The organism is Legionella oakridgensis ATCC 33761 = DSM 21215 (genome assembly GCF_000512355.1).
GTDB lineage: Bacteria > Pseudomonadota > Gammaproteobacteria > Legionellales > Legionellaceae > Legionella_A > Legionella_A oakridgensis.
The window spans coordinates 288358-337500 of sequence record NZ_CP004006.1 but is presented as its reverse complement, the minus strand read 5'-3'; the positions used below and the strand labels follow the sequence as shown (position 1 = coordinate 337500).

Below are 49143 nucleotides of genomic sequence, written 5' to 3'. Positions count from 1 at the left end.
AACGCCAGCTATCGGCTTTACAGGGCAAGGGACATGCAATACAGCCAACTGATTGCTGTCTGTTACTGTTTTCTCGCGCACCGAGTAATCTTTAAGAACAATATTTAATCCTAGTTGTTCAGCACGCTGGGCTAATAATGATTTATCTCCCAAAATGACAACAGGTAAATGAGAAGCAGCCAGAGTTAAACAAATATCTGGTCCAATCCCGGCCGGTTCACCACTGCTGACTAGCAGTGGCTTCATGCCAATTCCTTTTCCATAACGTTGACGTAAGCATCGGTACGTAAATGTTGAAGCCAATTTTGCACCGCTTCTGTAAATTTACGTTGATGTAAAAATTGTCTTACTTGTTGGCGTTGAAATGCATCAGAATCATCCATGGTCTTGCGCTCCAATACTTCTATTAAATGCCATCCAAATGGAGACTTTACCGGCTTGCTAATGGTATGTAATGGCAGGTTATCCATTGCCGTTGCAAATTGAGGAACTAATTCATCCGCTGTCACCCAGCCTAAATCACCACCATTGATTGCACTAGCAGCATCCAGAGAATATTGTTTGGCCATCAGCGCAAAATCCTTGCCTGATTTTAATTGTTGGTAAATATTATTGATTTGTTTTTCAGCCTCGGCACTGGTGATATTGGCGCTTTGCTTTAACAAGATATGACGTACGTGCGTTTTTGTTACCTGGTGTTTTTCATCTTTCCCGCCGATGGCAATTAACTTAATCAATTGAAATCCATTACCGGTACGAATAGGGCCTGCAACTTCACCGGCCTTCATATTAATGACTTTCTTAGCAAACACTTCCGGTAACTCAGCCAAATGTCGCTCACCCAAGTCACCCCCTTCCAAAGCATACTCACCACTTGATTCTTCAATCGCCAAACGACTAAAGTCTTCACCTTGTTTGATTTTTCCTAACAATAACTGCGCTTTTTCTTGTGCTTTTTTTAATTGCTCAGTAGTAGGCTCTTCCGGCAAAGGGATAACAATGTTTTGCAAATGGTATGTCCATTGATTTTTATTATTATTACGCGCAACCTTGAGATAATCTTCTACTTGCTGTGATGAAACCACCACTTCTTGTCCTATCGCTTTTTGCTGCAGCCGACTGATTAACATTTCCTTACGAATGTTATCGCGATAAGTCTCCCAGGTTAATCCTTGTTTGCTAATTTCCTCGCGCAACTGGGTTAAAGACAATTGATTAGAAGTAGCAATTTTTGCTATGGCGTCGTTTAATTCAGCATTATCAATAGATATATTATTATTTTTTGCCAATTGCAATTGCAAATTAACATCAATTAAATGTTGAAGAACTTGTTTACGTAATACAGCATCTGGAGGAAGCTGCATTTGTTTATCAGCAAGCTGTTGTTTTAGCGCTTCAACTTGCACATCCAACTCACTGGCTGTAATGACATCCTCATTGACAACCGCTACCACACGATCTAAAGGCTGTGCAGGAGCAGCCAAGACAAGTACTGGCAATAACATTAAAAAAATTAAGATTTGCTTTTGCATGCCATAATCCTCATACCTTTGGTCTAAACCTTCCACTGCGTCCAAAGCACATTGGATGCAGCAATTTAGGTTATTCTTAATCAAAATACAAGCAAATTTACTTAATTTAAGCCAAAAAATTATACTTGAAATGTCAATTATATAATTAATGTCGGAAAATATCAGAATATCCTGGCAAATAACTACCAATTACACTGGTTGGATCGCCACTCGCCGCACTGCCTAAGCCTTTAAGTAATATTTGCAAATACACACTATTACTGTACTGCGGAGATAATGTTGTAGGCGCCAAATTTTTAAAAGTACGTCCGCCCAATAGGCGCACTGCCCAACAACAATTATCATATTGCACGCCTAAGAACGTCATCATGCCATACCGCTTGCTGATATTATAACTATATCCACCAAGACTGCTCCATCTATCCGATAACGGCCAGGCATAGGAAAAAGTAGCCTGGTGTAAAGCATTATCTTGTATATTGCGGTTAGCCACTTGCGTTATATCACCATCCACCAGATAGGTATAACCAAAATTAATGATTTGGTTTCCCTGGGGTTGATAATGAAAATTTAAATAACCATTATTTGTTGCATGAGTATAAACATCCCAAACGTAATCTCCAGTCACCATCCACGCAGAATTGAAATGATATTTTAAACGCGATGCAATAGGAGATGACTTGGCCACAGGAGATAAGTAGCCCAGCATAAGAGGGGTATCACGACAGTTTCCATTCCTGTTGTAACATAATTGAACACGTCTATCAGCAAAATAGCGAATTTGGCCAATGGAAAAACTCGCTTTCTCCTGTCCATTATCTTCAGACAACCATCGTGTGGTCACCGCATAGGCTAATTGATTGGCATCACCAATACGATCGAAGCCAGAAAAACGATTTGTGCGGAATAGCTGATCATTATTAAAAATCATATATGCAGAGTCAAACACTGGAATGATGGTTTGATCATGATAAGGAACGTACAAATAATACAATCTTGGTTCAAGCGTTTGAGTATAACCGGAACTCATCCAATGGGTAGCTCGTTCAAAAAATAATCCACTATCAAGGCTATAGCGAGGAATAGTCCGATTAAATGCCTGGGAGTTTATACCGCCGGTGTATTGGATGTTGTAATAATTTTCTACCAATTGCAACGAAGGAATAACATAGCCCCAAGGTTTATATTCTGAAAATGACAACACTGGATTTAAATGATAACGAGGCCCTTGCGGCTGGAACAGAGTATTGGCTGGCCAGCGAAAATTATCCAACTGACCTAATACATTAAAATTAGCATGGAACGGCAAATCATTATATGCACCACGCGCCAGCAATTGTGGCAAGCGCTGATAAACATCAGAAATCTCAGATTGATTAATTGGATGCAGTGTTTGATAACTTTGTACCATTCCTCGAAATAACCAATGCTCCGTCGTATAAGATAAATTTCCTTCGCGTAATAACTGGTTCTGGGTCAAAATGGCTAAGTTGGTGCTGAAATCCTGCAAATAATAGTCATCCGACACTTGCTGATAATCAATTCCCAGTCGCAAGTTAGGATAGAATTGGGTATGCTCCTGCAATAATAACGACCAACGGTTATTTGATATGCCGCGTAAACTAGGATACTGGCTACTGTTATCCTCTATAAATTTGGCAAAAGCGTGATCATTAGGTAAAAAATGGCCACTGATTACCCCAGCCGATTTCTCAGTTAGAAAACGAAAATCACCTCCCATCATCAACCCACGCCGACTATAAACATGAGGAATCAAGGTTGCATCGTAATTAGGTGCAATATTCCAATAGTAAGGCAGTGCAAAATCAAAGCCACCGACGTTTGTATAACCATACAAGGGCATTAAAAAACCAGATTTTCGCGCTTTGGAAGTCGGAAAACTTAAATATGGAGTATATAATACCGGCCAATCACGGACACGCAATACCGCATTTTTTGCCACCCCCCTGGCGTTTGAGTAATCCAATGACAGCTCACTGGCTTCAATCTGCCAGGCTTTATCCTGTGGTGCACAGGTACTATACGTGGCTTTTCGTAATAAATAATCCTGATTAGCAAACCGTTCAATCAAACTTGCCCGCCCCCAAGCCGGCAAAATTGCACGCGCACGTTGGGTATTAAAGCGATACAAAACATCTTCAACTCGTCCTGATTTATCCTGTGGATTAATAACGGCCTTGCGAGCAATCATCAGGCGATCGGGTTCAAGATAACGAACCTCTCCCAACAATTCAATTTTAGTTACTTGGCTGGTTTGTTCATCTCGATAGATGTATGCTGTTTGCGCATTAACAATGCGTTGGGTTTCATAGACTTCCACATTTCCAGATAATTTGGAACGGCCTTTCGCATACAATGATGCTTCATCAGCCTGAATATGAATTTCCCCCTCCGGAAGAGGCGTCACTGAAAGCGATTGATACGCACCTCGGCATCGAGGCAAGGCATGGTCTGCCTGCCATCCAAGGCATTGCGCAAATTTTGCGCGAATCATGGCATTTAAGGGCATCTCGCGATTAATAACACACGCTTGTACAGGTTCCATCATCAATGGAGCTGCGTATACAGGCGCGCGATGCATACCGCATGCAAACACTAATACAAAGCCCCCGATAATTAGCGTATAATACCGTATTTGCTGGGCAAACAATTTGCAAGCATGCGCACTAAAATCAAACTTTTTAAATGCGGCAATGCCACATTTACCCCGGCATTTAATAAACGAAGTTAAAAAACTCAAGACCTTACGGCCAAGATAGTATGATTGTCCACGGGCCTTAATATTCGCCACCATTAATACCGCCAAATAGGGCAGGAAGTATAACATGCACACTCGGCAAAGCGCACTTAACCAATGGCTTAATGAATTATTTAAAGGCATGCAATTTACTCTAATTCCATTGGCAGGTGATGCCAGTTTTCGCCGATATTTTAGACTTCAATGCCAACAGCAAACTTATATCGTTATGGATGCGCCTCCTGACAAGGAAACCATCCAACCATTTATAACGATTGGCAAAGCGCTTGCCAATATTGGCCTGCATACTCCTGCTATATCTGCTGTTCATCATACTCAAGGATTTGTGCTTCTTGAAGATTTTGGCGATCAATTGTTTCTTAATGCTCTTTCTAATCACAAAGAAGATACTTTATATGAAGCAGCAATGACAACATTGATACAAATGCAGAGCTGCTCTATCAATAATCTTCATTTATTGGATTTTAATCAAACCCATATGCTTGAAGAAATGAGCTTATTTCGACAATGGTTTCTGGAAGCTTATCTTGGATTAACGCTTGACGCCAATGACGTGCGGCTTATTCAAAATACATTTAACCGGCTTGCCGAAATGATTGTAGAGCAGCCACAAGTATTTATTCATCGCGATTATCATTCACGGAATTTAATGATAATGGAGGGGAAGCCCTCCATCGAACTAGGCATTATTGATTATCAGGATGCCATGAGAGGTCCTTTTACTTATGATTTAGTTTCCTTATTGAAAGATTGTTATATTCAATGGCCGCACGAAATCATTGATACTTGGATTAGCTATTTTTATCATCACCTGCCAACAACTCATGGCTGGTCACTATCCGAATTTTCCCAGGCTTTCGCTATGTGTGGGTTGCAACGGCATTTAAAAGTATTGGGGATTTTTTCTCGTCTGCATTTACGTGATCAAAAGTCGGGTTATTTACGGGATTTGCCCCGTGTTTTTAATTATGTTATTTCTTGCGTAGCGAATTACCAAGAATTGCTTCCCTTTTATCATTTTATGCAACAAAAAGTACAAGCACCTTTTTTAGAGATGCACTCCCTATGCACATTGCAATGATATTGGCCGCCGGACGCGGCGAGCGTTTAAAACCAATAACTGATACACAACCTAAGGCGTTATGCCTGGTTCATGATGTCCCCTTAATTGAACATCATGTTATGAATTTAGCTAAGGCAGGATTTCAGCAAATCATCATTAATCATGCTTACTTAGGAGGAAAAATCCGGCAGCATTTGGGAAATGGAGCTCGGTGGAATGTCAATATTACCTATTCACCTGAACCCTCAGGCGGACTTGAAACCGGTGGCGGCATTATGAATGCCTTACCTTTATTAGGACATGAACCTTTTTTGGTGGTGAACGCCGATATTTTTACAGATTACCCTTTTGGCTCCCTGGCTTTACCTTCTCAACGGTTGGCACATTTAGTTTTAATCAATAAACCTTTATATTATCAACAAGGAGATTTCGGTTTATCTTCAAGGCAGCAGCTTGAAAATAAAAACAGGCAATACACGTTTGCAGGCATTGCTTGCTACCACCCCGAAGCATTCAAACATTGCCAGCCTGGACGCTATTCACTGACTCCTTTGCTAAGAGAATTGACCGAACACAACAAAGCAAGCGGTGAGATTTATACAGGGAAATGGATTGATATTGGCTCACCTGAACGGCTGCAACTTGCAAACGCTTACCCTCCAGCCATCCCAGAGTGAGACGCAGGCCCTGCTTCTGCGGCGACTTGCTCTTCTACTTTCTGTTCCGGATAAGCGTGTTGCCTTGATGATATAGCTACCTCAGCATTTTTATTATGCACATAGGCTTCAAATCCATGAGCTGAATTACTAATCAATTCTCTAAGCTTGTCAGCATCCGCTTTTACGGGGTTACCTGCACTATCCTTTTTAATGCTGCCTTTTTCATCCATTTCATAAATAACACCGCCTTTACTCATCATATTATTTTCTACCAACCAGGCGTTAAACAATTTATCCAGTGCGTCAACCGTTGCTGCATCAAGCTCTTGGCCATTACTGCTGTATCCACGTAACAATTCTGAAGCATTGCTTACTGCAAAATCAAAAGTAATCGATTTTGCACTTAGCTGGTTCGCAGCTTCCGTAGCAAGATTAAATTGGAATTGCTGAATAGTAGTCGGCAGTTTTTCACCTGACCATGGATTTGCCGCGGCTTTAGTTTGCTGTTCTCGGTAATAAACAAATCGCGCCATCTCTTCCAGGATTTTACTGGAACTATTATATACACCAGCCTCCTGCAAACGCTCCTTAAACTGATCGAAACCATATTTGGCTGCCTCGGCGGTGGTTGCAACCTCCATAAATTTTTGCAGACTTAGTGCACTCGGCAATGGGTTAAGGCCAACCCCATTGCGGGGTTTTGCTAACGGTAAACCCGGCATATTTTTTCCTCACTTATATTTAGGCAGCATTTTATTGTTAAAATTATAGCAAATTGTGACTTACTGCCAATCAAATGGTTAGTCTGTTCCGGTTAAAAAAACGTAAAGTTAATCCAATGGTGTTTTAAATTGACCTGCCAATGAAGCAAAGGTTCTCTTCTTCATAGAATCAAATGAAAACTCATCTACTTGAATGGCATCCCATCGTAATTTTTCAACAGCAATTAATTCCTCCATTTCCTGCGGCGTTATTTCATTATTCTTAACTTTTTCCGCAAGTTTGCTCTTGAGGTCACCGAATTTATAACGCCTTAAATCGCTGACTTTTTCATATAGGGACGCGTGCTGAATAATAGCCTGAAGAGCCGCTTCCATACGATCAACCGGTTGACGATTATCCCCACTTAAATAAACCTGTTTGATGATTTGCTCTCGATAATGGTTGTTTTTAGTCATTGTTTGAGCCAATTGATGATCCAATTTATCACCAGGATAACGCATGCTTTGCCCTAACGGAAAGGCAAGCACACGCATCAAGTTTCCTATCACCCGGGAGGGAAAATTATGACAAAAGGAAATCATTGCTTTCTGCGCATGATAAAAGCAATAGGACACAGCCCATCTGGCATGCATTTGCTGCTCTGTCTGCGCCTCATACTGACGCGCATACTGTAGTGCAGCCATAGCCATATATAAGTAAGACATTCCATCCGCAAGCCTTGCAGACAATCGCTCTTTACGTTTTAACGCGCCTCCTAAATAAATTAAGGCCAAATCAGCCAACCAGGCATAAGCATGGCTTAACCGTGCCAATCGCTTATATTCCTTTTTAAGCTTACTATTTGGTACAGAAATAAAGAAGCCACCACTCCATGCAGAACAAATTGTTTTGGCAAAATTACGCATGAAATAACTAATATGCTGCCAGATGATGTTTTTAAAAGCACTTTTATCTCCACTGGCCAAAGCATAAAACTCTTGCCGAATAAAAGGATGACATGCCATCGAACCTTGGCCGAAAATCAACAAGTTACGTGACATGATGTTGGCGCCTTCAACCGTCACAGAGATAGGAATCCCGTGGTAAAAACTGGTCATATAATTGCGGGGACCAACCACCACAGCGCGGCCCGCATGGACGTCCATGGCATCATTAATCACGATACGTGCAAGTTCGGTATTGAAATATTTGGTAATTGCAGAAGCAACCGACGGTTTCTTATGCTCATTGACTGCTGCAGCAGTCAGCAAGCGAGTGGCATTTACCAAATAACTTAGGCCAGCAATCTCCGCAAGCTTTTCTTCCACCCCTTCAAATTGAGCTATTTCAACATTAAATTGTTGACGAATACGAGCAAATGCTCCAGTTGTAAGATATGAAATGGCTGAAGAAGCGGTGCCTAAAGCAGGCAACGAAATGGAGCGCCCAATGGACAAACATTCAACCAACATTTGCCAACCATGCCCGGCTTGCTTCTGACCTCCAATGATGGATGATATAGGAACGAAGATATTTTCACCGCGAATAGTACCATTCATAAACGGCTGATTCGCCGGTAAATGCCGATTTCCAATTTCAAGATTTTCGGCATCACGAGAAATAAGCAAACAAGTAATCCCTTCCTTGCCTTCTCCCTGCAATAAACCATGTGGATCTTTTAAATTAACGGCAAGCCCTATTAAAGTGGCGACCGGGGCTAAGGTAATCCAGCGTTTATTCAACGTCAGATTAAGCCCCAGTATCTTTTTCCCCTGGATAACTTTTTCAACCACCACGGCTTCAGACTTGATAGACGTAGCATCACTACCAGCTCCTGGCTCAGTTAATGCAAAACATGGAATATCAACACCCTTTGCAAGCCTTGGCAAATAATAATTTTTTTGTTCTTCTGTACCATAATGCTGTAGCAATTCCCCAGGACCAAGAGAATTAGGAACCATGACGGTCACTGCAGCCGTCCCTGAGCGACTGGCAATTTTTATGACCACATCCGAATGAGCACGGGCAGAAAAGCCTTTCCCTTCATATTCCTTTCCAATGACTAAGCCAAAAAAACCTTTTTCCTTAAGATACTCCCAAACATTAGCCGGTAAGTCCTGATGCTGACTGATTTCCCAATCGTCCAACATAGCGCACAGCGTTTGCGTTTCATTATCAAGAAATGCTTGTTCTTCAGGAGAAAGCGCCGTTGTAATATGCTGCAATTTATTCCAATCTGGCGTTCCCATAAAAATATCTTTTTCTAGCCACGTATCTCCGGCGTTTAATGCTTCTTCTTCTGTTTTTGATAGTTTAGGAAGCGATTTTTCTGCATGTCGATATAAAAAGTCACTAATGGTGTTGCGAATCGATTCCACTCTGATAATAAGAAAGATTCCAATGATGACCACCCACAAAAACACCCCCACAACCCAGGGAAGACCTATAAAAAACGTGGCGACTAATAAATAAGCAGCACTTCCAATTTCCCAGACGAGCGGGTTTAGTGCATGATAAAGAACAATCAAAGTAAACAGTAAATACAGCAAAAAGAACAGTGTGGCCATAACAATCCCTTCCTTTATCTATGCAACGTCTTAATCATTTTGAGCCTGGCAAAAAGCTCGTAGATTAATTATATTAATTCAATATGTTATGTCAGTATACATTTCTCTTAAATCGTAATTAACAAAAAATAAGAGATACCTTGTCAGCAGGCACAAAATGCCCTAGGCTCTGTTAGTGTTCACGCCCCCCTATTACTGTTGACTGATGATGAGTAAACGTTTCGTCTGGAATTTTGAAATTAAAAATGAATCTTTGCTGGAATTACCAAGCAATAATGACATGCCCGTCGATGAATTGCGCTGGGAATCGCGATATTTTTGGCCTGAAAGTGCAATTATTTCTTTAAACGGCCTTGATGATCAATTTTTAGAATTATCCAGATACGAGGCCAAGCATCGACAAGACACTTATTATCTTTTACCTGATGTCAATTTCAATTTAAAAATGCGGCGTGATCAATTACTTTATAAGCCAATGCTTAAGCAAATGACCTGGGCAACCGCCTATGGCAAGAAAATTAAACTTACAGCAACTGAACAATCTCTTTCTATCCCCGATCACAACCCTATCGATATTCAATCGCTTTTGGTAAACGCTAAAGACACAATAAAAACAGTGACCGTCAGTAAAGAAGCACTGATTTACCAATTTCCCACGACCCCTAAGCTTAAGATGGAATTAGCAAGATTGTGCATTGGTGATGCGGTTTATTTTAGTTTAAGTCTCGAATCCAAGGTATTAACTTGGGTTGAATATCTGAGCAAAAACCTTCTGCAAGGTAAAACGCCCTGTGATTATGTAACCTTCCTTAAGACACTTATTTAGCGACTCTCATTGAAGAGCGCTGCAAGATGATGGCAGAATAAGGTGCAGCCATCTAATTTTAAATTATGCCCTAACATGATGATTAAAACGTTATTTGCCATCATTATCAGCTTCGGTAAAATCGGATTGATTTCATTGGGCGGTGGCAATTCCATGCTAAAGCTAGTGGAATATGAAGCCGTCACCTATCGTCATTGGGTTGCGCCTGAAGAATTTATTCAAATGGTCGGCAGTACCTTTTTATTTCCTGGCTTAACAGCAGTCAAATTATCAGCACTCATTGGCTATAAAGCAGCAGGACTTTCAGGGCTCCTATTAGCTGTTGCTTGTTTAAATCTACCGGGATTACTGCTTGCAATTGTTGGCTATCAATGGTTAACCAGTCATGATGGCCCCATGATTAAGAAAATTATGGTTTCCGTACAATATGGTGCTTTAGCATTATTAGCAGCCGCCTCTTTTTCTATCGCTCAAGGAGTAATAGAAATGTATTATTCTTTTCCTATCGTCATTGCTTGTGTTTTATTTTTTTAGCATTAGCTTTTTTGCAACTGTCGCCTTTTTGGGGGCTCATTGCCTTTATAGGAATTTGTTTTTTCTGGTACGCTAATTTATATTGCTATTGGAGGCCAGCTTGACTCGCTCTCTGGACAACCCTGATTATTACATTAATCGTGAATTTACTGCTCTTGCCTTTAATGAGCGTGTCTTACAACTAGCTCGTGATGAACGGGTGCCCCTGCTGGAAAGAATGCGTTATCTTTGCATTTGCAGTGGCAATTTGGACGAATTTTTTGAAATTCGCGTCGCGGGATTAAAAGAAAAAATTGCCATCGCTTCAATCAAGTTAAGCATTGATGGCCTGCGAGCAGATGAATTGTTAAGTCAATTAAGCAAAAAACTCATCGGCTGATTGATGAATTATACACCATTTTTAACAAGCAACTGCTGCCCGCTTTAAAAAAGAAAACATTCATTTTTATAATACTGAAGAGTGGACCGATGATATCCATCTGTGGGCGCAACATTACTTTAAAAATGAAATTTTACCTATAGTCAGTCCAATTGCGCTTGATCTTGCGCATCCTTTTCCGCGTTTGTTTAATAAAAGCCTGAATTTTATCATTTCATTAAGTGGAAAAGATGCGTTTGATCGTAATATTAATTATGCCGTTGTTCATGCTCCTCGATCCTTGCCAAGATTGATTCGATTGCCTTCGGAACTCTGTGGGGAAGGCAGTCACTTTGTTTATTTATCTTCAATCATTAAAACTCACATCAACCATTTTTTCCCCGGGATGGAAATCGGCGGATGTTACGCTTTTCGTCTGACTCGCAACAGCGACATTTCTCTAAGAGATGAGGAAGCCGAAGATTTAGCCGCTGCCGTGCAAAGAGAACTGTTCTCCCGTCATTATGGTCATGTGGTAAGACTTGAAATTGACAAGCAATGTCCACAACCCATCACGGATTTTCTCTTGCAAAAATACCACTTGCGTCATGAAGATACTTACTATTGCGATGGTCCCGTTAATATACAACGATACTTACAAGCAATTAACAGTATCTCAAGACCGGATTTGAATTACCCTCCCTTTACTGCCCAATTCCCAACTTTTCTTAAACATAAAAATAACGTGTTTGGTATGCTTGATGAGCAAGATATTCTTTTGCATCATCCTTTTCAAAGCTTTGATATGGTGATTGATTTTGTTCGGCAAGCCGCAGCCGATCCTAATGTATTTGCTATCAAACAGACGCTCTATCGTACGCGTTTTGACTCCATCATGGTGCAAGCATTAGTAGAGGCTGCACGTTCTGGAAAAGAAGTCACTGCAGTCATTGAACTGCGCGCCCGATTTGATGAAGAGTCAAATCTACGGCTTGCCAATCGCCTGCATGAAGCGGGGGCGTTGGTATTATATGGTGTTGTAGGCTTCAAAACGCATGCCAAGATGACTTTGGTTGTACGCCGTGTCCACGGGAAATTAAAACGATATGTCCATTTGGGCACCGGTAATTATCACGAAGAGACAGCAAAACGCTATACGGACATTGGCTTATTAACGGCAAATCCCGCCATCACGGCTGATACTCAAATTATTTTCCAACAGCTAACTGGACTTGGCAAAACCATTAAATTGAAAGAATTATGTCATTCTCCTTTTACCCTCCAAAAAAATCTTCTTCAACTCATCGAGCAATGCATTGCAACAGCAAAGAAAAGAAAACATGCCGAAATCATCATTAAAGTGAATGGATTAACAGACTTAACCATGATCCAGGCTCTTTATACAGCCTCTCAGGCCGGCGTTAAAATAACTCTAATCGTACGTAGTGTCTGTTGCCTGCTTCCTGGTATAAAAGGCGTATCTGAGAATATACGCGTCTTATCCATTGTTGGGCGCTTTTTGGAGCATCATCGCGTCTATTATTTTTGCATGGGAAAAGAAGAGTATTACTATTGTTCCAGTGCTGATTTAATGGAAAGAAATTTATATAACCGCATTGAAGTGATGTTTCCTATTTTGGAAGAAGGATGCCGGCAGCGCATTAAACACGAGATTTTAAAAAACTACTTAAAAGACACAAAAGATGCCTGGGAAATGCAAAGCGATGGAACTTATAAACCTCTACGTAATGGTACTTACAGCGCTCAGGAAAAATTATTAGAATTATACAATGAAACAATCAGCTAAACGAATGTTCCAGGAAGTCTTCTGCCATAATAAGCGTTTTACTTTTTTTCCCTGGTTGCTCACAGGCAAAACGCGGTACTAGATATCCTGGTAAATGTTCTTGCAACGACCGAAAGATATTTTTTGCCTCGGCCAAAGTCACCGAAAAATGAGCCGCGCCTTGTACTTTATCCAAAAAATGCAAGTAATAAGGCAAGACACCGCAAGAAAATAAGCGCTGACTTAATGCCGCCAAAACCAAAGAATCATTATTAACACCCGCAAGCAATACTGACTGATTTAATAAATGACAATCCGCATGACGGAGTGCCATACAAGCCTGAGCCACACGCTCATCCAGTTCATGAGGATGATTACTATGCAATACGATCACTTTTTGTAAGGGTAATGAAGCCAATAGTTCAAGCAAGGAAGCATTGACTCGTTCTGGCAACACCACAGGAATACGAGTGTGGATACGAAGAAAGCGCACATGTGGAATGCTGGAGAGATAGGAGAATACTTCACTCAACACTCCGTCTTGCGCCAGCAAAGGATCTCCACCACTTAGAATGACTTCTTGAATGGACGAATCATTGGCAATGTACTCCAGAGTCTGCTGCCATCCTTTACGTCCAGGATTATTATCCTGATAAGGAAAATGTCTGCGAAAACAATAGCGACAATTAATCACACAACCACCAGTAAGAACCAGTAAAACACGACCATGATATTTATGAATCAAGCCTTTGACTGGATTTGCCGATGTTTCCTTTAATGGGTCATGAACAAAGCCTGCTTGCATTTGCAATTCATCGTCAACCGCCAATACTTGCATTAACAAGGGATCATAACGATTCCCCTTTTCCATCAGCTCTGCAAAAGCACGTGGAACGCGTGTTTTAAATTGCTTTTCAGCCAGATGACTTGCCATAGAAGAAGGAAGCTGCAAAAATTCAAGTAATTCGGATGCAGAAGAAAAGCCTTGGGCTAGAATTTTTTGCCAATTGGAAGTGGAATCTCGCATTCAGAATTCAGAATTGATAAACTTCGCGAACTTTAGCGAAATTGCAATAAAATCTCAACAGTGGGGAACCAATGGCAATCTACAGTACCAATGAATTTAAAAATGGCTTAAAAGTAATGATTGATAATGCTCCCTGCAGCATTGTTGATTGTGAATTTGTTAAACCCGGGAAAGGACAGGCATTTACACGGATTAAAATTCGTAATCTAAAAACTGGCCGTGTGGTTGAAAGAACTTATAAGTCCGGTGAAACATTACCTTCTGCGGATGTCGCCGATGTAGAAATGCAATATTTATATAGTGATGGCGAGCTTTGGCATTTCATGGTCCCCGATACGTTCGAACAATACGCCGCAGGTCCTGAATCCGTTGAAGAAGCAGTAAAATGGCTGAAAGAACAAGACATGTGTATTGTTACACTGTGGAATAATGAACCTTTGCAAGTGGTTCCCCCGACGTTTGTCGTCCTTGCAATCACTGAAACAGATCCAGGTCTTAAAGGAGACACATCCGGTGGTGGTGGCAAGCCTGCCGTTTTAGAAACGGGAGCTGTCGTGCGTGTGCCGTTATTTGTACAAACAGGCGAGTTGATTAAAGTAGACACTCGTACAGGAGAGTATGTGTCTCGCGCCAAGGAATAATCTTCTATCATGGACAATCCTCCCTCCTGCCAGATAGAGGGAAACGAAACGGGCAAGGGGGAAATGTCCATGTTCCTGTATTCTTACCATCGATACCATGAGTAGCGATAAGCACGCCCTCCATAATAAGTACGATTGTAATAATAAGCACGGTTGTAATAGCGGTAACCCGGATAATAGTAGTAACTCGTGGGATAATAATAACGACTGCCCCAATAAGACGTCGGATAACCGACACCTACTGTATAAGTACTATAAGTTGGCGTATATGTTGTAGTAGCTACGGTACAGCTACTCAGCAGTAGCGCTGCCGCCACCGCCAAAAAGACAGAGCCTAGCGTTTTCATGACTGCTTCCTTGCAAAATACCTTCTATTAATTATACTACATGTTCATAATTAGTGCAAATTGACTCTGACCATCAGACATCCACAGCAACCCGTAATTTCTAAGCATTTTTCAGCATGTTAATTTGTGCAGCCAGCTGATCGTATCCAGCCTCTACATTAATGTAATCTCGGGCTGCCAAGTAAATAGATAAAGATCCATCATCTTTTGCATTCACAGATTGCCACACACTATTAAAATTTAAATTTTTTAAACGCACAAAATCGTTCTTTTGGGTCACTAGATAAAAATTTCTATAATGAAACTTATCAGAATAGCTCAATGACCGTGCATCTAAACAAAGAGAATGGCCAGGTAAATACTCTCGTAGGGAATAAGAGCTATTATTATGCACGGCGATTATTTTTCCTTCAGGTAAAAGCATTTTAATCTTATCTGCTAGTTTTTTTACTTCTTTATGGGCCTCCACTGTATAAGGACCAAACTGGTTTAATGTTTTCTTAATTCCGACATCACTAAAAATACGATTCGGATCAAATTCATAACGAGTACCATGCAAATGAAAAACAATATTTCTTTCGCCAGAGTGAATCAAGGTAAGCAGGCGTCCACCCTGTGTATTAATCACAGTATTTGCTGCTTTTAAAGCGGTCGTTTCATTTTGATGTAAGTGAACAAATGTTTTGCCATTTCCTCGTTCTTTACGGTGAATAATTACGGTTTCATCACCAATTTTTATGGAATCATTATGAGCACATGCCGAAAGACCGATAAAGAATAAAAATAAAAGCCAACCAAATTTCATTTAATTTAACCATTAAGTTAAAATTTGGAACATATTACCGCAGTCTAATCCTAATCGCAATGTTCACTTAAGCTTAATGGATATACCGAAGATTTAATGGCAACTCGATTTAATGCATGGCTAGGTAATGATCCCTGTTCATCTGAGCCGCAACGTGTCATTCATGATGGCGACCTATGAAATGCGTTAGGTTTCCTGCCCAAAAACAGATTTACACACGGCATCCCAAACAAATCTCCTTATCGATCCATGGTATTTTGGTTCAGCCAGGGCAAATCATTACCTATATGTTTTATAATAGACCACAAAGATCGTAGTTAGCAATAATCGCTTTGAATGCGCTAGCAATTATTATGCTGATATAAGGCAACACACTGCACATATTGTTGAGAATGTGGTATGATTCGTGCTCTATTTTTCCAAAAAATGTGCTGAAAATCTTCCATGAAAACCATTGTTGAATCTTATCAAGCAGGTTTATTTCAGAAAAAATTCTGGATGCCTAATATCATTTCCGGAATCATTGTTGGTGTTGTTGCCTTACCCTTAGCCATGGCCTTTGCCATTGCTTCAGGAGCAAAACCTGAACAAGGGCTTTATACGGCCATTGTGGCTGGATTATTAGTCAGTCTATTTGGTGGAAGTCGTTTACAGATTGCAGGCCCGACCGGTGCATTTATTGTGGTATTATCAGGGATTACTAACAAGTACGGTATTGATGGCTTGCAAATAGCGACGTTGCTTGCCGGATGCATGCTGATTTTTTTTGGACTAGCTCGACTTGGGGCTGTTATAAAATTTATACCAGACCCCGTCATCATTGGATTTACTGCCGGCATTGCCGTTGTGATTTGGGTAGGACAATGGCAATATTTTTTTGGTCTACCTCCTATAGAAGGCAGTCATTTTCATGAAAAATTATGGCATTCATTGCAAGTGCTTCCACAATTGAATCTGACCACAACCTCATTGGCTGCTCTATCATTAGGTATTGTTTTATATGCCAATAAACTATGGTTTCTTAAACGAATTCCTGGCCCTTTGGTGGCACTGGTTATTGCTACGTCCCTGCAAACAATCTTTCAATTTTCTGATGTAGCAACCATTGGCAAAGCATTTGGAGGTATTCCACAAGGATTACCTTCCTTGCAACTGCCTGCCATTAGCATTAATCGTATTTTAGAGCTGATAGGTCCTGCCTTTACTATCGCTATGCTAGGTGCTATTGAATCATTATTGTCTGCCGTTGTTGCAGATGGCATGGCAGGAACGCGCCATAATTCAAACAGAGAATTAATAGGGCAAGGCATTGCAAATGTCGCGGCACCATTTTTTGGCGGTTTTGCAGCAACAGGGGCCATTGCCCGTACAGCAACCAATATTCGTAATGGTGGCAACAGTCCTTTATCAGGAGTTATTCATTCCGTTACTTTAATGCTCATTATTCTGTTTCTTGCCCCCTTAGCCTACGATGTACCTCTCGCCGCATTGGCGGCGATTCTTTTTGTAGTGGCCTGGAATATGAGTGAAGCAAAACATTTTATTAAGCTGGTTCGGCGAGCTCCACGAGCTGATATCATCATTCTTTTGACAACGTTTTTTCTAACGATTTTTGTAGACTTGGTTGTCGCCGTCAACATCGGTGTTATTCTTGCCATACTACACTTTCTGTTGCGTATGGCATCTAGTGTTGAAGTAGAGCAACAAACCGATGCTCAACTATTGCAAGAACTTAGCAAGCAAAATGTTTCCGGATTACCAAAAGATATTGTGGTTTTTGCCGTGGAAGGACCGTTCTTCTTTGGAGCAGTAGAAATTTTCGAACAAGCCCTAGCCAATACCCATACCGATCCGAGTATCCTTATTATCCGCTTGCGCTGGGTACCTTTTATTGATATTACCGGCTTGCAAACGCTGGAGGAAGCTATTACTGCGATGCATAAACGTGGTGTCAGAGTCATCTTGTGTGGTGCCAAACCCCGAGTTGAAGCCAAGCTAAAAAAGGCCGGAATTATTTCCTTGCTTGGACAGGATAATTATTATCAGGAATTCAATCAGGTATTAGCTGTACTGCCCACGGCAGACAACGCTGTTATAACAATAAAAGACATGGATTATTTCCCAGAAAAATCCGCCATGCAATAAACCTTCGGATCATTTGCCGCAAAAAACAAAACGGGATATGATGGATGACCGTGTATCTGTTGAACCGCATTGGATGATAACACGTTTTAATCAAAGGATGGATTATGAAAACGCTGGTATTGCTTATTACTTTGTTTACAGCGCCTTACCTATTGGCAAAAACACTGACCATTGGCAGTGCACCATTAAATCCTCCTTTTGAAACACTGGCCAGTCAACCCAATCATTTTTTGGTTTTGATATTGATCTCATGATAGAAATTTGTAAACGAATTAATCTTCAATGTGATTTCATACCCATGCCTTTTGATAATTTATTCTCCAGCATCCAGGAGAGAAAAATTGATCTTGCCATTGCCGCCATTACGATCACACCAGCCAGAGAAGCAGAATTTCTGTTCAGTCTTCCATATCTGGAAAGTAATGGGCATTTCCTGGCACTGCGAAAATCAGCCATCAATACCCCTGAAGAGATCGCGGGAAAAAAAAGTAGGCGTGCGCAAAGGAACCCCTTACGGAGATTTGGCAAGGCAATTATATAAAAATAATATCGAAGTTCTTGAGTATCCTCTGAATGCCGATTTGCTTGAAGTATTGAAAAATGGGACCGTGGATGTCGCGCTGGTGGATGATGAGGTAGCCCGATATTGGACTATTAACATCAGCAATACCTACAAACTTATTGGTACCAAGTTACCTGTAGGAGAGGGCTATGGCATTGCAGCAAATCAAGACAACTCGAAGCTGATAAGTGCCATCAACGAAGCTCTGCTCAACATGGAATCTGATGGCAAATATCTGGAAATTTACCGAAACTACTTCGCATTATACTAGGATTGCATAAGACAGCCACACTGAGTGCCTTTCCTTTATCGCCCACTTAAACATACATCCTATTTATCGCCTATAATAAAATCAGTCAGAATGAACCTATAATGCTCAATAATGTTTAATGCTTTTTACTTGCGTGTCAAAAATTCCCCTCATTATCGCAAAAGTGCACCGGGAGATTTTATTGTTGAACGGGCATTAAAAAATAAACCTTACTGGCGCACGCCCACGATGAGCCAGCAACAAAAAAAGAAAAATTAATTCTTGCAGACTGGACAGCCTTAGGTTGGTCGGATAAAAAAATAACGGAAATACGTACTTCCCTTGAGCAGCTAATGCACGAAGGGTTTTCTCTTTACCTCTGGCAAAATGGTGCAATAGTTCCCTTGCAGCAAGAACAACTTGCTCTTTTAGAATATAGTGATGTTCGTCAGTGGATGACGCCTACTTACCCTGATGAATTAATGCAAGCAGCCATGACTCAACAGGCTATCCCTCGTGATGAAGTGCAAATACTAGATGACCATTGGTTAAGATATGCCACCAACAACTTGGATGAAAATACCCTACATTTTTTAAATGTGAGTGATTTTGCAAAATTACCAGAAAAAGAACGTTTAAAAGTACTTGATATTCTTCGGCACACTCATCCGCCATTAGCCTATATTGTCCATGATGAATTTTCAATAAAAGCAAATGAATGTCTATTGTATTTACGGAATGCTTTCCCAGAAATGGAGATACAAACACAATATCAAATCATTGATTTTTCAGAATTGAATTTAACACACCTGACTGATGGGGAAATATTAAATTTAGCGGGGCTAACACTCACTCTAAATGAGCTCACGCACGTTAAAGAATTGAAGATTGATGGCACTGATGTTGTTAATTTATCGGAAGCTCAGGCACAGGCACTCTTAAGGGCAATGCCTAATCTTAAAAAATTGACCTCTCGTACAGCCTCATCAGGCTCATTACAAGCCTTAATTAAAGCAATAGAAACGCAGACGAATCATCTATTACACCTTGAAGAAATTGAATTAATTGATCTTAATAAATGGGCTCAAACACCTATCACGGCCGAGCAATTTCAAGCCTTATTAACCCATCGCAGTTTATTGACACTCAATGGTTTTCAGATAGAAGAAGCTGTATTTTCTGCAGACAGGTTTTCCAGGTTAAAAGAATTTGACATACAACGTAGTACCCTATTGGGCAATACCTTGGGGACGCTTATTACATCTCCCCAGTTGAAAAAGCTCCATATGGAGTATGCTAGTTATCGTCTGGATACACTAGTAAAAGACTCTTACGATTTAGAAGAGCTTAGAGTTAACGTACTGTCCAACTCTCTCTTTAACTTAATGCAGCAATCATCGCATTTGCAAAAACTCACTTGCTCATTGGCAAATATGGATCGAGGCGAGTACATCACATTTCCTGCCAATCATTTTAGTAAACTTATTGAAGTTCAGCTTGTGGATAATCTCCCAGAAAAACAAGCAGAATTTATAATGGCTGCACCTAATATTGAGCAATTAACCCTGCAAGCATGGGATGCAAGCTATAGCGGTCATTGGCCAAAAATCAAAGTTCTCACATGGGGGGGACGACCGGAATGGGGTGAGTGCCGTATAAGTTTCCAAAATATGACTTCAATGCTAAAGACAATGCCCAATATAGAACAACTTGTATTGACCAATTGTACGATAATGCCAATGTGTGCTCTCATTCGATTGTCTCACGATCCTCGGCTCATGCCATTTGATGAATTGAATGGCTTAATACAAGGCTATGATGCTTGCATTGAATACCAAGGGCAGATTTTATATTTTAATCAAAAGGAAAAATATTTACCACCATAGATAATCGTGACGTACATAATATGATTACCCGCCAAGTAATGTGGGATGATGAAGCATATATAGCAAGCGATTTTGAAGAATTATCTATCCTTAAACGAGGAACTCCTTTTAATGACAAGGTAGAACTACTTGCTCTTACTCCTGAAAGCCTACACTCATTGCGGCTACTGGATCTTAAAAATAGTAATATCACAGCTGAGATGCTAAAAGTTTTTTTGAACGCAGCTCCAAACTTGGCAGAAATCGATTTAACAGATTGTCCCAATTTGGTATTGGATGATGAATTGAGACGACGGTTGAGTTACATCCAACAAGGCCCTTTATCAAAAGCCAGGGTAACATCAGATGCATTTGCTGGGCTTGTATATCAGAATAGTTTCGACAGTGTATGGAATAAACTTTTGCCAGAACAGTCTAGGCAGCTCAGAAGGGGGATGGCAGGACTATTTAAGTATTTTTCTGGACATGGACATTTATCTAACAGTAGTAGTGTCATAGACGCAAATACCACCACTCAAGAACACCAATATAACGTTGACCGTATCTTTTATCCAATTGGGAATGCTGTCGAGATACCAGTGAGGGACTATCGTTTGGATGTATTTCATCAAGCGATTATTACTACAAATCTATGCTCAATGGAGCAAGCGTTTACATTGCAAAAAAATGGTGATTTAAATTTGCAACCCTGCTCTCTCATTCACTCGCCTATTGATCTTTATCATCAAGCACAGCAATTTAAAAAAGAGCCCGATCAGTCAATTTATTATGGGAAGCAAAAACTGACTATCCATAGTGATTGGCAGGCATTGGCCTCGCTTTCAGCGCGTGAGAAACTCACACATTATCACGTCGACCCACCAATGGACATTGAAATAAAGTATTCAGCACGAGACAATTTGTATTACATCTGCAGTAGAAACACCACAACGACTATTGAAATTGATTTTCTCTTACAAAAAGATGACAGTTTATCCCCTTTACCAACAGACATTCAGGAGCTGGTTAATGAAATGCAAGCATTTCATGCTGCTCCACTAGACATCGATTCTTCAAATGCGACTGGTATAGATTATCTGCGTGCTATACGTGAGCAAAAAAAAGGGGCGTGTCGCCATCGCGTGGTTGCATTTAAAGCTGAAATGCAAGAACGCTATCCTGATACCCCTATTCGCATCATTACCAACGATTGTCATGCTTTTGTTGAAATTTTTATCAACAATGAATGGCACCGTTGTGATTTGGGTGGCTATCCGGCATCCATTCATGTGAATGAATCGAATCCTCCTTCTTTTACCGCGATATCGACATTAATTCCCACGAATCCAACACTAACCGCAACGACACTGCCGACGGAAGAACTTGAAAGCCCTGCAGCGGATCCTTTTTCCACACGACTAAATGACTTTAGAAAGCTATTCCACACCTGGGAAGCAACCACTACGACGTCAACCTCATGCGCGCAATATTGCCAATCCTGCTTGCAGGATTCAACACCCAGACGCCTTGTCGAACTGCCAACAACGGATGACGTGGTGGCTCTGCGTTGGGCATTAGAGCATTATTGTCAATCCACTAGCCGACCTGTCTTTTATATTCACTCACCTGAAGACTTAGTCTGCTCTGCCCCCTTTGTTGCATATGATATAGAAGACAGTGGTATTTTATGCAAAGGCCCTGGCGGACCGCTCTATAATTTTCTGCAAGCTCATCGCACAGGGCAGGCGCCAGTTCTTATTGTCAATTATGAGCAGTTTGATGCGGACGATATCGTGCGTTTTAATGCTTTACTCGATCGTGAGCCAGGAGCAGACGGTGTGCCGCTCCCCAAAGATTGCCGAGTAATTGGTTTACTTAATGTCAATAAACCGGATGTTTACCAAGGTTCTGATTTTTATTCTCGCTTTAATCGAGTTGAAACATGCCCTATTCCATTGGCTAAACTACAAGATAGTGTGCCAATCATCCCTGTTCACGATGAGACCATGGTAATGAGCAAAGGAGCTATCCAATTGTACCACTCGCTCGATTGGGAAGAGCGACTCTTAGGACGTTGGGTGCTGGATGGCCATGCGCTTCATTTTGAAGAAGGTATATTGCAGAAAGCTATTGCGCAAGGTAGTCCCCTTATTATTCAAAATGGCCCGTGGGAAGATGAAGCATTTCAACGCTTTTGGCAAGAAGCTCACTCACGTGGTTACATTGAATATGATGGTCGTAGAATAGAACTTCCGTCAGGCTGTGAGCTTATTCGTCATGAAGGATATGATTGGAGTTCTTTAAAAGAATGCTTACAACAAGAGCCATTGCTGTTAACCGCTGAAAGTTTAGTATTAAATCCTACGCAATATAGCCAGTTCTTTCACAACCATCGCGTGCATGAAGGGGAATTATTCCATGCACCCGGAATGATTGCAGCAGCACAGGGAAGCGTATTGAATGTCCACTTAACGCGAGAATTAAGTGAAGACGATTGGGCTAAATTACTAACTGAATGTAAAATTTATAATGTGCGCTTACAAGTCGATGTTTTACCGGGCGTTAACTTGCCCCCTGTACTACGAGATATAATCCAATCATCGCGTCAACAAACAGAATCACTGGCATGGGAAACAGGGAACATGGCTGCTACACAGATTATAAAAAGTAGCGATGTAGATACGACCGTGGCCATGATAAACGCTGACCATCCTGATTGCATCGTCATTGATGTTTCAGAATGTGATCACACGGATTTAATTAGCCATATTCATGGCGGACTTTATTGTGGTTGTGATATGGCGCTAGTCAGTATGGCGCCTGGATTAAGTGATAATACACTGCCTGATACTAGCCTGTTGCCTAAGGATAGGCCAATATTAATTCAACAAGGCGAGCAATACCTTCTTTATTGCCATAAGGCAGATTCAGACGCCAGAATAGTTCGTTTAGAACCAAAGCTTTTTGCTGATGCGCCTTTGCCTTTCCCTGCCATAGATGAACCACCAATCCCTCTCCCTTGCCATGTTAGCCATAAAGCCATTTACCAAGCAATGGAGCAATTAAAACATCCTATAATAGATCACTATTTCACACCACGATTTGGTTTTTATGATTCAAAAGGAGCTATTTCATCTGCGCTGGCAAATAATCAACGTATTATTTTAAAAGGCCATTTTTCGACAGAACTTGCGGATGGTTTGGCACCAGTACTATTTGCACGGCAAGCAACCACCTCCTCTCCCGGTCAATTATTATTGATTAGCGATGATATTTCTCATCTTCATGGTTGTTCCCACCAGCAACACACCGTAACAATACAAGAAAAAAAAGCCTGTTTAGGTGATATGGACGAGCGATGCTGCGAACATTTAAGACCATTTTTGGCAAAAGAATCTCTCAGTATATTAAAAACAAGACGAGATTTTTTAATCACACATCCTGACGCTACCTCAAGTGATGAAGCATGGATAGGTATGCGCGATTTACCTAAAGCCAACCATTTCCTTACTCCCTTTGATGTGACCAACAGTGAGGCAGAAGCGATTGCATTTAACCATAGGCGGCGAGAAGAAGTCCTTAAAGCGCTTGATAATGCACCGTATGTTTTTCTAACTGGACTTTCAGGTGTTGGTAAATCAACGTTTGTAGAAAGCATATTATGCCAAGGCGACGATACCCTTTTAATAGGAGAAAGAAATCTTAACAAATGGATGAAACAATCGGGGCCAGGACAGCATTATCTTTTTTTAGATGAAGCCAATTTAAGTCCTGAACAATGGAGCAAATTCGAAGGATTATTTCAAAAGCCACCACGCCTTTTAGTCGATGGCGAGCTTCACTTACTTTCTAACCAGCATAAAGTGATTTTTGCTGGGAACCCAGTGAGCTATGGTGACGAACGAACATTAGCCCCTTTTTTTCAGCGTCATGGCCAGGCTGTGCTTTTTACACCCATCCCATTCAGTATTATCTATGAAAATATTGTTAAACCTATCTTTCAACATACAACTGTAGCTGCATGGGAAACTCATGCTGAAGCTACTCATCATCTTTTCGCTGTATACCAAGCAATTTGTGCACTCTCAACAAGTGATGTGTTAATTTCTCCACGTGAATTGCAAATGATCGCTTTATTAGCAACATCGTATTATCAAATACATCCAGAGCAAGATTTTACTCAAATCTTGCAGTATTTCACTCATCAAGTATGCAAAAATTTAATACCAGAGAGTCAACGCGCTACTTTTTTTGCACGTTTCCCTGAACCTAAGCCACTGCCGCTACCTCCTGAAGCAATGCATGAAGATACCTCATTTTTAGTAACAAAATCTCGTCAACACGTAATGCAACAACTCGATAATTTGTTATGCTTGCGTGAATACCGAAAAACAGTGCAAGTAATGACGAACAGCGCTATGGCGGATTAGGAGGGATGGTTCTTGAGGGTGCTCCCGGTGTCGGTAAAAGTGAGGTGGTTATCGCAGCATTGAGAGCGCATGGTTATCAGGAGATACATGATTTTAGTCGACCGGTAACCAATGAAAAACCATTTTATCGCCTTCCCGCCAGTTGGTCGTTGAGTGAAAAAGAAACTCTTTTATTGAAAGCATTCCACGAAGGCGCTGTCGTTGTTATTGATGAAATCAATAGCTCCCCGATGATGGAGCGTTTGCTCAACTCCTTGTTGATGGGAAAAACGCCTGAAGGGTTACGTCCTGAGCGACCAGGGTTTACAATAATCGGCACGCAAAACCCTGCGACAATGGCCGGTCGACGCATTTCGAGTACTGCGCTAGCAAGGCGCTTACAGACAATTAATATCCCTGATTATAACATACAAGAAATTCACGATATTCTCCAGGCTCGAACGTTATCAGAGGATATCATCGCACCATTAATTGCAGCGTATACCATAGAGTTGCAATATGCTCAACAACACCATCTGCAACCAGCCCCCACTTTTCGTCATTTACTTGAAGCAGCAGATTTCATTTTAAAAGGGCATGAAAAAACCTTCTTAGCCGCAGCCAAGGCCCCCTTAATAGACGAGTCGGTTACAACACCTCAAGAAAAAGAAGAGGCCATGATGACACCAGTAATGAGCGCCGATGTTCGTTTTATAATAGAACGGCTGCAAGAAAAAAGAGAATTACTAAAGAATCAACCGCGGAGTTCTGTAAAAGAGGCTGCAAAAAATAACAAGCAATTAGTTAATATCGAGCGAGATATTGCTCTGTTGCTGCAAAAACCACAATCTAATCTGGCGGAGATTGCTAGTTTGTTGCGTAGAGACCGAAATTTTTTGCAAATAAAACGTTCCTCGTACTATCAAGAGGTTATCATTCCTTTGTTAACTGACCTTTCTGGATCCCATGACACACAAAGATTACCCGAAGCATCATTTTTTTCTACCAATCTAGCCATAAAAGCTTTAAAAGCACAAAATGATGCAACTTCAGAGGAAAGCTCTCCTCCAATAAAAGGCTGCTAAAACATCATACCATTAAGCGTTGGATGTCTGTTGAACAGATCTTTTGAGGATTTCTCAGAATATACTGCAACACCGTAGGATAATATCAGCCACTCCTAAATTTACTTCCCAAAAGCTAATCGCGAAAGTTATTAAATTGCAAGGGTAATTCGATATCTGATTTTTTTAAAAGTGCAATAGCATCCTGTAAATCATCGCGATTTTTTCCTGTGACTCGCACTTTATCGCCCTGAATAGACGCCTGAACTTTACTTTTACTATCTTTTATCAGTTTTACAATGTTCTTTGCCGTCGGCTGATCAATTCCTTGCTTAAACGTCATCGTAAGACTGTATGTCTTACCACTATGAACAGGCTTATCCTCCATCTCAACACCAGCAGTATCTACGCCCCGTTTACTACAATGATTACGAAAGACATCTTCCATTTGCCTGACTTGAAAATCTGATTCCGATTTTAAGGTTACGCTTAAATCTTCAAGCGTGAGACTGGATTCCACACCGCGAAAATCAAAACGATTGTTTATTTCACGACTGGCATTATCAACAGCATGGCGTAATTCCACAGTATTAATTTCTGAAACAACATCAAACGATGGCATAATAGTCCCTAGACCTGTTGTTATGTTCCTAAATTATATCATCTGCAAGAAGAATGCAGCTACTCATAACGATCTTAGTTGAATCGAAAAATCTTTATCCACCATTAGCAAATGATTTTCAGGAACGTCTTGCCATTCTGCATTAAACCGAGTGAGCTTCTCGGAAGTGACTAGAATACAACGTTTCTTGTCTTTTTCTTGGAGCATGTGATATCTGCCATTTCTGGCTACAAACTCGCTTCCTATTGAATAATGCATGCTGGATGGACGAGAGCTTTTATAACTGCAATAACGGCTGGCTAATAACCGCTGGCCATCCGTCAGACAAACATTAAAATAAGAGGCGCCATGTTTTCCAAATTGTCTAATTAATTCAGAAATTTGATAAAATACCGCTTGCAAAACATCAGCAACCACCGACAACTGTGATAAATCCTTCCCCTTCGCCATTTGCAAAAATAAAGCAAACATGTGTTCCGAGTCTGTTTCTCCCTGAATCCAATGATAAATATCATCTTCTAATAAATGGCGAAGGTGCCTTTTGACCGTAATAAAATCATGAATTCCACCATTATGCATAAACATCCATTTATCATGGACAAAGGGATGGCAATTATAATTGGTAACCCCACCAGCGCTGGCTGCACGCACATGGGCAAATAATGCTGGAGATTTAATTTTAGCGGTCAAATGCAGTAAATTTCTGTCATTCCAAGCAGGAGAAATGGAGGTAAATAATGCTGGCTCCGGACTAATATGCGGCGCATACCACCCTAACCCAAATCCATCGCCATTCGTGGGAATTTCTGATTCGCGTGCATGTAAACTCTGCATGATAATTGAATTTACAGGCTTTACCAATACATCTTCCAACAGGATCTCAGATCCTATGTATGCAATTAATCGGCACATAGCAATTCCTCATCATAATCCATTAAATAAAAAAAGCACATATTTATTATATGTGCTTTTTAAGAATTATGATCCTGTCATCAATAAGATGAATTATTCATCGTATCAGAACCACTCTCATCAGAACTCGAACCAGAACTTGCATCCGAACTTGAGTCAGATGGCGTTGTCATATCAGTATTGGTTTGCTCTTTAGTAGCATCCTCTTTACCAACTTGCAGTTGATCATTGACCTTGGTTACACCATTGACTGAGTTCACAACTTTCACCACCTCTTGCTTTTCCTGGTCACTTTTAACAGTTCCAGATAAAAAGACCTCACCGTTCTTAGTCTCCACGCTAACAGACCAGCTAGGAATATCTTTATCCAGCACATCCGTCTGAATCAGAGCGCCTTTTACTTTGGCAGTAAGGTAGCTATCGTATAAAGGATTTTTACTGTCTTTCACAGTAAGATTATCCACATTTACATCCAGCACTCCCTTGGTAGATTCAGCAAGGGTCACTGCTTTTTCATAATCCGTATCCGAAGGCAATTGTCCTGACAAATAAACGACCCCGCCTTTGACCGATACATTAATTTTACCTGCATAGTCTGCTAGTGCTGTATTCACATCGCTGGTCAATTTTGCATCACCAGGTTGGGCCGCTTGAGTAGCTGTTTGACCGTTTTTTGTGCCATTGGCGCTACCATTCATCATGGGATCATCTGCCATGGCACTGCCTGCAAGACTGCTACAAATAAGAATTGCTACTGCTTTTAACTTCATCAATTTATCCATGATACACCCTTCCTTATGTTCCCTTTATTAACAAGAATCAAAACCAATCAAATTAATAGCATAATAAAAACAAATTTTTCTTATCCGTGGCTAATTACGCTCCAGGACGAAAAAACACAAAAAGAAAAAGAAGAATCACTAATAATGCACCTACCGCTCCTGAAGGACGATATCCCCACTTTTTACTATATGGCCACACCGGTAATAATGCAGCAATAAGTATAATAAGAAGCAATAATATAGCGAGGTCCATGATCAATCCATTATGCAATACTCCCTTCCTATCCATTTAGCATAGTAGAAACATCCAATTTATGCAAAACCAATCACATTGGGGTTTTCCCAATATGCTAAAATAATAAAGGACCCTAAAAAAAATACCTATCATCAACAGATAGAATATTTTAAAAAATAAAATTTTTCACAGAAAAATTCAGGAGGTATAAATTATTTTTAGTTAATTACCGGGTTTAGTTAATTACCGGGTATTAAAATGGATTTTTTATACATCTATTTGATGTATTTAAGGGAGATACGATCATGTTAAGTTGGGCAATTTTCTTTTTCATTATTGCGATAATTGCTGCAGTTTTTGGCTTTGGTGGCATTGCATCAGCAGCAGCAGGAATCGCACAGCTTTTATTTTTCTTATTCATTGTTATATTTGTGATATTACTGGTTGTCAGTTTAATCAGCGGTAGGAGACCACCACCCCCCATATAAAAAATATTTTCTATAACGATTATCTCTTTTTCAATTGGAGATAGTCGTTTTTTATCAAAGAAAATTATTTTTCATAACACTCCCAAATAAAATAACCCATCATGGGATAGTCTATAATTAAAGAAGTAATCATGTCATGATCACCCCGTTTTTTAAAAGATCAACGACATGATTCATCATAAAAATAAAATAATTATATTTTTTGCTCTATTTTAAATCATGTTCAAATGCAGGGAGAGCGCCATCATGAAAGGGATTTTATTAAAAGCAATACTCATCCTGTTAACAGTGAGTTTTCCGGCTTTTGCAGACAAAATAATCATTACTGGTCAGCCAATTGTATTAGAAGATCGCGATGATGTTTATTATGTTCCAGCCAATTATTCAGCCACCACCGCTTATAACTATGTCACCATTAATGGAGTAAACCGCGTATGTTATCTTGAACAACAACCAACATTAGCGGGCGTGGATATGATAACCATCAACGTCGAAGTCAATGGGGTAAAAACTCCATGGAACTGTTACGCATACAGTACGGAATATTTTGAAGTTACGCCTTAGTCAGGGTAACAATATGGATAAATATGTTAACCGTCAAGAAGCAGGTAAAATTCTTGCTTCTTATTTAAAATCCTATCAAAAAAATCCGGAAGTCATTGTATTGGCTTTACCACGAGGTGGGGTTCCCGTGGCCTACGAAGTGGCAGCTGCACTGGCTGTGCCACTGGATGTATTTCTGGTACGAAAACTTGGTGTTCCTGGTCATGCAGAGCTTGCCATGGGCGCGATCGCCACGGGAAATACCACGGTTTTTAATGACAATATTTTACAAATGCTACACATTTCGGATGAGGCAATTCAACCAGTTATTAACGCTGAGAAAAAAGAATTACAGCGCCGGGAATCCATTTATCGTGGAGAAAAACCTTTACCAAATTTACAGCATAAAATTGTCATTCTTATTGACGATGGTATTGCAACGGGTGCAACAGTACGCGCGGCCATAAAAGCATTGCGCAAAAAAAATCTTGCAAAGCTTATACTGGCTGTCCCTGTTGCTGCTCTTTCAAGCTATAAAGAAATAGCAAAAGAAGTGGATGAATTTATCTGTCCCCTAAAACCAGTAAATTTTCATGCCGTGGGACTCTGGTTTGAAGATTTCTCCCAAACCTCTGATGATGAAGTCACCAAATTGCTTGCAAAAGCCACTCAAAATAATAAATCACTTTAGGTTCTGTTTACATTTTATTTTGCGAAGCGAAAATTGGGGTGATTGAGTGTTACTTTGCGTTTGAATGAGGCGAATAGCAAGCTCTATTTAACGAATTAAAACGTCATGTGGCGCCAATCAGGCAAATTGGCAGCCGTGAAATGAAATGTAAACAGACCCTAACTATTGATAAGAAAAGGGATAAACGGCAGTCTGGATCTCATTTAGCTCCTATAAAGTTTATCAAAGAATTTTTTAGGCAAATAAAATAAAATGAAACTGGACCTTGAACAACCAGACAATAAAACACGTTTGGAATTAAGTAAAAAAATCATAAGCTTAGAAATATACGCTAACCAACTACGCAAAGAAATTAATGAACAAAGTAGGTTAAATTCCTTTCTGGCTTCTGCAGGCATTACCGCTGATAAAACCAAGAAATATGACGAAGCCATCAAAACAATCGGGTTGTTAACTCGTGCTTTATCTACGCCTGAAATTGATACAAAATTACTAAAAGATCATCAGGAATCATTGTATCAAGCTAATGCAAAAGCAGATGGATTTTTTAGCTTCAAAGGTCGATACCATCGCATAGTGGATGAAATGATTGAATCTGTAACAAAAGAACAGGCAGAGGCGCAAAGCAGAAAAGAATTAAACATGTAACGATGTATTCATTTAGTCTCACTTGAAGGTGTTCATTTAACCGAATGAACTATGACCTGAGTTAAATTGCAAACAATAGAACACCATACCACCTAACGTCTTCCCAGCAGTACAAGAATTAAACTCTGGTCAATTTATTAATTTTACCACCGGAAATGACTTAGAAAAAAGTTGCTCCAAACAAATGCTTCAATCAAAACATTACGTTATAACCATGCCTCCAGTGAGTTATTTTAAATAACTATAGCTGATGGTTATTAACGTAATTATATAAAATAAATACATTTTTAATGGCTGATGGCGCTTTATCACGATACTTATCAACACTAGGCCGATAATGCCGGGGTAAAAAGCCTCAAGAATCGGCTGTAAAAAAGCCGCAATGCCTCGAAAATCAAATAAAGAAATAATAAAGGCAATACCTGTCGTCAGTAATACCACTCGATAAAATTTATTTTCTTTTAAATTGAATAGATTACATAAATATCGTGCATAGAGATTATTCAATGCGATGGCTGTGGATAAACACGAAAAAAGCATTGCAAATCCGATCAAGGTCGTTGCCTTTTTTCCCATCGTGTAAAATGCGATGGTTGGCAGCATTGATTCTGCAGGCACATCCTGGATTAAGAAAGAATAATGTGCACCAAGATAAACAAATCCCAAATAAATCATGGCCAATAAAATAGCCGCAATAAGACTGGATTTAATAGCAAAGCGAATCAATTCCTGACTGCTTGTTCCTGCAGGCAGCTTATTCTGAATTTGGGTGAAAGTAAGGGCTGAAAAGAAAAAAGCGGCAAACAAATCCATAGTTTGATATCCGGTAAGAAATCCGGTAGCAAATGCTTCTTTGGCTTTGTGATGGCTAGTTGGCTCTGGGGAATGAAATATGGCCATAGCTGTTAAAATGATAAGAATAATCAATAAGACAGGGCTCATCCACTTGCCTAAAATATTAACCATCCACCGATCATTTAAACAAACAAGATACATGGCCAGACAAAATAAAAAACTGAACGTCATTAAAGACATTCCCGGCATCATGTAATCCATACTACCATAGGCAACCGTGATGCATCGCGGCACTACACCAAAAGATCCCAAAAGAGAAAGCATGGCAAATGGCAAAACAACCTGAGCCAATCGCCCGGCCCCACCAAAAAATGATTGGTAATTTCCCTGGTGTAATTTAATTACAAAAAGCCCTAAAAAAGGCAAAATAATACCGGTAATTAATAATCCTGCAAAACCCAAAAGCCAATGATCGCCATTTTCATAACCTATTTGCAAAGGAAACACCAGATTTCCTGAGCCAAAAAACATGGCAAACATAGCAAAACCATACATCAACATTGATCTAATTTGAGGCATACAACGTTCCTCTTTCTGAGAGATTTTTATTTGGATAACTTTGAATGAATGTAAGGAGATATTAGATGGCCGCGAAGGCCACGACCACACAGACTACTGGGCAGAAAACAATCGTGTTGAATGTTTTAGTTTTCACTAAAAATGTGGGAATTAAATCGCGTAATGTAAAAACAATTTTCATTTATTTACAATAGATGCTCATTGCAAGAACAACTTTATTTATATTCTTTTATGTCAACAATGTCAATTGAACATCGCATAATTGCTACAATTAAAACCATTATGATGCTATTTTACCATCTATGATATGAATTAGCCTATCCGCCATTGCCGCAAACTGCGGATCATGAGTCACTACCACCACAGTGCGTCCATACTGATGCGCTAATTGTTTTAGAGTGGTTTGCACGTTCATGCTTGCTGTTGTATCAAGATTTCCAGTCGGCTCATCCGCCAGAATTAATAAAGGCTCGTTTGCAAGTGCGCGGGCGATTGCCACACGTTGGCTTTGACCACCAGACAGTTGTTTGGGCAACTTGTTCAGCTGTTCTTGCAAGTTCAAATTCGTCAATAATGTTTCAGCTCGGCTTTTTACTTCTAAGGGTGCTAGCCTCCCTAACCGTTGCATGGGTAGCATTACATTTTCTAAGGCTGTAAATTCCGGCAATAAAAAATGAAACTGAAAAACAAACCCCAACTGCGCCAGCCGGATATCCGCAAGTTGCTCTTCAGAATAAAAAGAAGTATTTTCCCCATTCAACCACATTAGGCCGCTGCTTGGCCTATCGAGTAACCCTAACAAATAAAGCAATGAGGATTTACCGGAACCAGACGGACCAGTAATGACCACAAACTCACCAGCTTGGATTTCCAAATCAATATCTTCTACTAACGTAACAGGGACTTCTGCAGGTAAACGGCGTGTCAATTGCTTTGTCTTGATGACGGTAGTCATCTTTACGTCCCTCCTCGAAGAATATCAACAGGCTGAACCCATGCTGCTTTTCGTGCGGGAAGTAATGCGGCAACCATGGCAGCAATCATAGCAAACGCTGCAGCGATGACAAATTGCAGATAGCCCCAGTCCAGTGGCATGCTGACCAATTCCGAGCTCCCAGGTGGTTTAAATTGCACTTGCATAAGGCCATACATTAATAAACTACCCAAAGGCAAACCCAGCAGACATCCTGTCATTCCAAGCAGTAATCCTTGAATAATAAAAATGAGCTGGATATCGCGGCTGTAAAAGCCCATTGATTTCAAAATGGCAATGTCACGATGTTTTTCCATCACAACCGTAGAAATAACGTTGTAAATGCCAAAAGCCGCTACAATCAATACCGCACTGACAACACTGTACATAATGGTGTTGCGTATCACCAACGTATTCAATAAATCTTCCGATTTTTCTTGCCATGAAACCGTCTGATAACCAATCTGCCGTTCAATTTCGGCCGCAAGTTCATAAGCTTGATAAGGCATGGGTAATTTAATAAGAATACTATTGGCACGATTAACCCGATTAAGCAAAGCTTGAGCTCGCTTAAGACTGACAAACGTTTGATTTGCATCAAAATCGGAACGGCCTGTACGAAAAATTCCTAATATTTTAAAAGTGCGCACTTGTCCAGAGGTTGCTGTAGCTGTGATGTTATCACCCAACTTAAGCGACAATTTTCTTGCCAGTTGGTTGCCGATAACAATCCCATCGGGATTAACGATTAAATCATCAATCGTACCGGCAATCATATAATGGTTAATGGTTGAAACGGTTTTGATTTCCTCAGGAATCATCCCATTCATCGTAATGGAAAAATCTTTTCCCGCATAACTAAGCAAAGCCTGTCCTACCAATGCCGGAGAAGTACGTATACCGGGAAATGTATGGCGCAAATAATGGATGATTTGTTCATAACCACGAATACCACGTGTTTCGGTCAAAGGCTTCATGCTGCGTAGTTCAATAGCGCCTTGTTCATAGAGTTGATAAACTGGCTGTAGGCGCGGATTACGGTATTCATCCATAATGATAATATGTGGGGAATTATCAATCAGTCTTTTGATAAAATCTTTTTCCGACCCTTGCATCAACGATGAAATGGTTAGGAAAAATGAAACGCCCAATACTATACCGAGCAAAGAAACCAGACTTTGCCGTTTTCGTGCAAGCAAATGCTTAAGCGCAATCAGCACGAACAATTTCATTATTGTTCCAATTTAACAAGAACTGGGCGCACGCGCGTTCCTTCCTTTAATTCATCACGAGGATGCAAAATAACCAAATCATCAGCGGTTAAACCGTTTAAAATTTCTACCTGCTTTAAACTTTTTGCGCCCAACGACACAGGCACTTGCCGAAGTTTATCATCATCAACCAACCAGACCTTACCAGCCATCACCGCACTGGCCGGTAATAATAAAGCGTTTTGCTTTTTATGAAAAATGATATTGGTTTCTGTCGTCATGCCAATCAACAACGGCGTATCTTCTGGGAGACTTATCCGGACTCGGTAACTGCGCGCAATGGGGTCCCCTTTAGGAGTAATACTTTGTACTTTTCCATAAAAAATACGCTCAGGGAAAGCATCTGCACGAATCAATACTTCCTGGCCGCGGCGAACGTACACAATGTCTTCTTCATCCACTTCGGCACCGATCCTCAAAGGTGCGCAACAGGAAAGCCAAAACACGGCCTGATTTGCTGGGATAAGTTGGCCTATTTCACCATCGCGACGAATGATACGACCATCTGCCGGGGCAATTAATTTAAGATAATTGACTTGAGCCTCGGCCCCATGAACGGCGGCCATTGCCGCTCGCCATTCAGAGACCATACGATCATACTCATCTTTGGAAGTAACGCCTTTCTGCATCAAAGGAGTATGGCGTTCATATCGTTTACGCGCCAGTTCTTCCCGTTCTTTTAACTCTCTTAATGTTTCTTGAAGATATTGGTCTTCAAGTTGAGCCAGGATCTGACCTTTTATGACTTCACTGCCCTCATCAGCATATAATTTTAGCAAGCGTGCAGTAATATGAGTGGATATGGGCATCATGACGGTGGCTTCAACCGTGCCCGTTGCATAAGCAGCCTGGACAGCCGTTCCGTAAAAAGGATGCACCACTTCCATACGGTTTTTTCCGTAGCCGTAAAAGCCAACCCAGCCAATTAACAAAATAAAAACAATGCTTAAAACTAATAGGGATTTTTTCATAAACAACCGACTTTTTTCCACAGCCGATTTTTTTTAAACCTATCGTTCACCTCTATCTCCTTTCCCTACTATGTATGTTTTTTCTCATTGCTCAAAATTGATATCATATTCCGCAGCAACATCCAATAAGTCATCCGCATGTTCTTCTTCTACGGCCAAAATATCTTCAAGCATTTTACGCGTGGTTGGGTCAGCATTGCCAATGTAATTAATCATTTCACGGTAGATATCGATTGCAATGCGCTCAGCAATTAGATTTTCTTTTACCATACAGGCAACGTCTTCACAATCCACATAATCGGCATGGGAACGCTGTGGCAATCCTTCTGGCGAAAAATCCGGATCACCACCTAATTGTACGATTCGTTGGGCAATTTGACTGGCATGATCGTTTTCTTGATTCGCATGCTCTAAAAATTCAGTAGCAGCCACACTCGCACCTAATGCCGCTGCCTTATAATAATGTTTTTTATATCGTAAGGTGCAAATCAATTCAGTCGCCAATGCCCCATTCAACAAATTTATGACATTTTTTAAATCAAGCTTATAATTTTCAGTAACTGGCCCTCTTTTTAAATGTTTTCTAGCTTCACGACGGATTTTTTTGATATCTGAAATAAAATCTTTATTTTTCATGGTCGGTCTTCCTTTTATATTCTGCGCTTCCTACGGAATACGGATGGCAATTATTCTTTTTATCAGATATCCATCCTTTTAATAGTATAGTTGTTGTAAAATGCAGCGGACAAAAAAACTTGGTGTGCTGGCCAGCCACCGCTACAATAAGGATTTAAAATGACTTGGACACCTGCATTACCGCTCAATGAATTAAAACAAGCAATTCGTCATAAATTAACCATCAATAATCAAGACGTTTTGTTTCTGTGGCACCAAGATGAAGTGCATGCTATAGAATCTAAATGTCCACATCTTAAGCTTCCACTAACCAAAGGTAAATTAACCGATGATTGCGCCATCATTTGTCCTTTTCATAAAAGTGCATTTGATTTAAAAACGGGCGATGTGGCCTGCTGGTCTCCCTGGCCGCCTATTGTGGGAAAATGGCTTGGAAAATTGTCTAAAGAAAAGCAATTGAAAATCTATCGAACACGCATTGAAGAAGACATCATTTGGGTCGATGCTTAACTCACTTAGTAGACCAACCCTAAGGAAGCTCGTCATCATATTTTTTAAAATACGCGGTTAATGGATAAATCACTAAGTCATGTCGCAGCATGAAAATAAAGCATGCTGCCATTCAATAGAAATTTGCCTACTGCCTATATTCGTAATATCTTATTGACAAAAAATCAGAAATATTGATTTTTTTAACTGTGATTCGCCATTATGTACTTTTTTATGGTCAAATGTATAATAACCAACCTAAATAATTTCGGAAAGTAGATTGTATGCGCACGAACTCTTCTTTAACTTCATCCGTTGAAGCAAGTAAGCCACAAGTCAACACCGCCCAACTCATTTATCAACGGTTATTTGAAGAAACGTTAAATGACATCAAAGCATTACCACCCAACGAATTGAGTTATTATCTTGTTTTGTTAGTTGCCTCCATTCAGCATGAAAAGCATCCTGAGAAACATACGCTTTTATTGGCTGAAACCCATGATTTGGTGTTGGCTCTCAAACGTCTTTATCAAGAAAAAACGCCCGAAACCTGCGCAAAACATCTGCAAGAAATTACACTGCGTCTAAACTCCCTGATGAATCAGGCGCAAATCAACACCACTCCCATGAAAATTAAAAAAATAGTGCTGACCATTTGCGGAGTAATTACAGGGATCATCGTGGGCATCCTGGGCGCTATAATCGGTTTAGGCTTGGGACTTTTTTCACAACCTAATGTGCTTAAAGGGGCCCGTTCCGGCTTTCTTTGTGGCCTGGTTATTGGCATAATTATCGGTTTTCGCCTGCCCAGTACACTTTCTCAAAGCCATTTTGAAAATAACTTGATTTTTTGTCTTAACAGCATTGAAAAAATCTGTGCAGAACTTGAAGAAAAAAATACAACTCGCTTTAAAGAAGGCAAGAAAGACGAAAACCCATATGCCTGTGCAGATTATGATTTCTATCAAAATGAAACTAAAAAATACATCATTGAAACATTCCTGGCAGATGAACCAGATAAAGAAGCCGCTTTTTTAGCTTTTTTAGACTCAGAGCAAGCATTCCAAGTTTGCACCACTCCCTCAGGACTGGTTGATCGCAAATTCGATGGTACTTTAGGTCATCATTCCCTTATTCGCTTTAGTATTAATGGCAAAACAGACATTCCAATTGAATTTGGATCTCGAAAGACATCTCCTCGCTGGGTAGATCAAGCAGAACCTACGCGCCATGTGTCAGGAAAGAAATTATTTGAAATGCTTACCTTGGATAGGATTTTGCAAGAAACTCATCCGAAAAACCTTGAGTTTACCCTGAAGCATTATCAGCTTGGAGACAATGACTGTCTAACCTATGTGAATAAAATATTAATTGGCACTGGACAAACGCCTACCAAAATAAAGCGTTTTACTCCAGAAATCGATACAACAACCGGCCAGATGATTGGCGCCCTGACTCGTTTTACCAGCGCAACAGCTGAACATGAATTAGATGCGGTGGCTCCTTTTTTTGCAAGCGAGACGGATTTACCGATTCGTTTCTTTAAAAGACCACCCAGAGGCAAAAATCAAGTGCTACCCGATTGGCCACCATCACCAACACTGGTGTCTATAGCATGACGCACTCGATAAACAACCGTCATTCTTTGCATAAGAAATAGCAATCCTATAGCAACATAAGCCGCGCAAGCATGTCGCGGAATGGCCTGGTACATCAGGCCGCTGTACATCATAAGCAAAGAGGCGGCCCAAAACAACGTCTTGAAAAAAGAGTGACGGTAATACGTTAATAACCAGCGAAAAACAACCATCAGCAATATCCCACTGACAAGCCCACCCAGTACTTCATATAAATTATGGTACCCAAAATGAATGAGGCTTGCGCCAATTCCTATTAATAACATCATGATAACGCCTCGGCCTAGCCAGGAAACAGTAAGGCTGGCCAACCAGCAATAAAAGACCGTGGCAAGCTGCATATGGCCACTGGGAAAAGCGTAGCCCACTTTATGAAGTGCGGCAGCTAAAGGAATTTTAAACGTACCTTTTAAGGCAACATTCACCACGATATCAAATGCAATCAGAAAAACGGTTGGTAAAAAGAACCCTCGACCCCACCATAAGGTTCCAATGATGGTAAGAAAAAACAGCAGCGGAAAATGGGTAAAGGCCAGGAAACAATCCGCAGTAAAATCAGACATCGCCAACCACAGGCAGACTCAACATAGTTCTATTATACCTTGAGTGACGCGGAAAAAAATGTGCATCATGGTTTTATTTTAAAATGAAAATGATTATCATTCGCAAATAAATCCGATGCTTATTGTTCATGTTTAAAGCAATAGTCCGCTATTTCCTTATTGTATTCATGGTGACCGCTCATTTTAACCTAGCTGCGAGCATACCCCATTTCCAGCCAGGCCCCTTAAGTTTCACCTACGATGGCCATTTGTTTTTTAATGCCACGAATTCAGCCGTGCAAGGAGAAAAATATTTGCTTAACCAACAATTATCAAACATCAAATTAAATTCAGAATTACAAATGACTGCGGAACACAAACTCAAAGGATTATTTATTTACAATACAGAGCCCACTCCAATCGCTCCAAAATACTATTTTGATCAACTCTATGAGGAATTTAATCCTGAATTGTCCAATTGGACCGTACAAGCAGGAAAAAACTGGCTGGCTTTTGGCCGTTACAAAAATGATTTGATATACAAACCATTGACCAAAGCATTAGGTCAAACCAACGAATCCGTAGTTTTTCTCGGTTATGATGCCACTTATTATGTAAATCTTTCTTTTTTCCATCCCTACTCACGCATTCGATCATCACCACTCCCTCTGTATTACAATTTAGACTTAGGCATACACCACACTTATTTTGATGTAGGAGCAAGCTACTTATATTCCATCGCCGATAGCCAAATCTTTCAATACAACAAGGGATTTGGTGGGTTTTCAGCTCGACCCATTCATAGTCATATTCCCGGGGCGGCTGCCTATATCAATATGAAATACCAAAAATTCAGTGCTTATCTGACGTACGTTACAGCCATTAATTCCTTTGCAGTAAATGAGCTCAGTTACAACAAAAAAGGTGCGTCACCTGGTGCCTTCAGCCTACAAGGTGTCTACACCATTCACATTAAAAACATCCCTTTAAAACTCATAGGATTCTATGATCATTCTTATCAAGCATTGCCTTTGAAATTACCCTCCCGAAGAATAGGCATAGGTCTCTCTAGTGATATTAATCGATATTGCACGGTTCAATTCCAATATGCCAAAGATTATGGCTATGCAAACACCATGTCATCTTCGGGGTTAAATCACCCAGTGGTTGGGAACTCATCCAAAGCAATGGTGTTTGCTTTGCAAGTTATAGTCCATTTTTAATGATGCTGTGCATTTTCTACCAGGGCAACCGCATCTTGTGACCAAAAACAATCCTGAATGTCGTCTTTGCAAGCCTTTATATGGGATTTATAAAACGTACCGCACTAACTTTTTGAAGTTAGTTAGGAGCAAAGACAAGTTTTTTAACAAATACATGTTCAAAACTTAGATGCGTTTGCTCTGATTTTCTACAGCCAAAATTGACTCAATTGCATAATTAATATCCTCAAATTATTGCAAATGATAATCATTATCATTTATAGTAGGTTTTTTGTTACGCAATGAAGGAGCCATTATGGCCTTAGCCTACGGGAATTTTCATTACTTGAGTCAACAATTACGTTTTTTATTATTTGAAATTGGGATTGGAATGACCGAATCCGCTATGAATCATTTCATTACCCTGGCGCATCGCCAATGTTTGCAACGATTACAGCATGCAGCCATCATGGAAGGACTCATAGATAGAGAAATAACCAGTCATCATGTTCATGACTTTCTTGATTTGCTTAAGATTGACTTAAAAAAATCAAATCCTGCCAGTGCATTCAATCGCTGGCAAGATTTACGCAATGAGTTAGATGAAACCATTGTCAACCAGGCATTAGCGTTGGCTTATCGCCAACATTGGCAACAGACTTTAAGGTTGCACGCCAAAAAATACCCTAGCTTATGGTCTTGGTTGTGTGCACAACATGATCCTTCGGATATTACTCAGTTTTTAGAGCAATGGGGTTGCATTGGCCACCCTTATCATCCAAATTTTCGTGCCAAAATAGGATTTAATCGCTGCGAAGTCATGCAATATTCTCCCGAATTTAATGCCCTGGTTCGCATCCATTGGGCGGCCATCCATCGCACCATCACTCACACCTCTGTAAACAAAGAAAATTACCGCCAATTATTGAGCTACCATTTCCCCGATGAATACCAACGCTGGGCTCAGGCACTGCATTTTAAACGCTTAAATCCGGACAACTATTACCCATTACTCCTGCATCCCTGGCAATGGCGTAATAAACAACACACGTTAGGCGCCAGTCTGCAAGACGATAAACAATTGATTCTTGTCCCTCATCACCAAAACACCATGCCAACGATGTCATTGCGTACTATGATGTCTTTATCTAATCGCGGACCTCATATCAAACTGGCAGTCGATGTTCATACGACGTCTTCTTTTCGAACCGTTTCACCAGCCTCCATCGATAATGGTCCAACCGTTTCGTCCTGGGTCAATCACATACTTGCCCAACATCAATACTATGAAGAACGCTTGTTTTTAGCGCACGATTTAGCTGGGATTAACATCACTCATCCAGCAATCCCTCTCCATGAAAAAAGGCAACTCGCCATGCTGATTCGGGAAAATCCCTTAAATGCTCTTAAAGACTCCCAGCAACTGGTCCCGCTTGCAGCCCTGTTTGCACCATCCCCTGTCAGCCAAACTCCATTATTGCTAGAAATCATAGAAACCAGTCAAATAAATCCAGAAGAATGTTTCGCAGCTTATTGTGCAATTGTCCTTAAGGGTCAATTGCACTTGCTGGTCCACTATGGGATAGCCTTGGAAGCCCATCAGCAAAATACCTTGGTCATTTTTGAAAATAACCAACCGAAAGGATTGGTCATTCGTGATCTGGGCGGCATTAAAATTTGCACGCATCCTCTTTATAGTAAAGTGATTAAACCAGAGCTGCATCCTGACTCAACCATCACTTGTACTCGTCTAGATGAACTGAGCAATAAATTTATTCATGGCAACCTGCAAAGCAACCTAGGCTACTGGATAAAGTGCTTGCACGCTCATTATGGCTTATCGAGTCACTCACTTTGGCACCAAGTTTATCAAACATTGCAACAACAATTTGACGTATTAAAAACGAAAACCGATCAACACCTTCATCAATGGCATCAGCACCAATTATTGTCTATGCCTTGGCAACAAAAAAGTTTGCTCACCATGCGGCTTAATCGTGAGCAAACCATCGATGTGTATACTGCCATTGCCAATCCATTGAGTGCCTGTTCATGACCAAGCGATTGCAGCGAACCATTCTTTTGAGTCAATTTCTTATGTTGCTTGCATTGGAAATGACAAATCCTTTTTTACCGTTGCTGATAACAGCCATTCATCATTCCACGCAAGCGGTGGTGTTTTATAATACTTTGGCATTATTCCTGCCTATGGTCGCCAATTTATTAATGGCTCCTCTATGGGGGTTGGCTGCGGATCGCTATGGCTATAAACCCATGCTCATGCGGTCTGCCTGGGCGCTGGTTTTAACTCAGGCCAGCATGATATTTGCTCCCTCTATCGAATGGATTCTTTTAATTCGCACTGCTCAAGGAGCCTTTGCCGGATTTATTGCAGCCATGCAAGCTTACGCATTAAGTGCTCATGAATGGGACAAGAAAAACAGACAACTTTCGCGCTTACAAGCAGCCAAAGGGATGGCAACCTTGTTAGCAGGATTAGCAGGAGGATTAGTGTTAGCTTGCACAAGCTATCATGGACTGTACGCTACAGCCACCATCATTTGTCTGTTAACGACGGTTCTAATGCATCAGCAATTGCCAGCGACGCCACAAAAAGCCATGATTGTTCATACTAAAAATGAAAACCATGCCAAACCCCCATTAAAAGGGATGCTTTTCTTTCTGTGTCTACTAATTACGTTGACTCAAATTGCGAGATTTTTGCCAGACCCTGTTTTTTCTCTGTTCTTACATGAGCAATATCCAAACAATGCATTGCTCATTGGCTTTCTCTATTCATTACCGGCAGCCGGTCTCTTAGGTAGCGCCGAATGGTGTGGACGGCAATTTGATCGCTGTCGGAAAAACCATGCGCGAATCAATCAATATCTGCTAGGCTACAGCTTTTTAGGTGCGCTTGTGATGATAGCTCATGCTTTTGCTGGAAACATCTATCTTTTTGCAGGGGCACGTATCATCTGGGGCATTGTCTTAGCGGCGTTGTTACCTGCCTTATTTTCCTTATTAACTGATCGTATTCGAGCAACAGGCTATGCGCTGGGAATCGCCAATTCCCTTGCCAAACTAGGTAATCTCTCCGGCATAGCATGCGGTGGTGTCATCGCAACCTGGCTATCATTTCGCACTTTTTTCCTGATCGTTGCAGCCATATATGGGTTCGTTGCTATGCTGATATTTGCCTACCATCTATTAACGTCAAGGTACACGATAATTTTTTTCAATAATTATTCCAAGATAAAATGATGACTAGAACTGCTTTATTTATGGTGTTATTAACCTGGTTTTTAGGTAACATGGACGTCCATTTTCTTGCTCCAGCATTGCCGGCACTGACTGATTTATTTTCCATTCCCGCGGGAACAGCGCAGCTGACCATTAGTGTTTTTCTATTGGGTAAAGCCATCAGCATGCTGCTATGGGGCATTCTTTCTGAACGTTATGGCCGCAAACCTGTCTTTATCTTCGGTTTAGTGCTCTACACAAGCAGTAATTTTCTGGCAGCTTTTAGCCCTTCCATCCACATTTTTCTGATGCTGCGTTTTATCCAAGGCGTTGCAGTTGGTGCAACACTTTTGATGGGACGAGCAATGATTAATGATACATACAATGCACAACGTGCCACAGGCTGTTTTGCCTGGTTGTTTACCCTAGCTGGAATATTTATATGCTTTTTGCCGTTTGCAGGTGGTCTTATTAATGATTATTGGAATTGGCAGATAGCGTCCATGCTGATGGCTGCTTATGGGTTGATGTTGCTTTTATACCATCAAGCTATACAAGAAACGCACACCTCTCATGCCGCTACAAGCCACTTATTTAAAGAAAGTAAGGTTATATTTCACCATCCGGTTTTTATCGGTTATCTGCTAATATCAGCCTTAATGATGGCAGGTGAATCAGCCTTTAACACCAGTGCTTCATTTATTCTCATGAAAGGCGCTCATTTCAGCAGCACGCAATATGGCATGGTCAAAACCTCTATGGCCATCATGCATCTATTGGGAACGGCTTGCTGCGCTTTGTTGGTTCGTTATTATCAAAGCACGCAATTGACTGGCATTGGTGTGCGTTTATTTGCATTGTCTGCGGCCTTGATGTGGTTATTGACCAGTATGCAAAATCATATTTTATGGATTTTTATTATCCCGATGATGCTTTATTATTTCGGCACGGGTTTTATTGTGGCTTCGGCCACTGCTGCAGTTGTACGTCCCTTTCCCCGGCAAATGGCCATTGCTTTAGCCTTGACGCTTTTTTGCCAATTCAGTTGTTCTGCATTCTTCAGTTTTATTACCAGCCTGTTAAGTATTGAAACAACAACCTCCTATATGCGCCTTTTAATCGTAGTAAGTTTTTTAAGTTTATTAACCTGGCATAAACTCCGTCATCATGAACATGCATTACTTCCTATTCCTGGAGCAGAAGCTCGATGAACGGCTGAAAAAATAACAAATTCATGTTATATCTTATGTGGCACTTAAAACAGCAGGACACTATGACCGCTCACAATAACCAATGGCTAAAATGGATTTCAGAAATCCAAGCAATATCACAGACTGGTCTGGCATACACAGAAAATGATTTTGATAAACAGCGCTATGTAAGACTTGGGGAAATTATAACGGAATTGGCTGCCCATTGTGCTGACAAACCCCTGGAAGATATTAAACATATATTTTCCTTACAAAAAGGTTACGCCACCCCTAAAATAGATGTGCGTGCTTTTATTCTCCAACATAATAAATTACTGCTGGTCAGGGAAAAAGCCGATGGACTATGGGCATTGCCTGGTGGATGGGCAGACGTCAATGAATCACCCTCTGAAGTCGCTGTCAGGGAAACCAGGGAAGAAACGGGGTTTGAAGTATCTGCAAAACGTTTGCTTGCTTTATGGGATAAGTTAAAACACGATCATCCCCCGCAATGGCCTCATACTTATAAGTGCTTTTTTTATTGTGAAATCCTTTCTGGGGAAGCAAAAGAGAATCTGGAAATTTCGGAAATAGATTTTTTTGATATAAACCGTCTTCCGAGTTTATCAACAGAACGCGTCACGGCAAATCAACTGGCTCGTTTATATGATCTCGCCTGTCATGCGCAATTAACCGCCTTTGACTGAGATTTCCATTCCTCATCTGTTACTTAATCTGGTATTTAGGACGTTAAAACCGATGCACTGTTTCTGGCCTTATCATCCAGGGAAATAGAATCGTCCTGCGCGGCGGGACTGCCAAAGGTCGTTAATGATAAATAAGGCTTTATGGCCAATTTTGACCAGCGAGCGATCATTGTTTGTGCGATTTGAGACGCTGCTGTTTGCTCGTTCACCGGCATTAGCGCTAACGTAGGGAGGATTGGAGCAATATCCGCTACAATTCCCAGCCTAATATAATCGAGGGCATGCCTTAGATGACTATCATTTTCACTGCCTGGATGATAAACCATGATTTGCACCCCTTTTTCTGCCAGATAACTACTTTCTGTTACCATCGACGTTGACTCGGAGGGAACATACCAGATGCCTTGCCTACTGTTGACAACCAGGTGCATCATGGGTTTATAGGCGCTTGGCCCCTCTTTTAAAGCGTCAAACTGAAAATCATAAAAATGGATTTTGACCCCTGGCAATTGTGCACTTAACTCAGCAAGAAATGCCGCCGAACTTGCATCCAGAGCATGCGTACGATGAGGATCAGGTACAAGCAGCTCGCCCGTTACAGGATTATGCTTACCCGTTCTTGGTCCATTCGTCACCATGACCGCTGTATGCTCATGCCATAATCCATTGGATTTTATATGAGAGACGATTCGTTTGGCTTGTTCTCTCGCATCTTCCGGAGTAAAACAGCGCATTTTACCCGCAGCAGTTGGGGCATCCCCAGCAAGAACAATACCAATACAGGTGGTGTAATCTCTTGGCAACTCTCCTTTAAATTGGGAAAAATCAGCCGCGACAGTTTCGTCGTTGACGCAATGCGCAACTCCTTGAGTCAATTCCAGATGAGTATGCATTCGAATGTATGCGGCTTGTTCGACAGTGACCGCCGTTTTAGGCAAAGCCACTACATCAGGCCACACCGCCATATGATTTAATATTTCAAAAAATTGATGACCTGACCAAACCACACGCACGTCTGGAAATCGCTCCTTAATACGGATAGTCTGCTCTAAACCATGATCACCTGCGGCTAATACGATAGCATCCGGGGTTAGTGTATCGATACTTAATTCCGTTTCTTCAATCGCTGAATGCTCCATTTCAATCTTCCGTGCCAGAAGAGCCAACAAGATGCCTTGTGATTGATTGTTATCACCCGTAAATTCTTTATTGGTTAATTTAATGATTTTCATGATTACAAGTAATTTTATGCAAATTGCACAATTTTATCGCAAAAACATCAACAAAGGAAGAATAATCACATTTGCATTACCGGAGTTTTTAACTAAATTGGAAGTATTCAAGAATAAAAAATTCCTGTTTAACGACAAATAAAAAAGACGAGAAATTTAGGGAGAGCATCATGGGCTTGCTGCTTAAAGGGAAATGGGTTGATGAGTGGTATGATACAAAATCTCATAAAGGTGAATTCAAACGAGAAAAAGCAAAAATTCACCACCAAATTACAGAAGATGGTAGCCCAGGCCCTGACGGGAAAGGCTTTAAAGCAGAAAGTGGCCGTTATCATTTATATGTTTCATTGGCATGCCCCTGGGCTCACCGAACGCTGATTTTCCGGACCTTAAAAGCGCTTGAAGATCATATATCGGTATCCGTCGTGAGCCCTGACATGCTGGAACATGGATGGACATTTCAAATCCATGAAGGCAGTACGGGAGATGCAATTAATCATTACGATTATTTGCACGAACTATATACCGCTCATGATCCCGAATACACTGGCCGTGTCACCGTTCCCGTGCTCTGGGATAAAAAGACCAAACAAATTGTTAATAATGAATCTGCAGATATTATTCGTATATTGAATCAAGCTTTTAATTCCATCACCGGCAACCAAGATGATTATTATCCGCATGAATTAAAAGACTCCATCGACAAAATTAATGATTTTGTCTATGAACATATTAATAATGGTGTTTATCGCTGCGGATTTGCTACCACACAAATCGCCTATGAAAAAGCATATCAAACGTTATTCGATGCCCTTGAATTTATTGAAACCATCCTGGCCCACCACCGCTATCTGGTTGGCGAAAGAATCACCGAAGCCGATTGGCGATTGTTCACCACGCTGATTCGTTTTGATGCAGTTTATCATGGTCATTTCAAATGCAATAAGCAACGTCTTGAAGATTATCCCAATATTTCTCATTATGTTCGCGAGCTCTACCAATGGCCGGGTGTGGCAAAAACGGTCAATTTTAGTCACATCAAACGACATTATTATTATAGCCATACCATGATTAATCCCAACCAAATCATACCCGTGGGCCCAGACATTAATTATTTCAGCCCTCATAACCGCAAGCGCCTATGAGCCAGAAAGTACTTTTAGAATTGTACACTTAGGATGAATTGGTTAGGATTATCTTAAAATCAAAAAACTTTTGCCATGGATAAGAACATAAAAAGACTCCTAACCGCCATTTTGCTGATGTTATTCACCCAAGTAAATGTGGCAGGACCTTTGGAATTTTATCATCAACGATATTTAGAAAAACAAAAATCCTATCTTCTACCTACATCAATAAAAACTGCTCATTTTGAGCAATGGATTGATCACGAACATCCCGCAGTCGGTACTTTTGTACAACGCTATTATCTTGATGAAACTTATGGACCATCCAAGGATTCCCCGGTCTTTTTTTATATTTGCGGAGAAGCCGCCTGTTCTCCCAAAGCATTAAGCGGTGCCATCAGAGATTATGCGCAAACATTTCATGCCAAATTGGTTGCTTTGGAACATCGCTTTTATGGTAAAAGCCAACCTTATGCCACTTTGACTACCGACCATTTGCTGAGTTTAACAACGACTGCAGCCTTACAAGATTTGGCGAACTTTCAACGAACCATAAGCGCACGCAATCACTGGACAGGAAAATGGATTGCCTTTGGCGGTTCTTATCCAGGCTCACTGTCCGCTTATTACCGCATGCGTTATCCTGAGCTGATCGTAGGAGCTCTGGCCTCATCAGCACCTGTGATGGCAAAAGAAGATTTTTACGAATACGATGCTCATGTCGCTTCGGTGGCTGGACCAGACTGTGCGGCCAAGATTCGCCTGGCTGTCAGTGACATTGAAGAAGCATTGGCCAATGCAGATAAAAACCGGATTGCTGCCATCAAGACCCTATTTAACGCGGAAGAGGTGCATGATGACATTGATTTTCTTTATCTTGTCGCCGATACGGCAGCTGCCGCGGTACAATATGGTATGCATGATGAATTTTGCTCTTCTTTAGCAAACAACAATACTGCCCTCGAAGGTTATGCTCATTTTGCCAGAACGCTTTTTGCAAGATGGGACATCACCGCGCTGGAATTAACCGCCGAAGGGGCCATGAGCGAAAACCCGGAGGATTACAGTAAAGGACTTGGACTTCGCCAATGGTTTTATCAATCCTGCAAAGAATATGGTTATTGGCAAAATGCCAATCCTGATCGCATGCACTCCTCACGTTCCGCTTTAATTAACAATGACTATCACCGAAATATCTGCTTGCGACTCTTTGGCATCGATACACCAGTGAATACAGACTACACGAATGAACTTTTTTATTTGCCTTTAATGAAGCTCTCAACATCAAACATTTACTTTACCAACGGCTCCAATGATCCCTGGTCAACATTGTCAATGACTGAGAAAAATGGCAATAATACCAATCCAAATTTAACATATACCATCATTGAAAATGCAGCGCATTGTGATGATCTGCATTCTCCCAGTCATCCGATTCGATCTCACTCCAATCAGCACGACAAGCGTTTGAATATCTCTTAAATCAATGGTTAAATTAACATGAGTAAGAAGCTTGTATAGTGACCCCTTTAGCAAAAGAGGCTTAATATGCCCCTATCACCTATTATGGGTAGCTGGCCTTTCCAAATTGATTAGAAAAACCAGCTTATAAGAAAAATTGGAAAATTAGTGCGTCTTATACTTACCAATCATAATCCCCAATTGCAATATCGGCAGGCGATGATTGACATCACCACCTCAACCTGC

At 40.7% G+C, this 49143-nt stretch carries 44 protein-coding genes and 3 pseudogenes (2 of these 47 cut by a window edge); 28 read left to right on the top strand and 19 right to left on the bottom strand.

The window, feature by feature from the left end; genetic code table 11:
* The 3 genes and pseudogenes from pdxA to LOA_RS01610 all read right to left on the bottom strand — a co-directional run.
* A pseudogene (gene pdxA / locus LOA_RS14620) lies at window positions 1-246 on the bottom strand (4-hydroxythreonine-4-phosphate dehydrogenase PdxA) (its annotated part extends 726 nt beyond the left edge of the window); the annotation flags it as partial.
* The gene (locus LOA_RS01615) at window positions 243-1532 is read right to left on the bottom strand and encodes a peptidylprolyl isomerase (RefSeq protein ID WP_025384863.1); all 1290 of its coding nucleotides are present in this window, start codon (window positions 1530-1532) and stop codon (window positions 243-245) included. The gene LOA_RS01615 and the pseudogene pdxA, both read right to left, overlap by 4 nt.
* Before the next feature lie 145 nt (window positions 1533-1677).
* Complete coding sequence (locus LOA_RS01610; protein ID WP_042239105.1) at window positions 1678-4134, bottom strand: LPS-assembly protein LptD; 2457 nt, start codon at window positions 4132-4134, stop codon at window positions 1678-1680.
* 244 nt (window positions 4135-4378) lie between these two features.
* Between LOA_RS01610 and LOA_RS01605 the strand changes: the two genes are divergently transcribed.
* Together LOA_RS01605 and murU are read left to right on the top strand one after the other, a co-directional pair.
* On the top strand, window positions 4379-5392 hold the full coding sequence (locus LOA_RS01605) for an aminoglycoside phosphotransferase family protein (protein WP_025384861.1): 1014 nt from the start codon (window positions 4379-4381) through the stop codon (window positions 5390-5392).
* Window positions 5377-6051, top strand: a complete 675-nt coding sequence (gene murU / locus LOA_RS01600; protein WP_025384860.1) for an N-acetylmuramate alpha-1-phosphate uridylyltransferase MurU — start codon at window positions 5377-5379, stop codon at window positions 6049-6051. The genes LOA_RS01605 and murU overlap by 16 nt, the downstream gene beginning before the upstream one ends.
* Here the strand turns inward: murU and LOA_RS01595 are convergent.
* Both LOA_RS01595 and LOA_RS01590 read right to left on the bottom strand, forming a co-directional pair.
* Window positions 6027-6755: a hypothetical protein gene (locus LOA_RS01595; protein ID WP_025384859.1), complete on the bottom strand. Its 729-nt coding sequence runs from the start codon at window positions 6753-6755 to the stop codon at window positions 6027-6029. The genes murU and LOA_RS01595 overlap by 25 nt on opposite strands.
* A gap of 108 nt (window positions 6756-6863) precedes the next feature.
* Entirely contained in the window at window positions 6864-9302 is a 2439-nt protein-coding gene (locus tag LOA_RS01590; protein WP_035892900.1) for an acyl-CoA dehydrogenase, read from the bottom strand.
* 205 nt (window positions 9303-9507) lie between these two features.
* Here LOA_RS01590 and LOA_RS01585 point away from each other — a divergent pair, with 205 nt between their 5' ends.
* The 3 genes and pseudogenes from LOA_RS01585 (at window position 9508) to ppk1 (ending at window position 12827) form a co-directional block, all read left to right on the top strand.
* Entirely contained in the window at window positions 9508-10128 is a 621-nt protein-coding gene (locus LOA_RS01585; protein ID WP_148294850.1) for a hypothetical protein, read from the top strand.
* Between the two features lie 78 nt (window positions 10129-10206).
* Window positions 10207-10766, top strand: a pseudogene (locus LOA_RS01580) (chromate transporter).
* A pseudogene (gene ppk1 / locus LOA_RS01575) lies at window positions 10763-12827 on the top strand (polyphosphate kinase 1). The pseudogenes LOA_RS01580 and ppk1 overlap by 4 nt, the downstream one beginning before the upstream one ends.
* On the opposite strand, the gene epmB reads toward ppk1, so the two are convergent.
* Window positions 12820-13833 (bottom strand): EF-P beta-lysylation protein EpmB, encoded by a 1014-nt coding sequence (epmB, locus tag LOA_RS01570; protein ID WP_025384857.1) that lies wholly within the window; start codon window positions 13831-13833, stop codon window positions 12820-12822. The pseudogene ppk1 and the gene epmB overlap by 8 nt on opposite strands.
* A 71-nt stretch (window positions 13834-13904) precedes the next feature.
* Between epmB and efp the strand changes: the two genes are divergently transcribed.
* Entirely contained in the window at window positions 13905-14474 is a 570-nt protein-coding gene (gene efp, locus LOA_RS01565) for an elongation factor P (protein ID WP_025384856.1), read from the top strand.
* A gap of 83 nt (window positions 14475-14557) precedes the next feature.
* Here the strand turns inward: efp and LOA_RS14315 are convergent, their stop codons facing one another.
* The gene (locus LOA_RS14315; RefSeq protein WP_147370104.1) at window positions 14558-14821 is read right to left on the bottom strand and encodes a hypothetical protein; all 264 of its coding nucleotides are present in this window, start codon (window positions 14819-14821) and stop codon (window positions 14558-14560) included.
* Window positions 14822-14921: 100 nt separating this feature from the next.
* On the bottom strand, window positions 14922-15626 hold the full coding sequence (locus LOA_RS01560; protein WP_025384855.1) for a hypothetical protein: 705 nt from the start codon (window positions 15624-15626) through the stop codon (window positions 14922-14924).
* 444 nt (window positions 15627-16070) lie between these two features.
* Here LOA_RS01560 and LOA_RS01555 point away from each other — a divergent pair, with 444 nt between their 5' ends.
* The 8 genes from LOA_RS01555 (at window position 16071) to LOA_RS13535 (ending at window position 25942) form a co-directional block, all read left to right on the top strand.
* On the top strand, window positions 16071-17771 hold the full coding sequence (locus LOA_RS01555) for a SulP family inorganic anion transporter (RefSeq protein WP_025384854.1): 1701 nt from the start codon (window positions 16071-16073) through the stop codon (window positions 17769-17771).
* Between the two features lie 104 nt (window positions 17772-17875).
* Window positions 17876-18025, top strand: a complete 150-nt coding sequence (locus LOA_RS14615) for a hypothetical protein (RefSeq protein ID WP_158423003.1) — start codon at window positions 17876-17878, stop codon at window positions 18023-18025.
* Window positions 18022-18312: a transporter substrate-binding domain-containing protein gene (locus LOA_RS16130; protein WP_052335868.1), complete on the top strand. Its 291-nt coding sequence runs from the start codon at window positions 18022-18024 to the stop codon at window positions 18310-18312. Before LOA_RS14615 ends, LOA_RS16130 begins: the two co-directional genes overlap by 4 nt.
* Window positions 18266-18604: a transporter substrate-binding domain-containing protein gene (locus tag LOA_RS13545; protein ID WP_158423002.1), complete on the top strand. Its 339-nt coding sequence runs from the start codon at window positions 18266-18268 to the stop codon at window positions 18602-18604. The genes LOA_RS16130 and LOA_RS13545 overlap by 47 nt, the downstream gene beginning before the upstream one ends.
* A gap of 111 nt (window positions 18605-18715) precedes the next feature.
* Window positions 18716-18862 carry a hypothetical protein gene (locus LOA_RS14610; RefSeq protein WP_158423001.1) on the top strand — a complete coding sequence of 49 codons (147 nt, stop codon included), beginning with the start codon at window positions 18716-18718 and terminating at the stop codon, window positions 18860-18862.
* Between the two features lie 74 nt (window positions 18863-18936).
* Window positions 18937-20469 carry a hypothetical protein gene (locus LOA_RS01545; protein WP_025384853.1) on the top strand — a complete coding sequence of 511 codons (1533 nt, stop codon included), beginning with the start codon at window positions 18937-18939 and terminating at the stop codon, window positions 20467-20469.
* A 20-nt stretch (window positions 20470-20489) separates the two neighbouring features.
* A complete protein-coding gene (locus LOA_RS13540) occupies window positions 20490-24878 on the top strand; it encodes an ATP-binding protein (protein ID WP_148294849.1) in 4389 nt (1462 codons plus the stop codon).
* Between the two features lie 5 nt (window positions 24879-24883).
* Window positions 24884-25942, top strand: coding sequence for an AAA family ATPase (locus tag LOA_RS13535; RefSeq protein ID WP_025384851.1), 1059 nt, complete (start codon window positions 24884-24886; stop codon window positions 25940-25942).
* A gap of 115 nt (window positions 25943-26057) precedes the next feature.
* On the opposite strand, the gene LOA_RS01535 is transcribed toward LOA_RS13535, so the two are convergent.
* The 4 genes from LOA_RS01535 to LOA_RS14060 form a co-directional block, all read right to left on the bottom strand.
* Window positions 26058-26543 (bottom strand): YajQ family cyclic di-GMP-binding protein, encoded by a 486-nt coding sequence (locus LOA_RS01535; RefSeq protein WP_025384850.1) that lies wholly within the window; start codon window positions 26541-26543, stop codon window positions 26058-26060.
* A 63-nt stretch (window positions 26544-26606) separates the two neighbouring features.
* Window positions 26607-27455 carry a class II glutamine amidotransferase gene (locus tag LOA_RS01530; protein ID WP_025384849.1) on the bottom strand — a complete coding sequence of 283 codons (849 nt, stop codon included), beginning with the start codon at window positions 27453-27455 and terminating at the stop codon, window positions 26607-26609.
* A gap of 80 nt (window positions 27456-27535) precedes the next feature.
* Complete coding sequence (locus LOA_RS13530; RefSeq protein ID WP_025384848.1) at window positions 27536-28237, bottom strand: BON domain-containing protein; 702 nt, start codon at window positions 28235-28237, stop codon at window positions 27536-27538.
* 94 nt (window positions 28238-28331) lie between these two features.
* Window positions 28332-28490, bottom strand: a complete 159-nt coding sequence (locus LOA_RS14060) for a DUF3309 family protein (RefSeq protein ID WP_081724919.1) — start codon at window positions 28488-28490, stop codon at window positions 28332-28334.
* 287 nt (window positions 28491-28777) lie between these two features.
* Between LOA_RS14060 and LOA_RS14055 the strand changes: the two genes are divergently transcribed.
* From LOA_RS14055 to LOA_RS01505, 4 genes are all read left to right on the top strand, one after another.
* Window positions 28778-28960, top strand: coding sequence for a DUF1328 family protein (locus tag LOA_RS14055; protein WP_035892888.1), 183 nt, complete (start codon window positions 28778-28780; stop codon window positions 28958-28960).
* 246 nt (window positions 28961-29206) lie between these two features.
* Entirely contained in the window at window positions 29207-29524 is a 318-nt protein-coding gene (locus tag LOA_RS01515) for a hypothetical protein (protein ID WP_025384846.1), read from the top strand.
* 13 nt (window positions 29525-29537) lie between these two features.
* Complete coding sequence (locus LOA_RS01510) at window positions 29538-30194, top strand: phosphoribosyltransferase (protein WP_025384845.1); 657 nt, start codon at window positions 29538-29540, stop codon at window positions 30192-30194.
* A 252-nt stretch (window positions 30195-30446) separates the two neighbouring features.
* Window positions 30447-30842, top strand: a complete 396-nt coding sequence (locus LOA_RS01505) for a hypothetical protein (RefSeq protein WP_025384844.1) — start codon at window positions 30447-30449, stop codon at window positions 30840-30842.
* A gap of 228 nt (window positions 30843-31070) precedes the next feature.
* On the opposite strand, the gene LOA_RS01500 is transcribed toward LOA_RS01505, so the two are convergent.
* From LOA_RS01500 to LOA_RS01480, 5 genes are all read right to left on the bottom strand, one after another.
* A complete protein-coding gene (locus LOA_RS01500; RefSeq protein WP_025384843.1) occupies window positions 31071-32216 on the bottom strand; it encodes a branched-chain amino acid transport system II carrier protein in 1146 nt (381 codons plus the stop codon).
* A gap of 280 nt (window positions 32217-32496) precedes the next feature.
* Window positions 32497-33171, bottom strand: coding sequence for an ABC transporter ATP-binding protein (locus LOA_RS01495; RefSeq protein WP_025384842.1), 675 nt, complete (start codon window positions 33169-33171; stop codon window positions 32497-32499).
* A 2-nt stretch (window positions 33172-33173) separates the two neighbouring features.
* Window positions 33174-34421, bottom strand: coding sequence for an ABC transporter permease (locus LOA_RS01490; RefSeq protein WP_025384841.1), 1248 nt, complete (start codon window positions 34419-34421; stop codon window positions 33174-33176).
* Window positions 34421-35431, bottom strand: coding sequence for an efflux RND transporter periplasmic adaptor subunit (locus tag LOA_RS01485; RefSeq protein WP_118996682.1), 1011 nt, complete (start codon window positions 35429-35431; stop codon window positions 34421-34423). The genes LOA_RS01490 and LOA_RS01485 overlap by 1 nt, the downstream gene beginning before the upstream one ends.
* 84 nt (window positions 35432-35515) lie before the next feature.
* A complete protein-coding gene (locus LOA_RS01480) occupies window positions 35516-36067 on the bottom strand; it encodes a ferritin-like domain-containing protein (RefSeq protein WP_025384839.1) in 552 nt (183 codons plus the stop codon).
* Between the two features lie 159 nt (window positions 36068-36226).
* Here LOA_RS01480 and LOA_RS01475 point away from each other — a divergent pair, with 159 nt between their 5' ends.
* Together LOA_RS01475 and LOA_RS01470 are read left to right on the top strand one after the other, a co-directional pair.
* Window positions 36227-36577 (top strand): Rieske (2Fe-2S) protein, encoded by a 351-nt coding sequence (locus LOA_RS01475; protein WP_025384838.1) that lies wholly within the window; start codon window positions 36227-36229, stop codon window positions 36575-36577.
* Window positions 36578-36840: 263 nt separating this feature from the next.
* Window positions 36841-38175: a hypothetical protein gene (locus tag LOA_RS01470; RefSeq protein WP_025384837.1), complete on the top strand. Its 1335-nt coding sequence runs from the start codon at window positions 36841-36843 to the stop codon at window positions 38173-38175.
* On the opposite strand, the gene LOA_RS13525 is transcribed toward LOA_RS01470, so the two are convergent.
* Entirely contained in the window at window positions 38124-38756 is a 633-nt protein-coding gene (locus LOA_RS13525) for a phosphatase PAP2 family protein (protein WP_025384836.1), read from the bottom strand. The two genes, LOA_RS01470 and LOA_RS13525, sit on opposite strands and share 52 nt — an antisense overlap.
* A 128-nt stretch (window positions 38757-38884) precedes the next feature.
* On the opposite strand from LOA_RS13525, the gene LOA_RS01460 reads away from it, so the two are divergent.
* From LOA_RS01460 to LOA_RS01440, 5 genes are all read left to right on the top strand, one after another.
* On the top strand, window positions 38885-39958 hold the full coding sequence (locus tag LOA_RS01460; protein ID WP_025384835.1) for an LbtU family siderophore porin: 1074 nt from the start codon (window positions 38885-38887) through the stop codon (window positions 39956-39958).
* 295 nt (window positions 39959-40253) lie between these two features.
* Window positions 40254-41993: an IucA/IucC family protein gene (locus LOA_RS01455; RefSeq protein ID WP_025384834.1), complete on the top strand. Its 1740-nt coding sequence runs from the start codon at window positions 40254-40256 to the stop codon at window positions 41991-41993.
* Window positions 41990-43201: an MFS transporter gene (locus tag LOA_RS01450; protein ID WP_025384833.1), complete on the top strand. Its 1212-nt coding sequence runs from the start codon at window positions 41990-41992 to the stop codon at window positions 43199-43201. The genes LOA_RS01455 and LOA_RS01450 overlap by 4 nt, the downstream gene beginning before the upstream one ends.
* Window positions 43198-44391, top strand: coding sequence for an MFS transporter (locus tag LOA_RS01445; RefSeq protein WP_272946917.1), 1194 nt, complete (start codon window positions 43198-43200; stop codon window positions 44389-44391). Before LOA_RS01450 ends, LOA_RS01445 begins: the two co-directional genes overlap by 4 nt.
* Before the next feature lie 62 nt (window positions 44392-44453).
* Window positions 44454-45077, top strand: coding sequence for an NUDIX hydrolase (locus tag LOA_RS01440; RefSeq protein ID WP_025384831.1), 624 nt, complete (start codon window positions 44454-44456; stop codon window positions 45075-45077).
* Between the two features lie 35 nt (window positions 45078-45112).
* On the opposite strand, the gene LOA_RS01435 is transcribed toward LOA_RS01440, so the two are convergent.
* Window positions 45113-46309, bottom strand: a complete 1197-nt coding sequence (locus LOA_RS01435) for a hypothetical protein (RefSeq protein WP_025384830.1) — start codon at window positions 46307-46309, stop codon at window positions 45113-45115.
* A gap of 170 nt (window positions 46310-46479) precedes the next feature.
* Between LOA_RS01435 and LOA_RS01430 the strand changes: the two genes are divergently transcribed.
* The 3 genes from LOA_RS01430 to LOA_RS01420 all read left to right on the top strand — a co-directional run.
* Window positions 46480-47454, top strand: a complete 975-nt coding sequence (locus LOA_RS01430) for a glutathione S-transferase family protein (RefSeq protein WP_025384829.1) — start codon at window positions 46480-46482, stop codon at window positions 47452-47454.
* A 75-nt stretch (window positions 47455-47529) separates the two neighbouring features.
* Complete coding sequence (locus LOA_RS01425; protein WP_052335866.1) at window positions 47530-48918, top strand: S28 family serine protease; 1389 nt, start codon at window positions 47530-47532, stop codon at window positions 48916-48918.
* A gap of 147 nt (window positions 48919-49065) precedes the next feature.
* Window positions 49066-49143: the 5' portion of an SET domain-containing protein-lysine N-methyltransferase gene (locus LOA_RS01420; RefSeq protein WP_025384828.1), read on the top strand. Its footprint extends 1062 nt past the window's final position; the window shows 78 of its 1140 coding nt (coding positions 1-78); it begins with the start codon at window positions 49066-49068; its stop codon lies beyond the right edge, outside the window.

What these genes read in the sequence shown, in the direction of transcription:
- LOA_RS13540 (WP_148294849.1), top strand. Translation starts at nt 20,490, where the DNA reads ATGATTACCCGCCAAGTAATGTGGGATGATGAAGCATATATAGCAAGC.
- LOA_RS13535 (WP_025384851.1), top strand. Translation starts at nt 24,884, where the DNA reads ATGGTTCTTGAGGGTGCTCCCGGTGTCGGTAAAAGTGAGGTGGTTATC.
- LOA_RS01490 (WP_025384841.1), bottom strand. Translation starts at nt 34,421, where the DNA reads ATGAAATTGTTCGTGCTGATTGCGCTTAAGCATTTGCTTGCACGAAAA.
- LOA_RS01495 (WP_025384842.1), bottom strand. Translation starts at nt 33,171, where the DNA reads ATGACTACCGTCATCAAGACAAAGCAATTGACACGCCGTTTACCTGCA.
- LOA_RS01560 (WP_025384855.1), bottom strand. Translation starts at nt 15,626, where the DNA reads ATGAAATTTGGTTGGCTTTTATTTTTATTCTTTATCGGTCTTTCGGCA.
- LOA_RS01445 (WP_272946917.1), top strand. Translation starts at nt 43,198, where the DNA reads ATGATGACTAGAACTGCTTTATTTATGGTGTTATTAACCTGGTTTTTA.
- LOA_RS01595 (WP_025384859.1), bottom strand. Translation starts at nt 6,755, where the DNA reads ATGCCGGGTTTACCGTTAGCAAAACCCCGCAATGGGGTTGGCCTTAAC.
- LOA_RS14615 (WP_158423003.1), top strand. Translation starts at nt 17,876, where the DNA reads ATGAAAACGCTGGTATTGCTTATTACTTTGTTTACAGCGCCTTACCTA.
- LOA_RS01430 (WP_025384829.1), top strand. Translation starts at nt 46,480, where the DNA reads ATGGGCTTGCTGCTTAAAGGGAAATGGGTTGATGAGTGGTATGATACA.
- LOA_RS01480 (WP_025384839.1), bottom strand. Translation starts at nt 36,067, where the DNA reads ATGAAAAATAAAGATTTTATTTCAGATATCAAAAAAATCCGTCGTGAA.
- LOA_RS16130 (WP_052335868.1), top strand. Translation starts at nt 18,022, where the DNA reads ATGATAGAAATTTGTAAACGAATTAATCTTCAATGTGATTTCATACCC.
- LOA_RS01610 (WP_042239105.1), bottom strand. Translation starts at nt 4,134, where the DNA reads ATGCATCGCGCGCCTGTATACGCAGCTCCATTGATGATGGAACCTGTA.
- LOA_RS01425 (WP_052335866.1), top strand. Translation starts at nt 47,530, where the DNA reads ATGGATAAGAACATAAAAAGACTCCTAACCGCCATTTTGCTGATGTTA.
- LOA_RS01505 (WP_025384844.1), top strand. Translation starts at nt 30,447, where the DNA reads ATGAAACTGGACCTTGAACAACCAGACAATAAAACACGTTTGGAATTA.
- LOA_RS01535 (WP_025384850.1), bottom strand. Translation starts at nt 26,543, where the DNA reads ATGCCATCGTTTGATGTTGTTTCAGAAATTAATACTGTGGAATTACGC.
- LOA_RS01450 (WP_025384833.1), top strand. Translation starts at nt 41,990, where the DNA reads ATGACCAAGCGATTGCAGCGAACCATTCTTTTGAGTCAATTTCTTATG.
- LOA_RS14610 (WP_158423001.1), top strand. Translation starts at nt 18,716, where the DNA reads ATGTTTAATGCTTTTTACTTGCGTGTCAAAAATTCCCCTCATTATCGC.
- LOA_RS13525 (WP_025384836.1), bottom strand. Translation starts at nt 38,756, where the DNA reads ATGTCTGATTTTACTGCGGATTGTTTCCTGGCCTTTACCCATTTTCCG.
- LOA_RS01515 (WP_025384846.1), top strand. Translation starts at nt 29,207, where the DNA reads ATGAAAGGGATTTTATTAAAAGCAATACTCATCCTGTTAACAGTGAGT.
- epmB (WP_025384857.1), bottom strand. Translation starts at nt 13,833, where the DNA reads ATGCGAGATTCCACTTCCAATTGGCAAAAAATTCTAGCCCAAGGCTTT.
- LOA_RS14315 (WP_147370104.1), bottom strand. Translation starts at nt 14,821, where the DNA reads ATGAAAACGCTAGGCTCTGTCTTTTTGGCGGTGGCGGCAGCGCTACTG.
- LOA_RS01435 (WP_025384830.1), bottom strand. Translation starts at nt 46,309, where the DNA reads ATGAAAATCATTAAATTAACCAATAAAGAATTTACGGGTGATAACAAT.
- LOA_RS01485 (WP_118996682.1), bottom strand. Translation starts at nt 35,431, where the DNA reads ATGAAAAAATCCCTATTAGTTTTAAGCATTGTTTTTATTTTGTTAATT.
- LOA_RS01510 (WP_025384845.1), top strand. Translation starts at nt 29,538, where the DNA reads ATGGATAAATATGTTAACCGTCAAGAAGCAGGTAAAATTCTTGCTTCT.
- LOA_RS01440 (WP_025384831.1), top strand. Translation starts at nt 44,454, where the DNA reads ATGACCGCTCACAATAACCAATGGCTAAAATGGATTTCAGAAATCCAA.
- LOA_RS14055 (WP_035892888.1), top strand. Translation starts at nt 28,778, where the DNA reads ATGTTAAGTTGGGCAATTTTCTTTTTCATTATTGCGATAATTGCTGCA.
- LOA_RS01460 (WP_025384835.1), top strand. Translation starts at nt 38,885, where the DNA reads ATGTTTAAAGCAATAGTCCGCTATTTCCTTATTGTATTCATGGTGACC.
- LOA_RS01475 (WP_025384838.1), top strand. Translation starts at nt 36,227, where the DNA reads ATGACTTGGACACCTGCATTACCGCTCAATGAATTAAAACAAGCAATT.
- LOA_RS01500 (WP_025384843.1), bottom strand. Translation starts at nt 32,216, where the DNA reads ATGCCTCAAATTAGATCAATGTTGATGTATGGTTTTGCTATGTTTGCC.
- LOA_RS01585 (WP_148294850.1), top strand. Translation starts at nt 9,508, where the DNA reads ATGATGAGTAAACGTTTCGTCTGGAATTTTGAAATTAAAAATGAATCT.
- LOA_RS01555 (WP_025384854.1), top strand. Translation starts at nt 16,071, where the DNA reads ATGAAAACCATTGTTGAATCTTATCAAGCAGGTTTATTTCAGAAAAAA.
- LOA_RS13530 (WP_025384848.1), bottom strand. Translation starts at nt 28,237, where the DNA reads ATGGATAAATTGATGAAGTTAAAAGCAGTAGCAATTCTTATTTGTAGC.
- LOA_RS01470 (WP_025384837.1), top strand. Translation starts at nt 36,841, where the DNA reads ATGCGCACGAACTCTTCTTTAACTTCATCCGTTGAAGCAAGTAAGCCA.
- LOA_RS01615 (WP_025384863.1), bottom strand. Translation starts at nt 1,532, where the DNA reads ATGCAAAAGCAAATCTTAATTTTTTTAATGTTATTGCCAGTACTTGTC.
- LOA_RS14060 (WP_081724919.1), bottom strand. Translation starts at nt 28,490, where the DNA reads ATGGACCTCGCTATATTATTGCTTCTTATTATACTTATTGCTGCATTA.
- LOA_RS01605 (WP_025384861.1), top strand. Translation starts at nt 4,379, where the DNA reads ATGCACACTCGGCAAAGCGCACTTAACCAATGGCTTAATGAATTATTT.
- LOA_RS01455 (WP_025384834.1), top strand. Translation starts at nt 40,254, where the DNA reads ATGGCCTTAGCCTACGGGAATTTTCATTACTTGAGTCAACAATTACGT.
- efp (WP_025384856.1), top strand. Translation starts at nt 13,905, where the DNA reads ATGGCAATCTACAGTACCAATGAATTTAAAAATGGCTTAAAAGTAATG.
- LOA_RS01590 (WP_035892900.1), bottom strand. Translation starts at nt 9,302, where the DNA reads ATGGCCACACTGTTCTTTTTGCTGTATTTACTGTTTACTTTGATTGTT.
- LOA_RS01530 (WP_025384849.1), bottom strand. Translation starts at nt 27,455, where the DNA reads ATGTGCCGATTAATTGCATACATAGGATCTGAGATCCTGTTGGAAGAT.
- murU (WP_025384860.1), top strand. Translation starts at nt 5,377, where the DNA reads ATGCACATTGCAATGATATTGGCCGCCGGACGCGGCGAGCGTTTAAAA.
- LOA_RS01545 (WP_025384853.1), top strand. Translation starts at nt 18,937, where the DNA reads ATGCACGAAGGGTTTTCTCTTTACCTCTGGCAAAATGGTGCAATAGTT.